Here is a 56,123-nt window from a genome sequence, read left to right as displayed (position 1 = left end):
AACTCCACCATGCGCCCGCCCGTGCTCGGCGGCGGTCCGGTCAAGCAGGTCAAGCCGCAGAAGGTGCGCGAGCGCCGCGTCTGGACCGAAGAGGAAAAGATGGCCGCCCGGGCAGCGGCGGCTGCCAAAGCGTCCTGAACAGACCCCGTCGTGCTGCCAGAGAGGGCCGCACGACGTCAGAGTGCCAAAAAACCGCAAGAATCCCCGGACAGGGACCGGTCATGCTTGACCTTTGGGCTGACAGTCCGCACATAGCGGGCTGGATTTTCTGGCTCCGCACCGGAGCCACTGCCGCGCGCAGATCATTACCCTGTCCCTGAAGCAAGGATTCACATGTCAAAAGAAGACCTCATCGAGTTTACCGGCACCGTCATGGAACTGCTTCCCAACGCCATGTTCCGCGTCACGCTCGACAACGAGCACACCATCCTGGCCCATACGAGCGGCAAGATGCGCAAGAACCGCATCCGCGTTCTGGCCGGTGACCGCGTGAACGTCGAAATGACGCCGTACGACCTGTCCAAGGGCCGGATCACGTTCCGCTTCAAGTAAGACAGTCCGCCGCATGACCTCCTCCCCGTCTTCCGCAGAAGGGTCATCCGGCCTTCCGGACCGTCCGAAGCTCGTTCTGGCCTCCGCCTCCCCGCGCCGCCTGAGTCTGCTGGAACAGATCGGCATCGTGCCCGACGCCGTCGTCAGCGCCGATATCGACGAAGAACCGCGCCCCGGCGAACTGCCGCGCCCGCTCGCGCAGCGCCTCGCCCGCCAGAAGGCGGAGCACATAGCCGCGCAGCGCACGGATGCAGCCCTCGTCCTTGGGGCCGATACGGTGGTCTCCGTCGGCCGGCGCGTCCTGCCGAAAGCCGAAGACGAAAAGACGGCCCGCGCCTGCCTGAAGCTGCTCTCCGGCCGCCGCCACAAGGTCCTGACGGCCGTGGTCCTGCGCCCAAGCGCGGGCTGGCCACAAGGCACGCCCTGCGAGCGACTGGTGGAAACCTCCGTCATTTTCCATCGCCTGACGGACGCGCAGATCGACGCCCTGATCGCTCAGGGGGACTGGCAGGGCAAGGCGGGCGGCTATGCTATCCAGGGCGCCGCCGCCGCCCATATCCGCCAGATCGGCGGCAGCTATTCCGCGGTCGTGGGACTGCCCCTATTTGAAACGGCCCAGCTCCTGCGCGGACAGCCGGTCGGCAAACCCTCAGGTGGCTGGATCGCATGACCGAAATCCGCGCAGCCTGTTCCCCGGGCGAAGTGCGGATTGCCGTCACAGACCATGACACATTGCTGGATGCCGCCATCTGGCGTCCCGGCTGCCCGGATGGTCTGGAAGACTGGCATGTCGTCCGCGTCCAGAAAACCGCTCCTGCTCTGGGGGGAGCGTTCGTCCTGCTCGAAGACGGCCAGAGCGGCTTTCTCTCGACCCGTGAAGCCCTGATCGAAGGCGCCCTGACCGCAGCCCGCGTCAGCCGCGCCGCCCAGAACGGCAAGGGCCTGCGCCTGCGCCGGGCTGACATGCCCACTGAGCCGCCATCCGCACCGAAACTGCTGGAACGCGGTCCGACCCCGCTCGATGAACTGGCGGACCGGTATCCGGATGCTCCGATTTTCGTGGACGATCCAGGCATTGCGGCAAAACTGCCTGTCCGCCTGCGCCAGCGCCTTCAGCGCTGTCAGCAGGCGTTCGATGGCGCGCTGGAAGCAGATTTCGACAGTCTCGGCAGCCCCGAGGCCGATCTGGGCCTCGTGACCGCCAGCATTTTCCCGACCCCTGCCCTTGTCGCCATCGATCTCGACAGCGCTGGCACTCCGGATTTCAAGGGCAATGTCGCAGCTTTCCCCGAGTTGGCGCGCCAGATCCGCCTGCGGAACCTCTCGGGCACGATTCTGGTAGATCCGGCAGGCGTAAAAACACGCAAACGCCCGGCTCTGGTTCCCTTCCTGCGTGAGGCTTTGGCTGGCGATCCCCTGAAACCGGATGTCCTCGGCGCCACACCGTCTGGCCTGCTGGAACTGACGCGCCCGCGCCGCCGTCCCCCTTTGCATGAACTCCTGTCCTCCCCACATGGGCAGGCACTGTCCATCCTCAGGACGATCCTGCGCGAAAACCGCCCCGGCCAGACGCTGACCGCCTCAATCGGACTCATCACGGCGCTGGAAAACGACCCCGACGCCCTGGCGGATTTCACATCCCGCCGCGCCCGGCCGCTCGATCTTGTCCTTGATCCCAATGCCCCACCTGCAAGCTGGAGCCTGTCATGAGCAACGCCACCTGCCCGATCTGCCATCGCCCTACCGATCCGCAGTTCCGGCCTTTCTGCTCCCGTCACTGCGCGGATGTCGATCTGGGCCGCTGGTTCAGCGGGACCTACCGCGTTCCGTCCTTCCGTCAGGACAATGATGAAGAACAGGGCGAATATCGCGACAGGGAGGGTTGATCCCGCCTCAATCATCAGCTAAACCCCATCTCCGCAACAGGGTCCGCCCTGAAGCTCGGTGCCCAAGTAGCTCAGTTGGTAGAGCATGCGACTGAAAATCGCAGTGTCGGTGGTTCGATTCCGCCCTTGGGCACCATTTTCCCCCTGAAAAAATTATTTTCTGGTTCAGCGCTTTACGCGAATGGCTGCCCTGTGATGGCGCGATTCCTTCTGGCGTTCTGATGGCCGGATCTTCCATGATGACGCCGGGCAGGTCATTGCTGCCTGAAACACGCCGCATCTCTCGTGCCCGGAAACATCGGGAACCGGAAAATGGACGATCCCTTTTTCAGGCATCAGGTTCAGGCATCAGGACCCTGACGTTCCACCCCGGACGGAATCGGAACAGACCCCCCAGCCTGAACTCCAGCCCTGTCCCGAGACGGATGCCGACGGGCAACGTCGCCAGCCGCCAGTCTGGTTTTTGCTGCCCCTGCTCTGCATCTGTCTGTTTCAGGTTGCTGTTCTGGTGCCGCAGATCGCCCATCTGAACATCGGCCCGGGCAGGTTTGTCACCATATCGGACCAGCAGGACAATACCCGTGCCGCCCGACTCAACCGCGCCGTTTCAGGAATGCCCCGTTATCCTCAGGCCATGATCGACCGGCATATCGAAGATCACGTCACGGTGGCCTGTACGATTGATGCGCAGGGCCATTCCCATGACTGTCTGGTCCAGGAAGGGCATTATGCAGAACTGAATCAGGCCGCACGCGGCTATATGGTTCAGGCGTCCTATTTCCCTGCAATGAGGAACGGTCATCCTGTCAGCTCACACTACAGGATGCACTTCAACTTCCTCATCCCCAAGGTCCGTAACCGATAGCAGGAACATGAATGTCCCTTTGAATGCATCCGAACCGGGGGCGAGGACGTTGTCTCTTCAATCGTCAGTGCCACATGGGTTTCCACCCGCAGGGCCTGACTATGAAAACAGACAGAAGGTTCCATGATGTCTTCCAATATCAGCCGCCATGGCGTCGCCCTTGCAGCCGTCCTTTTCGGAACGGGTCTTGTCGCAGCCCCTGCCGTCCGTGCTGAAGATACGCTTGGCACTCCGGTCGGACACGTTACGCTGTCCGCACGTTCTGCCGATGTGGGCGTCGGTTACACCTGGGGTGACGGCACCCTGACCTATGGCCATCGCACCTACCATTTCAAGGTGACTGGCGGGAACATTGCCGCTGTCGGTTACTCGGCTCTCAAGGCCGAAGGAACCGTTTACAACCTGAAAAACCTGCATGATTTCGATGGCAGCTACGGCTCCCTCGCAGGTGAGGCCACCCTGAACAAGGGTCTGGGAGGCGCTGTCCTGTCCAACAGCAATGGTGTGCGTATCAAGATCGACAGTTCGACGCAAGGTGCACGTCTGGCTGCCGGTGCACAGGGCCTGACCTTTACGCTGGGCAACTAATCTGATGTCCTCCGGTCGTGGCTCCTTTCAGGAGCTGCGAGTCCAGGCAGGATATTCCCCCGCATGCCCTGCCTCTTCCGTCGGTTTTCTGCGGGGGTGCGGAGCATGACAGATCATGGATACCAATATTCTTGTTCTCTCCTTCACCGAGCAGAGCAAGGCATTCCAGGCTTTTTCCGAACTGCGTGAACGGGCCGCGGATCAGAAGCTGGTTGTCATCAACGAGGCTGTCGTTGAGCGTGGTACGGCTGGCAACATCACCATTCATGATAACTGGGCTGATGGGTCTTCCGGCGAGCAGGTTCTGAACGGAACACTTCTGGGATCGCTGGTCGGGCTTCTTCTGGGACCGCTGGGTGTGCTGCTCGGGGCGTCCATGGGCGCACTCGTGGGATCGAGCCTGTCGGTTGAAGATTCAGCGATCCGCAGCAGTCTTCTGGCGCAGATTTCTTCCGTCATTCCCGTGGGAACGACAGCCGTGATCGCGACGGTTCAGGAATATGTGCCGCAGGTCGTGGACGAGCTGGCAGCGTCTCTTGGCGCATCGCTGGTTCTGCGTCGGCCGATCGAGGCCGTGGAGCGCGAGGTTCTGGCGCAGCAGAAGGCACAGGCCGCCGCGGCAGAAGGCGCAGAGCGTGTCCTCGTGCAGCAGCATTCCAATGAATGGCACGAGCGCATGAGCGAGTGGCAGAAGCAGGTTTCGACCAGTCTTCACAATCTGAAAAACAAGATCACGGGCGGCTGACCGGAAAACCATCCAGCCTGACGAACAGATCTGCGTGCATGATGTGGCAAAACTGAAGCTGCCGGGATCATGATGCACGCAGATCAACATGACCGTTCTGCTCCGTCATGACGGACCAGAACGCCTGAGGCGTCCGTTTTCAAAAGGTTGACCTGACATGACGTTGCATGTCCGGGCCCGTTGCGGACATAGTGCGGCATGAAGCGTCTCGACCCCTTTCTCATGTCCCTTATCGGCGCAATCCTTCTGGCGTCTTTCCTGCCCTGTCGGGGGCAGATGGAGCACATTCTCCAGCATGTCGTGACGATCCTCATCACGTTCATGTTCTTCTTCCAGGGCGCGAAGCTCGAACGTCACGCCATTGTGGACAGCGTGAAGGACTGGAAGCTTCAGGGGAGCGTTCTGCTCTGCACGTTCGCACTGTTTCCGCTGCTGGGGATCGGGCTGCATCTGCTGTTCCGGAGCGTCTTTCCGGATGCACTGTTCGGTGAGGAGCTGTGGTCGGGCATCCTGTTCCTGTGCTGCCTGCCGTCCACCGTGCAGTCTTCCATTGCGCTGACCTCCATCGCGAAGGGCAATGTTCCGGCGGCGATCTGTGCGGCGACGGTTTCCAACATCGCGGGCATTGCGCTTACGCCACTGCTGACGGGCGTGGTGCTCGGGCATGTAGGGGCGGGCCATTCGCCACTGGAATCCGTTCTGGATGTGGGCAAGGAGTTGCTGCTGCCATTCGCGCTCGGGCAGATCCTTCAGAAATGGGTCGGGCCGATCGTGCGCAAGCACAAGATCCTGATCTCCTTCACCGATCGCGGGTCCATCATCGTGGTGGTCTATACGGCGTTCAGTTCGGCCGTTGTGGAAGGGATCTGGCACCGGGTTTCGGGCGCGCATCTGCTGGAAGTGGCTCTGCTCGACAGTTTCATGCTGGCGCTGGTTCTGGTGCTGTCGCATCTGATGGGCGACGGGCTGGGGCAGACGGCAGAAAACAAGATCGCGCTCCAGTTCTGCGGCTCGAAGAAGTCGCTGGCGTCAGGCGTGCCGATGGCGAGCGTGATTTTCCCGGCGGCATCGGTTGGCATCATTGTCCTACCGCTGATGATCTATCACCAGATCCAGCTCTTCACCTGTACGCTGCTGGCGCGGCGTTATGGGCGTCGCGCGCTCGACACCAGCGACCAGGGCACAGCGACCTCGCCGCAGCGGCGCACCGCCACGCCGTAAACTTCGGCGAACAGGGCGTCCGTCAGCACTTCGGCAGGCGTGCCGATACTGACGAGACGGCCCTGCGACAGGACTGCAATGCGCGTGCAGAAACGGGCCGCGAGCGCCAGATCGTGCAGGACGACAGCGACGGCCTGACCCTGAACAGCGCACTGGCCGAAAAGGTCCATAACCGTCAGGGCCTGCGCCGGATCGAGTGCCGCGACGGGTTCGTCCGCCAGCAGGATGGGGGCCTGAACTGCCAGCGCGCGGGCGAGCAGGACGCGGGCGCGTTCGCCGCCTGAGAGACGGGCGGAAGAGCGGTCAGCGAATGCGCTCATCCCGACCACATCGAGAGCCTGCTGCACGGCTGTTTCATTCTGTTCCGCCGAGGCCGTGCGGCGATGGGGCAGGCGCCCGAGCATTGCGACATCCTGCACGCTCATGCCGATGGCAGCAGGCGCTTCCTGCGGAAGATAGGCCAGATGGCGGCCGCGCTCTTCGGGTGGCATGGTGAACAGATCCTGTCCGTCCAGCAGGACGCGGCCGGTCTCGGGGCGGAGCAGCCCGGCCATGATGCGCAGGAGCGTGCTTTTGCCCGCACCATTGGGCCCGATTAGGCCGAGGACTTCGCCGGGACGGACATCCAGTGCGATATCGTTGAGAAGTCTGTTGCCCTGAAGGGTCAGGCTGATCGTGTCTGTCTGGAGGATCATGGCGCGCTCCTCATACCGGCCGGCCGCGCAGGCGCCAGACCTGCCAGAAAAAGACTGGCGTTCCTATGAGGGAGGTGACGACGCCAAGTTGCAGTTCGGCGCCGCTGACGGGCAGGCGTACAAACAGATCGGCAGCCAGCAGGAGCGCCGCGCCCCCGAGTGCGGATGGCAGCAGGAGGCGCGACGGGCGGGCTCCGGCGAGCGGGCGCAGCAGATGCGGCATGACGAGGCCGACGAACCCGATACCGCCTGCCACGGCAACGCCGCTGCCGACCGCAAGCGCCGTTCCGAGCACGACACGCCACTGCACCGCACGCAGAGGGAAGCCCATCGTCTGGGCGACGTCTTCGCCAAGGGTCAGGGCGTCGAGGGAGCGTCCGGTGCTGAACAGCAGGGCTGAGCCGATCAGAAGGCCGGGGGTGGCGATCACCACGTCATGCAGGCTGGCGCGGGACAGGGAGCCCATGAGCCAGTGCATGATTTCGTAGGACGCATAGGGGCTTGGCACGAGGTTGAGCGTCAGGGCCAGAAGCGCGGCACTCATGGAGCCCAGCGCCGCACCAGCGAGCACCAGAACGAGCGTGCCGCCGCGTGTCAGGGCCAGAAGCAGCAGCGTTGCAAGCCCGGCGCCGGACAGGGCCGCCAGCGGGAGTGCGGGCGCCCAGACTGCTGAGACGCCGGTATAGAAAACCAGCACGGCGCCGAGCGCTCCACAGCCCGAAATGCCTAGCACACCCGGATCGGCGAGCGGATTGCGGACCAGTCCCTGAAGTGCTGCGCCGGACAAGCCGAGCGTTCCCCCGATCAGCAAAGCGAGGATCATGCGCGGCAGGCGGATCTGGCCAATGATGGTCGCGGCGATCGTCTCACGGCCGTGCAGCATGTCGGACAGGCCTTGCACGACGCCAATCCCCGCCGGGCCTGCGGCCAGTGACAGGATGGCAAGAGCCAGAACCACGGCGCTCAATATGGCGACGGTCAGGGTGTAGCGACTCATGGTGCAGACTCCGTGCCGGTCAGACGGTCATGCGCGACGATCAGGGCGGTCAGTGCATCGAGAGTGTCGGGCGTGCCGCACATGGTCAGGCGGCCGGGAAGGGCCAGAAGATGAGCGCCCGTGAAGCGGTCCCGCAGGGCGGGATGATGCACAACATCTTCCGCCAGGGACGCACCTTCGGAAATCATGCCCGTCACCAGAAGGTCCGGCGGATGGGCGATCAGTGTTTCGAGCGCGATGGTGCCGTCCGGGCGTTCGGAAGCAGACAGGCGGAAGCCGGCGCGTTTCAGAAGATCGGAAATCAGGCCGCCCTCTTCTCCCGCGAGGTTCGCACCGATGACCGTGGCGGTCAGGATCTGGTCCGGATGGGCAGGATGGAGGCTTTCCAGACGGGCCGCGAAGGCGCGGATCATATCGTCGCCGCGTGCGTCCTCGCCGATGGCATGGGCGACGGTGCGGATTTGCGTGGGAATATCCGCCAGGGACGCGATGGAGGGAAGCTGGACGAACGGGACGTGCAGGGCGTTGGTCACGAGTGGGACGGTCGGGCGGTGCCATGTTCCGTCCAGCACGACGTCCGGATGGGTGACGACGAGGTTTTCGCCGTCAGGGCGCTGGACGGGGTAGGTCCTTGCCACCTCACAGCGGACGGATTCCGCGCAGTCCGTGGCCAGCGGGCTGAGACCGAGAATATGGGACGGGTCTGCCAGTTCGAGCAGCAGTTCATCCGTGCATAGATTCAGGGAAACGATACGGGTACGCACCGGACCGGCACAGGCCGATCCGGCGGTCACACCCGTCATCAGGCCCGATAGCAGCAGGACTGCTATCGGGGCTGAAAGGACGTGAAGGAACGCCTTAAAGGCCAAATGTCACACCGCCGTAGAAAGACCGACCCGGCTGGAGATAGCCGACCGGGTTTTCATAATACCGGTTCCCCAGATTATCGCCACGCGCGAAGAGGGTGAGGAACTTCGCCAGCTTGTATTCTGCGGCGATGTTCACCGTCACATAATCATGACCAATCGTGTTCATGGACGTGTAACGGTCGAGATCGTGCCAGCCGCTGACATAGAGCAGGCTCGGCGTGATGCTCAGGCGCTTGGTTGGCGTCCAGATGACGCTGGCCGTGGCCTTGTGGCGGGGCCGGCGCACAAGGGCCGCACCCGTGCTCCGATCCGACGCATCCGTCCAGGTATAGGTGCCACGCAGATCCACGCTCTTGATGATGCGGTAATCAACGAAGGCTTCCACACCATGCGTCTGGGCACGGGCGACGTTCACATAGGTGTAGTTGTAGCCCGACAGCGCTGTGTTGATGAGGTTGCGGACATGGTTGCCGTAATAATCGGCGCCGAAGGTCAGCTTGCCGTCAAGCAGGCGTTCCTCGAACCCGGCATCGAAGCCCAGAAGGCGCTCGGCCCGCAGGTTCGGATTGGCCAGGAAGTAATAGGCCGGATAGCTGACGAAGAGCTGGTTCAGAGACGGGCCGTGGAAGCCCGAGCCTCCGCTGGCCTTCAGCGTCAGGCCAGTGCCGGGGATCTTCACCGCCGGGGCGACGCGCCAGGTGACGTAATTGCCGTAACGGGAATTGTTGTCGTAGCGGATATTGGCCGAACCGAAGAGGATATCGTGCCAGTGGCCTTCGAGCTGCCCCCAGGCGGCGTTCGTCGTGGTCTGGGCCGAGACCGGGGTCATGATCCGCTCGCGGATATAGTCATAACCCACGAGGAAAGAGCCGTTATGGCCGAGATGGGTCAGACCCTGCCAGTCCACCTTCAGGCGGTCACCGCGGTTTGAAGCGATTTCCGGATCGCCGGCCGTGATATCATGGCGGCGATAGGTGATGTACCCAACGCCCAGCGTCTGCTCGAACACACCCTTGAAGGACTTCAGGTGAGCGGTGCCGCGCAGGATGGCCTGTTTGAGATCGCTCTCGTTCTGCTGGGCTGACGGCAGCGCCGGATAGGAGCTGTAATCGTCGGCGACGTATTCGTAATCCGCCTGCGTCAGATGGGCCGTGAAGCCGAGATCGAAATTATCCGTCACGTCATAGCCGAGCCGCACATTGGCGGTGCGGTTGTCATTGCGGTTGGATGCGACGTCATGGTCGTGAACCTGCGCGCGGATGGCTTTCGGCACGGCCTGATAGTCGCCAACATGGTTGTGCGAGACTTCGACCATGTAATGAAAACGATGCAGCGATCCCGAGAAACCGGCCGTCTGGTTCTTGGTGGAATAGCTGCCGCCTTCGAGGCGGACGAAGCCATGCAGCGGTCCCTGCCCCTGTTTGGTCGTCATGTCGATGACGCCGCCCATCGCATCCGCACCGTACAGGCCACTCTGCGGGCCTCGCAGGATTTCCACCCGGGCCAGACCGTCGGTCAGGAACTGGGACGTATCGAATGCCCCGGCCGGCGTGGACGGATCGTTGATGTCCATCCCGTCCAGCCGCACCTTCACTTCATTGGAATTGACGCCGCGCATGAAGATCGAACCCGTAGCGCCGGGGCCGCCCGAACGCACCATGTTCAGGCCCGGTTCACGCGCCAGAAGGTCCGCAAGGTCGCGCCGCTGCAGAAGTTCAATGTCACGCTGGGTCACAACCGTAACCTGCGAGCCGACCTTGCTGAGGTCCTGTGGGATGCGGTTCGCCGTCACCGTGACGGTTTCGGGGACGGTGGATATGACAGATTCAGGAGTGCCCTGCGGGGCACTGGTGGCTGTCTTCGAAGGCGCGGCGGAGGGGGTCTTGGGCTTCTGCGGCGGTGCCGGTTCCTGAGCCGGGACGGACGCCAGCGCAGGAACGGCGACGAGCATGCTCGTCGCGAAAAAAAGGCAGGAAATACGGGGCATGGCGATGGTAATGTCTCGTCGTTCTGCGTCGCCCTCAAGAAGGAGGCAGACCCGCAGATGCAGGGTCTGACCCGGCGTTCCGATGCACCCCGCCCGGACCGTCCTTCGGACAACTCATGCTGACGGCAGGTCTCCTGGCTCGTGCTCCGGTCCAGGTCCCTTCCCGGCGCAGGCCAGTGGGCTCATCTCCTGGAACCGTCCGTCCACCCGTTCGAGGGTGACAGCCAGCACTTACAGTTGCGGGGGCAGCCGCAGTCTTTCACTGCGTTCCCTTTTCACCCGGCAGATCGGGCACCGTCAGGTGTCATGAAGCGCCCCCGGCGGAACAAGTCAAATACAAACACAACGTCGTGGCCGATTTGACACAGCACAACTCTGCAACATGGCTTTCATTCCGTTACAATAAGCCCTTTGCCTCGGTTTTTCCGTGCCGTCAGTGTTCCTTCCATCAGAGACAGGATCAGGACACGACCATGACGCCCCCTTCTGCTGCCCCTACGGTTCATCAGGATGGCGCCCTGCCTGCAAAACATGATGGCGGAAAGGCCGCAGCGTCCGGTCTTCCGCAGCGCCTGCTCTGCAAAGCCTTCCGGGTCCGGCAGTATAACGATGTCCATGCCCGGGCGGCCGATCTGCACCTGCGTCTGCCGCTGAGCCGCAAACGCCTGCAGCGGATCGAGCGGATCCGCGAAGCCGGTGCCCTGTTCGTCCATGTTCCCAAGAACGGGGGAACGTCGATCTGTGACCTGCTATATGGCGGGATCATGATGCATGAGACCTGGCGCTACTATCATCATGTCGCCCCCGACCTGTCACGGACCCTGCCCAGCTTTGCGATCTGGCGCGATCCGGTGAAGCGTTTCGTGTCCGCATGGGCCTTTGCCCGTCGCGGCGGGACATCGCGGGTCCGGATTCATCCTTCGGTCAACGCGCTCTACCGCACGTTCCACACGCTGGACCATGCGATCGACCACGTGGAATCCTGTAAGTCGGTTTACGACATGGACCACGTGTTCTGCCCGCAGACACTTTATGTCTGTGACCGTAACGGCCGGCTTGCCGTCGATCAGCTTGTTTCAATGGACAGGATTTCGTCGCTGCCCGAACTGGTGCCGGCCCTGCGGGGGAAGACCATTCCCCATCTGAATGGCAACAGCCATGATTTCACTCCTACGGCTGCGCAGGAAAAAAGGATTCGACAACTCTACAGCGCGGATGAGGCGCTGCGTCCTGCAGGCTGAGATTCTGAAACGATCTGCTCCAGAAAAACGGGGTTTGTCTTGCAAATGTCACATTAGCTGGGGGATTTCCTGCTATTCAGGGCCGTTACGCCAAAGAAATGTGACTAAATTGCCATACCCCCTCCATGTCATAATGTATCAGTCACCATCTGATTGAAATAGGGCCGTCACTCATGCTTTTTCTCGGCTGAAAGTTCCCCTGACCGAGAAAGACCGAAAACACAATGCGCCTTGCTCGCCTGCTTTCGACTTCGGCCCTGTTTGCGTTTGGAACGGTGTCGGCATTCGCCGCACCCGCAGACAGCACGGCCCCTTCCGCCAAGAAGGGTCCCGCGAAAGTCGCTGCTGCCGCCCCGTCCATGATGGGCAATACGGCTCCAACAGACGAACATGAAGAACATGTCTCCGTCAGCGGACATCACACCTATTTCGATGGCGTAACACGTCGCGATGTCGGTGGTGGTCTGATGCAGAAACAAGACTCTGCGAAGTCCGTTTCGGCCATTTCCCGCGACTACATCCAAAAGCAGGCACCGGGCCAGGACCCAATGCAGCTGATCGCGCTGCTTCCAGGTGCGAACGTTACGTCTTCCGATCCGGCAGGCCTGACGGGAAGCCACATGAGCGCCCGTGGCCTCGACCAGTCGCAGATGGGTTTCACGCTTGAAGGCTTCCCGATCAACGATATCGGTTCCTTCTCGGTCTATTCCCAGGAAATTGTGGACTCCGAAAACCTGCGCAAGGTCAGTCTCGCACAGGGCTCCGCTGACCTCGACAGCCCGCATCTGAGTGCCACTGGTGGCGTGGTCGACATGTACATGATCGACCCGAAGATGAAGAAGGGCGGCGCGTTCGACGTCTCCTACGGTTCATACGATTACACGCGCGGCTTCCTGCGTCTGGATACCGGCAAGATCGGCCAGACCAACCTGCGCGCCTATTTCTCCGGCTCCTATGCCACCGAAGACGCCATTCATTCCGAGGCAACGAACCGCAAGCTTCATGCCGAAGCGAAGTTCGTGAATGACTGGGGCGACGGCAACCGCGTTTCGCTCGCGATTGTTGGCAACCGTCTCTACAATTACCTGACGCCGAGCGTAAACCAGGCCTCCTGGGACACGTATGGTTTCGGTGTAAAGGACCAGAACATCGCAAGCTGTTACAACGGCAGCACCTGTACCCGGGCAAACGGCACAACGTTTGTCAATAAAACCGGCGCCACGATTAACAATACTGTCTATAATGGCGTTTACCAGCAGAATAACTGCAACTACTACAAGCTGCATCAGAATCCGTTCACCAACATCTATGCCAGTGCTCCGTCCACCTTCAAGCTGACGGATCACCTCGTCCTGACGGAAACGCCGTATTTCTGGTACGGCAGCGGCAGTGGTGGTGCGGCCTATTCCGTTCCCACGAACTGGGGCCAGACCGTCATGGGTGGTACGCTGGATGGCAAGACGCCTGCAAAGGGCAGCCTGATCTATGAGCCGTCCATCACGACGACGTATCGTCCGGGTGCCGTCACGAAGCTGACGCTGACCACGGGTGTGAACCGTCTGATGGTTGGTTATTGGTTCGAATATGCCAAGCAGTCCCAGACCGCACCAGGCACCGGCATTGGGGCAGATGGTACGCCCTGGAACCTGTGGGGTGGCGGACCGAACTATGTGTTCAACGACGGCACGACCTATCAGTACCGTCAGGCCCTGACCCAGACGCGCACGCATACCATGTTCATCGGTGACAGCCTGTCGCTGTTCCATAACAAGCTGACCATCGACGCCGGCCTGAAATATGCGATCGTCACACGTGACGCTCACAACTTCCTGCCGAACACGTCCACGGGTCCGTATATCGACAAGACGTATTACCAGCCGCTGCCGACGGCTTCGATCCGTTATCAGATCAACCCGGAAATGCAGGTCTTCGTCTCGGGCTCCACGAACTTCCGTATCCCGACGAACTACTCCCTGTATGATGCCGGAACGTACTACCTGCCGTCCAAGAATGCTTCCGGAAACTACTACGGAACGCAGGCCAACCAGAACCAGCAGCCGGAAATCTCCATTTCCGAAGAAGCCGGCTGGCGTTACACCGGCCCGACGGTCATGGCCTCGGTCACGTATTTCCACTACAACTTCACGAACCGTCTGTTCTCGCAAACCGAATGTCTTGACAGTTCCTGCCTCAACTACGCCACCACCAACGTCAATGCCGGTGGCCAGAGCACAAATGGTGTGGATGCGGAAGTCGGCACACGCCCGATCTTCTATCACATCCGCCCCTATGCCTCGTTTGAATATGTCGATGCCCGCACCACGAGCAACCTGCGTGCCAGCAGCTCCAATACGGTCGATTACCTGAAGACGAGCGGCAAGTTTGCTCCGGATACTCCCAAATATCAGGTCGGCTTCAATCTCGACTATGATGACGGCAATGTTTTCGGCGCCTACAAGCTGAAATACGTCGCCAAGCAGTATTCCACCTTCATGAACGACCAGCACATCCCTGGTTACGTCAAGATGGACATCACGGTTGGCTACCGCTTCAAGACGCTCGGCTTCCTGCAGGCACCGAACATCAAGCTGAACCTGACCAACATCACCAACAACCATTACCTCGGCTTCCCGACCTCGCCGACGACCAATGCCACGGCCCAGCGCGGCATCTTCGGCAATACGATCAAGGGTACGGCCCCGACTTACATGATTGCAGCACCGTTTGCTGCCATCGGGTCTGTCAGCGCCGGTTTCTGATCCCACAGAACCCGCTGAACCTGAATGCCCCATGCCGATCTCCGGCATGGGGTTTTTCATGACTGGTCTCTCCCTGCGCGGGCGGCGCTGCGCTCTTGCACTCCATCCGGCAATATGGCCATTTATGACCACGCCAAAGATGAGAAGGATCCACGGTGGGCAGAACAAAAACGACGGGCAGGTCAGCTCTGGACATTTATCTGAGCGCCCTGCGGGATCACCTGTCCATTGAATCCAAGGCCATTGAGACAGCACTTTCCGAACTGCCCGTGTGTGAACAGTATCCGGGGCTGTGCCAGCGCATGGAGCAGGATCTGGCGATGAGCCGGAGCCATGCGCGGGAGATCACGATCCTTCTGTCCCGGCACGGGCACCCTGCCCCGGTTCCGCATGAGACGGTCTCGTCCATTCTCAGCACCGTCTCGGGGCTGCTGCATGGCGGTGAGGAGCATGACGTTCTGAAGAACGTGCTGGCGGCGAGCGGGTATCGCGCGCATCAGATCACATCGCTTCAGGTTCTGGTCGTGCTGGCGCGGCAGCTTGGCTTTGCGCAGGATGCGGCGGCTCTGGAATGCCTGAAAGACGAGGAAACCGCTTCGGCGGAGGCGCTTGAAGGGCTGATGCCGGAAATCGTGTCGCAATACATGGCTGCGGCCTGAGACCGGCGCACCGTTTGCAAGACATCCGGGAGGGCGTAAACTTCCCGCATGTCTTCATTCCGCTTCCTCCACGCTGCTGACATTCACCTCGACAGCCCCCTGAGGGGGCTGAGCCGTTACGAGGGGCTTCCCGAAGCGGAAATCCGCGGGGCCACGCGGCGCGCACTGGACCGGCTTGTCGAAACGGCACTGACGGAAAAGGTCGATTTCGTCGTGCTGGCTGGGGATCTGTATGATGGAACCTGGCAGGATGTCGGGACCGGGCTTTACATGGTCCGGGCGCTGAGCCGGCTTGTTCAGGCAGGCATTCGGGTGGTGACGCTTTCGGGCAATCATGATGCCCAGTCGGTCATTGCGCGCGAATTGCCGCTGCCGGACGGAATCCATCATTTCTCTTATGACGCACCGCAGACCCTGCACTGGCCGGAGCTGGGCGTGGCGCTGCATGGGCAGAGTTTCCGGGACCGGCATGTCACGCAGGACATGACGCGATCCTATCCCGCGCCAGTGGCGGGGTGTTTCAATATCGGCGTGCTGCATACGTCGCTCTCGGGATACGGGGAGCACGAAACCTATGCGCCCTGCTCCGTCGAGACATTATCGGCCAAGGGGTATGATTACTGGGCGCTGGGGCATGTCCATGCACGCGAAATTGTCTGTGAACATCCCTGGATCGTGTTTCCGGGCGTGCTTCAGGGACGGCATGCGCGGGAGACCGGGGCCTGTGGCTGCGCGCTTGTGGATGTCGAGGACGGGTCTGTCCGGTCTGTGACATTTGTCGATTGTGATGTGGTGCGCTGGAGCCAGCTTGAACTGGATGTCAGTGACATGCAGACGATGGAGGCAGTTCTGGCCGCCGCGCGGCGTGAGATGGAACAGGCTCTTGCCGAAGCGCAGGGGCGGACGGTCATTGCGCGGATTGTGCTGACCGGGCAGAGCGCATTGCATGACCGGTTATGTGCCTCCCATGCCTGGAAAGAGGATCTGCGGAGTATCGCGGTTTCACTGGCGCATGGGACCGCACAGATTGCACTTGAAAAAATTCGGAATGAGACGGCCGCACCGGTACATCGGGCTGGCGTGGCGGAGACGCGGGAACTGGATCTGGCGCTTGAGGGATTGATGCAGAACGAGGAGTTTCTGGCGTCCCTGCCAGAGGCATTTGAAGGGTTTTTCTCTGCGTTGCCGTCCTGTGTGGAGCGGGACAGTCTCATGGCGGGAGGTCAGTTTCCGCTTGAACAGGCGCGGGCAGCCTTGCGGGCGCGACTGGTGGGGGAGACGGAATAATGCGTTTCGATCGTCTCGATCTTTTCCGCTATGGCGGCTTTCAGGATGCCACGCTGACCTTTCCCAAAGGCGCACGGGATCTGCATGTCATTTACGGTCCCAATGAAGCCGGAAAATCGACGACGCTCAGCGCCATCCGGGATTTTCTGTTCGGATTTCCGCATCATATTTCCGGAGACTGGATGACGGCCGCCTCATTATTGCGGGTTGGGGCGTGTCTGGAACAGGACGGGGCGATTTTCGAGGGTATTCGCCGGCGTGGGCGAAACCAGACGCTCTATGCGGCAGACGATAAGACCGCTCTGGACGATTTACTGCTGCGGACCTGGCTGGGCGGGCTGGATGCGAAGGGCTTCGAAGCGGCCTGGGCACTGGATCATGCGCGGTTGCGCGAAGGCGGCGAGGAAATGCGCCGTCTGAAAGACGATGCGGGGCTTCAGATCCTTGCGGCCGGGCTGGGACTTGAAGGGGTCGGAAAGCTGGCATCTTCCCTTCAGGATGATGTCAATTCGGAATGGAAATATCGCTCCTCCAAATCGGCTCTGCAGCAGGCGCGCACAAAACTTACGGAGCTGCAGAAGACCCTCCGCAACGATACAACAACAGCCAAGCAATTATCCATTTCGGATAAGGAACTTTCCCAATCAGAAACTGAAAAAACTCTTTGTGAGCGCGCAATTCAGGACCTCGGTGTGCGCCGCAGAAATAATTCACGACGGAAAATGACTTCCGTTCCGTTTCAGAAACTTACTGATATCGAAACGGAAATTGCTCAGTTTTCTGCGTGGGAATTGAGCATTCAGGACTGTGGCCGGATTGAAAAAATCCTCGAGACGCTGCGTCGGGATGAACATGCCGCATCAATCGCACGGCAAAAAATTGGTGCGATATCAGAACAAATTAAATCGTTTGGCGATTCACATCCGATCCTTGTGGATCATGAAAATATCCGTGCACTTCTGGCTAAAGGCGTTCTTATTGAACGGCTGGAAGCAGCGGTTGGAGAACGTCGGGCGCGCATGACGCGGGACGGAATCTGGCTGGAACAGTTCTGGGCGCGGCATGGATGTGAACCGGGTGATCTCCCCGCGCTGGTCGCGTTGGATGATCTGGATCAGCGGCTTCAGGCCCGTGTTCTGCTGCAGACGCAGAAGCAGGATCTTCGGGCGCGGCTTCGGGAGACGGAGCAGGCTCTTGAGGGCCTTCACCCCGTGATCGGTTCGGGGACGGAAGAGCATTCCTGTGCGGAGCGGTTGCGTCTGTTCAGACTGGAACTGGATGAGGCGAGAAGTCTTGGACCGGTTGATGAGCGCATCGACGGTCTTGCGCAGGACGTTGCGCGGCAGGAGGATCTGACAGCCGCGGCTTATGGGGCGCTGTTGCCATGGTCGGCGAAGAGTGAAGATCGCCGGGGTGAGCTGACGGCTCTTGCAGTGCCCGACCTCGCAGCCCTTGAACAAGAAATCCGGCTGTGGACAGCACTTGAAGAGCAGCGGCGCGGCGCGCTGGACGAAGAGCAGGCGGCACAAACGGCAGCGGCACAACTGGCGCAGCAGCGTCGGCGGCTGGAAGAAGACGGACAGGCTGTTTCGCGCGAGCAGCTTCTGGCCGCGCGTCAGGAACGCGACCGGCTGTGGCAGGATATGGAAGGGCAATTCCAATCCGGAACCTGTCCGGCTTCTGCGATGCGGGAGGCGTTCGGCGTTCTGATCCAGAATGCGGACAGTCTGGCGGACCGGCGTCATGCCCATGCCGAGCAGTCCGCACAGCTGGCAACACTGGTCCGTCAGGGTGAGGATCTTGTGCTCAGGGCTGACGAGGCCCGGCGCAGGATTGTGCAGACGGAGGCGGAACTGGATCGTCGCAGGATTGCGTGGGCGGCACTGCTGGAAACACTGGGGGCTCCGGTGTTGCCTCCTGCGCAGCTTCAGGTCTGGATCGCGCGGCGGCAGACGGCACTGGCGGCCGAGGACGCGTTGCAGGTCGCGCGGATGCAGCTTGAAACGGCAAAGGCCAGCCGGGATGAGATGAGCCGGCGGCTGGGCGTCTTTATAAAGGGCTGCATGTCCGACCGGCTGGCTGTTCAGATCCGGCAGGCCGCATCCCTTCTGGAGCGGGACGAGGCCGAGGCGCAGCATCATGCGTCGCAGCAGGCAGAGCGCGTCCGGCTGGAGAAGGCCCTGACGCGGGACCGGGCGATGCTGTCCGAACTGGAACGCAGTCAGGCACAGTGGGAAGAAGACTGGGCGGTTGCATGTCATGGGTGCCGTTATCCAGGCCGGGCAGAGCGGGTTGATCTGCAGGATGTGCGGGAAGCGCGCACGATCCAGGAGCGGCTTGAAAACGAGCGGAAGGAACAGGATTCCGAAGCGCGCGATATTGCAGCTTTTCGCAATGCGCTTGGGGTTTTCCTTCAGCGCTATGGACAGCGCGATGCGGCGGAGCTTGAGGCTTTCCTGACGCGGGAACTCGAGCGCGAACGCGAGCGACAGGCTGTTGTGCAGCAAAAAAATGCGCTTGAGGCTGAAATTGCACAGGTAGATATGCAGATATCGGCGCTTCAGGCAGAACTGATGCCGGTACGGTCCATGCTGGGAATTGGGCCGGATGATGATCTCCATACCGCGCTGTCGCAGGCACGGTACAGGGCCGGGCTTTGTGAAAAACGGGACGAACTGCGGGAGCAGATCCGGCAGGCAGGGAATGGCAGACCACTCGAGGCGTTGCTCGAAGAAGCGCGCGGGACGGATCCGGCGCAGCTTGAGCAGGAGTTCGAGGCCATCGAAGCGGAGACTGCGGCGCTGAACGCCCGCAGGTCAGAAGTGGACGAGCGCCTGTTCAAGGCGCGGGCGGCTCTGGCCGAGCTGGAAACTGCACGGGGCGTGCATGAAACGGCCGAGGAAATCCAAGAGACAGAGGCGGAAATTGCCGAGCGGGCCAGCCGTTATGTCTCACTCAGGCTTCAGCAGTTGATGCTGTCACGTCTGGTGGAGCAGGGGCGGCAGAAGGCGCATGGGCCGCTGCTATCGCGGGCCGGAGATCTGTTTTCGCGCCTGACACTGGGGCGCTATGCGGGACTGGCGACCGAAGACGAAGGCTCGAACGGGCTTGTGCTGGCGGGGAGTCGACCGGGAAACACGGCGCTCGTGCCGGTGCATGCCATGAGCGAGGGCACGCGCGATCAGCTTTATCTGGCGCTGCGTCTGGCATCAGTGGAGCAGGCACTGGATCGTGGGATCCGTCTGCCTTTCCTGGCCGATGATCTATTCGTGACGTTTGATGAAGAGCGGACAGCAGCCGGATTGAAGATTCTGGCCGAAATTTCAGAGAAAACGCAGGTTTTATTTTTTACCCACCACGGGTATATATTGAATCAATCAAAACAGATTGCGTGTATTACCGAACTATAATCCTATTTTAAAAGAACTTTTACTTTTGAGATTTTTAATGTGATCTAGGCCGCCAAATGGCACCCGGTGACGACATAGTATGAAATACAATATGGCTATTTCCCTTTAAATGGATTTTCCCTATAGCCATTCATCTATCGTTGTTTTATTTGGTTTCACTTCCGAAAATGGTGTTTAACAGCATTTCCACCTCTCCTTACAGAGCATGGTCGTGACTGACAGTTCGCATGGTGATCTGAATGCACAGCGCATCGTGCCGCTGGCCACACTTGCGGTGCCACCACGCGGTATGGATCCTGTTGTTGCCCGGCTCAGCACAACCCTGTCATCGGCAATCGCAGGAATTCTGGAACAGGGACGGGCCGTGCTGGTGCTACCCCGGCAATCGCGCGGCACGCTTTATCTGGATCAGAGGCAGTTCGCGGCACTGACGACACCCCCGGCGGTCGAACCCACGGCAGATGTCTTTCTGCTCAGTGTGACGCGCCCTGCGCTGCTGCGGCATCTTCCCATGCTGTCAGGGCTGCCGCCGCTGACCTTCGACCTGGAAAAAGGGCCCGGCGCCTTCCTTTTATCCGTTTCCGCCATGCTGGAGGCCGGCTTTCTGGAAGATGCTATCCCCCAGACACGCCAGCGCCTTCTGCAGCATGTGACGGACTTGCTGATCACAACGATCCTGGATTGCCTGGATCTGGAAGTCAGCGTGGCGGGGCGCCGGCGGCATCGGCAGAAGCATATCCGGCACTATATCGAGACGCCGTTGCACGAACATGATCTGACCCCGCAGAGCATTGCGGAAGCGTCAGGGATTTCGACGCGGGCGCTTTATCAGCTTTTCGATGGAGAGGAAGGTGCCGTTGCAGGCTGGATGCTTAACCGTCGTCTGGAGCGGATCCATGCGGATCTGACGAACCCGGCCCATGATGCGCTGCCGATTGCACAGATTGCGCTGAACCACGGCTTCCGCAACGCCGCGCATTTCTCCCGGCGGTTCCGGCAGAAATTCGGTGCGTCTCCGCGTGAGGTCCGACAGCGTTCCTCACGAGGAACTGTCCGGCTGGGTAGCGCAGGTCGGGGCTAATTTTTCCCTGCTTTGAGAACCACTAAAAAAGGCGAGGGATGTTTCCCTCGCCTTTCTGTAATCTGACCGGGGTCGCTTACTCTGCGGCCGGACCAGCCAGCAGCGTTGCGAGCGAACGGCCGAAGCCTGTCGGATCAGGGAGGGGCTCGCCTTCCTGCACCCGCGCCAGATCCAGCAGAACGCTGGCATAGTCCTTGATGCCTTCGCCCTTCGTCACACGCTCGGCCAGGGCCTTGATGAGCGGATGCTTCGGGTTGATCTCAAGGATCGGCGGCATGGCTGGCATGGCCTGGCCTGAGCGACGCATCAGACGCTGCATTGTCAGGTCCGGGCCGCCATCGGACGTAATAACCACGGCACTACCCGTCAGACGCACGGTGCTGCGAACGTCCTTGACCTGATCGCCCAGAGCATTCTTGAGGGCCGGAACCAGCTTTTCGACATCAGCGGCCTCGGTCGTGTCTGCTTCCACAGACTCGAACTTCTCCAGATCGCCATGGGAGTGGGTGACAGAGCGCAGAGGCTTGTCCTGATAGGAGGACAGACGCTCCGGCCAGAAGCCATCCACCGCGTCGGACAGTAGCAGAACTTCAACGCCACGTGCGCGGAAGCCTTCAAGCTGGGCCGAGGACTTCAGGGCATCGAGGCTGTCACCAGTCAGATAATAGATGGCGTCCTGACCATCCTTCATGCGGGAAATGTAATCATCCAGCGTGATCAGGTCGTCACTGTAGGTGGAGTGGAAGCGGGCGAAACCGGCGATCTCCGTACGGTGTTCGGCGTCTTCCCACAGGCCTTCCTTGATAACGGCGCCGAAGTTTTCCCAGAACGTGTTGAAACCGCTATCGGCTTCCTTGGCACGGTTGCGGATTTCGGTGAGGACACGCTTGGTGACGGCCTTCCGGATACGGGCCAGGACCGGGGTGGCCTGGAGCATTTCACGCGAGACGTTGAGCGGCAGGTCTTCGGTATCGACCACGCCCTGCACGAAGCGCATCCAGTTCGGGACCAGTTCGGCTTCGTCGGTGATGAACATCCGGCGGACATGGAGATGGATCCGGCTTTCGCGGGACTGCTCCATGAAATCGAACGGACGGGCGCTGGGCAGGAACAGCAGGGCGGTGAATTCGGTTACACCTTCCGCGCGCCAGTGCAGCGTTGCATAGGGTTCGTCAAAAGCATGCGAGATGTGCCGGTAGAACTCGGCATACTGTTCCGGCGTGATCTCGGATTTTGGTTTGCTCCACAGGGCCGTGCCTTCATTGGCGGCCTGATCTTCCGTGGTGCCGTCTTCCTTGGTTTCACGCAGTGTAATGGGCCAGGAAATATGATCTGCCCATTTGCGGATGATGGAGCGCAGACGCCAGCTGTCGAGGAAGTCGTCGGCATCGTCCTTCATGTGCAGGACAATGTCGGTACCTGGTGTAGAGCGGGACGCAGGAGTGAGCGTGAAAGCGCCTTTGCCGTCGGACGACCAGGTCCAGGCTTCATCGGAACCAGCCTTTCGGGACGTAACGTCCACGCGGTCTGCAACCATAAAGGCGGCATAGAAGCCGACGCCGAACTGGCCGATCAGGCTCGGACGGTCTTCCGGCTTGGCGGCATTCAGCTTCTCACCAAAGGCGCGGGTGCCGGAACGGGCAATCGTGCCGAGGTTCTGGGCCAGTTCGTCATGGGTCATGCCCACGCCGTCATCGGAGATGGTCAGCTCTTTCTGGCTCTTGTCCGGATTGATGCGGATAGACGCATTTTCCGGAAGAGCCAGCGCGCTGTCTGTCAGAGCCTCGAAACGGCGCTTGTCCGTGGCGTCAGCGGCGTTGGCAACGAGTTCACGCAGAAAGATTTCGCGATCTGAATAAAGGGCATGGACCACAAGATCCAGAAGACGTCCGACTTCAGCACTGAACTCATGCTTTTCGGCGGCCTTCTGGGTGTTTGTTTCGCTCATATCATCAATCTCCCTCAAGGAAAGTGATCTGGATATGCGATGTCACAAACAGTTTTTCAACTGTGATCAGAGGTATGAAGCCAGAGTCATGCTCTTCATGTCAGCGATAAGCGAATAAGACGCCTGAAGCTGGTTATTTGTGTCCGTGACCTGCGTGGAAACCTTTGCCAGATCGGCATCCTTTACCTGTCCGAGCTGGGTGGTCAGGGCAGAGGACATCTGGCTCAGCATGGCGCTCTGACCCGTCAGGCTGTTCTGCTGGACACCGAGAAGGCCGCTCATGTCTCCCAGACCGCTCGTGACCTTGTCCATGGAACTCTGAAGCCCGGAGATCAGATTGGAATAGTCGGTAGTGCCGGTCGAAGATGAACCCAGAGAGGCGACGACCATGAGGTTTCGCATCAGGTCGCGAATGGGCGAGCTTGTGGAGGTGGACGTCGCACCCTGCGTGGCGACCATGCCGACCGACACTGTTTCGGACTGTCCGACGACAACCTGCGTTTTCTGCTGATAGGCCTGATCTGGCGAAGTGGACACCGATGCAGAAAAGGGTTGGCCGGCCGTAGTATTGTTGGCGAGATCCTGTGTCGTGCTGAGAGTATCGGCTGCACTGGTTGAACCGAGCTGGCTGACGGCCTGTCCGATTTCCTTGGCCAGGCTGGATGTGCCCAGATCCGTGCTGACGGGTGCCGTGGTGCTCTGTTGCCCGGCGAAGACGTAGCTGTCGCCCTGTTTGGTGTTCAGCAGATTGCCAAGAGAAGTCAGGGCCGTCTGTGCGGCGGTGGCAGCTGTCGTGACGGTTGAATAGGACAGCGTGCTTCCGAGCGTGGACAGAGAGTTCGTCAGGTCGCTGGCAATGCTCGAAATCTGCGACAGGGCAGTCTGCGTCGTGGTCAGGGTATTCTGGGCGTTCGTGACGTTGCCCGTCCAGGCCGAGACCTGCGTGATCGCGGGCTGAAGCGCGAGAGCCTGTGTCCGGGAGGCGCCGAGACCGGCATAGCTGTCGGACAGCACGCCAGTCGAAGCCTGGAGCTGAAGGGCGCTCTGGTTCTGTGAAAGATTCTGGACACCGAGGAGAAGCTGGCTGGAGATTCCTCCAAATCCGAAGCTGGAAATGGTTCCGGTCATGATCAGGATCCGATTGCACTCAGCAGGGCGCTGAACATTGTCTGGACGGTCGAAACGACTTTGGCATTGGCCGCATAGGCGTTCTGCAGGGTGACGATATTGGCCATTTCCGTGTCCACGGAGACCGTGGATGTTCCGGAAAGGTTGGACGTCAGGCTGGTTTGTGTCGTCTGGGACAGGGCGAGGCCGCTGCTTGCATCACTGGCGGTGGCAGCCTGTTTTGCCGTCAGGGAGGTGGCGAGGGAAATGATCCCCTGATCGCCCGTATATCCTGTCGACAGGTTTTTGGTCATGCCGAGGTTCGTGCTTGGAGCCGCCGTGCCGCTGCTTCCAAAACTGTTGTTCAGCACGTTGAGAACGGTCTGGGTGCCGGATGTGCTGTTATCGAGCAGTTTAGACGGGTCATCGGAATAGACGCTGGAAACGCTCATTTCCTGCGAGAAGCCAACGCTGCCGGTCGGCGTGAGGTCCGTCTGCGATGAGCCCGGAACACTGCCATCTGCCCCGGACGTGAAAAGAGGCATGCCCTGATCGCTGAAGCGGGTGGCAACCGTCGAGGTCAGGGAGTCCAGCTGTGCCTGCATGGTGGGGAGGGTCGTGTCCCGCAGGGTGATGTTGGCGCCCAGCGTTCCCCCGGTCAGATGGGTGGTGACATCCTTGCCGTTCAGGGTGATGGCAGGGATGGTGTTACTGGAAGACGTGCCCGGATAGGTCATGCTGACCGAAATCTGGGCCGAGGACGTGGAAAGCGGCCATGTAGAGGACACGGTCGCAGGGCTGGCGCTGCTGGTGTCGCGCGTAGGAAGCGTGACGCCATCTGCCGTGCTGATGGTCATGTCGCCATTTGCGGATTCCGACCAGGAGACGGAGAGCTCCGAGGACAGGGACGACAGGGCCGTGTAACGCTGGTTTTCGAGCGCCGCCGTGTCCTGTCCTGTGCTCTTGAGGTTCATGATCTTGGTGGACAGGGTGCCGATCGTGGTGAGATCGGTATTGATGTCCGAAACCGAGGAGACCACGGAGTTCTGCGCGGTCTGACGCTGGGTCTGATACGCGGAGGACAGGGTGTTGACGGACTGGGCGAAGCTGGCAGCGGCGGAGACGACCGTGCTCTGGGCCGAGGCGCTGTCGGGTGTGGAGGTCAGGGAGGTCAGGGCGGACTGGAGATTGCCCAGCTGGTCGGAGAGCGTGCCGCTGCTGCCGGAGGTTGCAGTCGTCGATCCCTGAAGCGCCGTGATGTTGGACAGGGAATTGCTCGTGGCGGTGTAGGCTGCGACATCCGCGTTCTGGGCGTAGAGCGCCTTCTGGACCTGTTCGTTCGTGGCCAGTGTTGTGGCGGCAGTGCGGACGCCAATACCCGTATTGCCAGCCACGGTTGACTGAACGTTGGCGTTTTCCTTGATATAGCCGCTTGTCCCCGCATTGGAGACGTTGTTGGACGCAACGGCCATGGCGTTCTGAACGACATTCAGGCCGGATGTTGCAATCGAGAGTGCGCTGTTCAGTCCCATGAGGCTGCTGTTCCTTCAGTCCGGCTTACTGGATCATTGCCAGGGTGGTCTGAAGAAGCTGGTCTGCCGTGGAGACGACCTTCGTATTCGCGCCGTAAGCCTGCTGCGCCACGATCAGCTTGCTGAGATCACCGGTCAGGTCAGTGGTGGATTCCTCTACGGAGCCGGTGGTCAGAGTGCCGGCGCCATTGGTGTTGACGGCGTTGATCTGCGGGCTGCCGGACTGTGCCGTGGCGGTATAGGCCTGTCCATTCTGGGCGGACAGGCTGTTCGGATCGGCGAAGGTCGTCAGCGGGATCTTGGCGACGAGCTGGGAATAGCCGTTATCGAAAGTCGCCATGACAGAACCGTCCGTCTGCATGGAAATTCCGGAGAAATTACCGCTGGTGACGCTGTCGGAAACCGTTGTAACGCCGGACGGCGTGGCACCATCCGTAACGATACTAACGCCATTCGTGCTGCCAATCGTGCCCAGGTTGACAGTCATGTCCTGAGGGGAGCCCTCATAGTCGAAGCTGGCAGTCGAACCCGAAGCCTGGCTTTGTCCGTTGACGGATGCAATGGCGCCGGTGGAGGCATCGAATTTCACGGTCGCGGTATTATTGGCATTATTGGCATTGGTGACCGTCCAGGTCGTGGCGTCAACCTGCGTCCAGTTCAGCGCAACCGTCTGGGCATTGCCCTTGCTGTCATAGGCCGTGGCCGAAGTGGACTTGCCGTCGAGCTGACCGGTCATGGTCAGCTTCGTGCTTTCGGTTGGCCGGAATGCGATGGTGGAGGGAACCTGAATGGGATCGAGAGAAGTGCTCAGGCTGCCTGTGGCGGAATTAACGTTGTATCCCTCCAGGTAATAGCCGGACGTGTTGACCAGATAGCCGTTCTTGTCCTGCGAGAAGTCACCGTTTCGCGTGTAATACTGCTGCGAACCCAGAACGGGAGTGCTGTCGTTGCTCTGGCCGGTGGCCTGCACGACGTTGAAGAAACCGTTGCCGGAAATGGCGAGGGCCGAACTGTTGGTTGAACTCGTGACCATGCCCTGGTTGTCGTTGTGCTGACGGGTGGTGGCGACGACGCTGTCGCTCAGGGCTTCACCGTCATTGGCGAGTTCGTTGTTGGTAACGTAGTCCTCGAAACTGGTCGTGCTCGCCTTGTAGCCGGTGGTCTGGCTGTTGGCGATGTTGTTGGACAGGTCACTGAAGGCATGGGACTGCGAATTCAGGCCACTGACGGCGGTGTGGACCGCGTTGATGATCGAGGACATGGCATACTCCCGGACATGGAACAGGCTGCGGGTCGTATGCCCGAGCATCACGGCCAAGGATTCCACGGTGGATGTTAAGGAAGTCCTTACGAGGCAAAAAAGAGCCGTCCAGCCTGCATGAAGGCCGGATTCGGCTTTGGAATTCCTTGGAACCTGGGTGGGAAAAACGCTTTCAGCCTCTGGTTCTCCGGGTTTGGAACGGGCAATATGTGTGAGCATGCCCCAGCCAGACGACGACCCGAAAAAGCCCAGTATTCCTGACGATTCTCCGGTCAGACCCGCCAGATTCGTTCATGGCAGCATCATGCGTCATGTCGTGACCATGGCCGGGACAGGGGCGATCGGGCTGATGGCGGTGTTTGCCGTCGATCTGCTCAATTACGGCTATATTTCCCATCTGCATGACAAGACGCTGACGGCGGCGATCGCGTTTGCGACGGCGGTCAGTTACGTGCAGGTCTCTGTTTCCATTGGCATGACGATCGGACTTGGAGCCTGCACAGGGCGGCTGATCGGGGCGCGGCAGCATGATGAAGCCCGGCGTCTGGCCTCGGCGTTTCTGGTGGTCATGGTGGCGATTGCCGCTGTGCTGGGGCTGGTGACGGCGACGTTCGCGATGCCTCTGCTCGGGCTGCTGGGCGCGCATGGCGAGGCGCAGCAGCATGCGGCGACGTTCCTGCATATCGTCTCGCCAGCGCTGCCGCTGGTCTGTCTGGGGATGGCGCTGTCGTCGCTTCTGCGGGCGGTCGGGGATGCCAAGCGCTCGATGCGGGTGACACTGACCGGGGCAGTGGTTTCGGCCTGTCTGGATCCGGTCATGATTTTCGGACTGCATCTGGGGCTTGAGGGCGCGGCGATCAGCACGGTTCTGGCGCGGCTGGCCATTGCGGCGAGCGGATTCCTGAACCTGCGGGGTCATGCCATGCTGGAATGGCCGGAGCGATCGGCGTTCGGGCCATCCACGCGACTGATTGGCGGGATTGCGGTTCCGGCGATTGCGACCAATCTGGCGACGCCGACGGGAGCGCTGTTCGTCACGCATGCCATGGCGCAGTTCGGGCTCAATGCGGTTTCGGGGCAGGCGACGATTGACCGGATCGTGCCGGTGGCGTTTTCGCTGGTTTTTGCGCTGACGGGATCAGTGGGGCCGATCATGGCGCAGAACCTGGGGGCGCGGCAGATCCATCGCGTGCAGGAGGCGCTTCTGGCAGCGCTCAAGCTGACGGCGCTGTGTGTGGGGGTGACCTGGCTGATTCTGGCGGCGACGCACAGTTACATCATCCAGCTTTTCGAGCTTCAGGGTGTCGGCGTGGATATCGTGCGGCTGTTCTGCTGCTGGCTGGTGCTGAGTTACATGTTTGTCGGACTGCTGTTTGTGGCCAATACGGCGTTCAACAATCTGGGGCACCCGTTCTACTCCACGGGGTTCAACTGGGGCCGGGCGACGCTGGGGACCATTCCGTTCGTGTGGTTCGGGTCGGCTTACGGGCCGGTCGGGATTCTGGTCGGGCAGTCGCTGGGCGTGGTGCTGTTTGGCAGTCTGGCCGTCGTGACGGCGTTCCGGGTGATCCAAAAGCTGGAGCCGGATATCGTAAAGCCGTGACGGCATCCGGAACGCTCTGATGGCAGTTCTGGACTTTAAAACCGGAAGGACGCATCATCAGGGCAGAATACAGGATTGTCTTTTGGAAGAGTTTGGAACGTTTTCTTACAAGAAAAAGACTAATGACATTGAGTGAGCGTTGATTTGTTTTCAAAGGAAAGAAAACCGGTTCCTCTTTCCCGGGATCAGGATTTTTGCTGGTTGAACCTGTTTTCTGATCGGGACAGAATCTGCACCGTGGATACTGAAAATCCATACTGTCCTGATGACAGGATATTTACGGCAGAAAACCGTTCCTTTTCCTCTCCGCTTCTTGTGTCCCTGCCCCATGGAAGACAGTCATGATCCAGGACTTTGATTTCGGTCGCGTCGTCATCATTGGAGACGTTGTTCTTGACTGTTACGTGCATGGTTCTGTTGATCGTATCTCGCCGGAAGCACCGGTTCCCGTATTGCTCCGGGCGAAACATACAGCCGTTCCGGGGGGCGCTGCGAATGTTGCCATGAATGCCGCAGCACTGGGATGCGATGTGGTTCTGATCGGGCTGATCGGGACAGATGCTTCCGGCGAAATGCTGAAAGAGGCCCTGCGGTTACAGCCGAATATTGATGTTTCGGGTCTGGTTGAAGACGCTGACTGGACGACGATCACGAAGACCCGTGTGCTGAGCGGCCGGCAGCAGATTGTCCGGATCGATGAAGAGCATGTCAGGGCGCTTTCGGTAGAAACCCGCAGACGCCTTATGGAAAAGATTGCCGAAGCAACGGCCTCGGCGGATGTGGTGGTGTGTTCCGATTATGCGAAAGGCGTGCTTGGCGACGAGGTCGTCCGGTTTGCCATTGATACGGCGAATGCGCGGGATGTGCCCATTATCGTCGATCCGAAACGTCGTGATTTCTCGGTTTACCGGGGTGCGACCTTAGTGACGCCCAATCGCGGTGAACTTGCGGCCGCGACAAACCTTCCGGTCCGGACTGACAGCGAGATCGCGGAGGCGGCCCACTGCATTGCCCGGCAGTTCGGGGGCGATGTGCTCGTCACCCGTTCGGAAGAAGGCATGACGCTGTTTCGGACGAATGGCGAAACCGTTCATTCACAGGCCCGCAAGTCGGAAGTCTATGATGTGTCCGGGGCGGGCGATACCGTGGTTGCGACGATCGCCAGCGTGATTTCCGCCGGGCAGGATCTCGAAACCGCCATCGTCATTGCCACGAATGCCGCATCCATCGTCGTCTCCAAGCTGGGGACGGCGACAGTGTCACGCTCGGAACTCAGTGCGGTCCTGCTGGCGAACATGCGTGAAAACGGTGCTCTCGTGGACGTTGAGCGTGCTGCGCTTATCGTTGAGGAATGGCATCATCACGGGGCGCGGATCGTATTCACCAATGGCTGCTTTGACCTGATCCATCCGGGACATATCTCGCTGCTTCGCTCGGCGGCCCAGCAGGGTGACAGACTTGTGGTCGCCATTAACAGCGACGCCTCGGTTTCGCGTCTCAAAGGGCCGACACGGCCGCTTCAGGATGAACAGGCGCGCGCTACGGTGATCGGCGCACTGCGTTATGTCGATCTTGTCGTGATCTTTAACGAGGATACGCCTCTTGAGACGATCAGGGCCCTGCGGCCGGATGTGATCGTAAAGGGCGCGGATTATCAGGAGGACGAGGTCGTGGGCGGTGAATTCGTCAAATCCTATGGCGGGGCGGTGGTTCTTGTGGACCTCGTCTCCGGTCGCTCCACCACGTCGATCGTGCGGAAGATGCTCCCAGCGGCCACGGGTCCGGCACCCACAGAATCCTGAAATTTACAGACCATCATGCAGAAAGACATTCCCATGACTATTGCCGCTTCGTCTGCCGCTTCGTCGCTTGCCTGGCGGGACTGGCTGGCGTCGAAGGCGCTTCCCTTATGGACGACCAGCGGCTTCGATCCGCGACGGAACCTGTTTCATGAGCGTCTGTCATGGGATGGCACGCCGATCCGCATGGACGCGCTCCGCCTCATGGTGCAGGCGCGTCAGGTCGCGACCTGTTACCGTGCATCGCTTGACGGGCTTTATGACGCGACGTCCAAGGCAGAGGCCTGTTTGGAAACGATGGAGCGGCTTTATCATCGCAGGGACGGCGCGCCCGGATGGGTCTTTTCGATCGGTCCTGATGACAGGCCCGCAGATTGCAGGCGCGACCTCTATGCGCATGCCTTTGTGCTCTATGCCTGTGCGTGGTCCATCCGTGCAGGAGGGCCTGTCCGGCTCGCGCGGGAAACGGCCGATGAGGTCCGGACCATTTTTGCAGCGCATAATGATGGCTTTCTGGATGCCGTGCCCCCCGTGGACAGTCTGCGTCGCCAGAATCCGCATATGCATCTTCTGGAAGCCTACCTGGCTCTTTTCGAGGCGACGCAGGACGAGTTCTATCTTGCAGAAGCCCGGGAAATGGCGGAGTTGGCGCTCAGGCATCTGATCGAACCGCGTTCGGGGCTGCTGCTTGAGTTTTTCGATGCGGACTGGAAACCGGCCGAGAAAGCCGGCAGCAATCGCGTCGAGCCCGGACATCTTTTTGAATGGTCCTGGCTTCTGGGTGAGTATCTCCGGCTTGCGTCTCCTGACGCCGCCAAGACCCGGCATTTCAGGGACGCGGCAGAACATCTGTATCAGGTCGGAGCAAAGAAGGGGCGCGACCGGGCTACAGGTCTGGTGTTCGACGCGATGACCGAGGATGGGGATGTCTTTGAACATTCAACCAGAATCTGGCCGCAGACCGAACTCATTCGTCTGCTTTGCCAGCGGGCGAAACATCAGGGTGGAACGCTGGATGAGGCGGCGCAGCTCGGGGAGCGTTTCCTGTCCGGATATGCGCCGGACCGTCTGAAGGGTGGCTGGGTTGACCGTCTGAATGCCAGTGGCGCGCCTCTGGTCGATTACATGCCGGCCAGTTCGCTTTATCACATCTACAATGCAGGCCGGGAATTCATCCTGTAATTCCCGGCCTGTCGAAGTCAGTGACTGAAAACCTGCTGGTAGAAGGCGAGTTCCCTTTGCAGGGCGTCTTCTATGGTTTCGCGGGCGCGGAAGCCGTGGGCTTCCTCGGGATAGACGTGCAGGGCGGAATGTTCCAGTTTTGTGCGCATGGACTCCGCCTGTGAGAGGGGGACGACCCTGTCTGCGCCGCCATGCAGGAACAGGACGGGAACGGTAATGCCCTCAACCTGCGTGATGGGAGAACGTTTCAGATACACGGCCTCGTCTTCCGGATAGGGACCGATCAGGCCGTCCAGATAGCGGGCCTCGAATTTGTGCGTTTCTTCGGCGAGGGCACGCAGGTCCGTGACACCGTAGAGGGAGGTTCCTGCGGCGAAGAGGTCCGACTGGGCGAGAGCGCCGAGGACGGTCAGGCCGCCGGCGCTGCTGCCGCGGATGACGCAGCGGGCCGGATCGGCGAGGCCACGGTCGAGCACGGCCTGCACGCCTGCGAGGCAGTCTTCGATATCCGCGACGCCCCACTGTCCGTCCAGAGCTTCGCGATAGACACGGCCGAAGCCGGTTGAGCCGCGATAATTCACGTCGAGGACAGCGAAGCCGCGCGAGGTCCACCACTGCACCTTGAAGGCGAAGGATGGATTGGCACGGCCGGTCGGGCCGCCATGAGCCATGACGACGAGCGGGGGTTTTTCGCCGGGCTGAAGCGCGCTGGAGCTGCTGGCGGGGGCGTAGAAAAGCGCGTGGGCTTCGGCACCGTTGGCGGTCGGGAAAGTCAGGGGGGTGGGCGTTGCGATATCGGCTTTTGTCACGCCGGGCGGGAGCGTGACGCTGGTGCGGAAGCGGTCATACGGCTCACCGGGACGGCCGACGGCGATGGCGGCTGGCGCGTCGGTCAGGGCGTCGATCCATGCGAAGCGTCCGTCTTCGAGCGGTTGCGGGACATTGACGGGGGTGCCGAGGGAGACGTCCGTCCAGTGTCCGTTGTCTTCCAGCAGGACATGATTGAGACCTTGGCGGATGCCGAGGGCCAGCAGTCTGCTTCCAGACAGCGGGGCCATGGTGCGTTGACCGAAGACCCAGTGGGGCAGGCCGATTTCGGCGTTGGCGCCATCGAGGCTGTGTGGGTGCCAGCCAGTGTCGTCATGGGAAAAGCGGATGGGGGTCCAGCGGCCCGAGGCGTCGGACGTGGCGTAGAGCGTGCCGTCAGAGGACCAGCAAGGCTCGATGATACTGCACTGTTCCGGGCCGGTCAGGTCGGTGACGGGGCCGAGTGTGCCGGTTGTGCGATCGAAGGGAGCGACGGAGAGATTGGTGACGGTCCAGGGCATGGCGGGGTCGTTCCAGCTGAACCAGGCGAGGAAACGTCCGTCGGGTGAGGGGCGGGGGGCAGCGTAGAAATCCGCGCCTTTGGCCAGCACGGTTTCGCGCCCGTCGGGCTGAACGTGAACGAGGGCTGCGACGGGCACGCCTTCGCCGTGGCTTTCGCGCACGCAGAACACGGCATCGGAGACAGGGTCGAAGGTCAGGTCGGCGTAGCGGTGTTCGGGATTTTCGCCTGCCTGTGCCCATTGTGTGGCGGTGGTGCCGTCGTTGAACCAGAGGCCGCCGAGTTTGCGGTCGCTGAAGACGACCTGCGGGGTGCCGTTCTTCAGGCGGACATCCCATGCGCCGCCGCCATATTCGTGCACGCGGGTGCCGACCGAATATCCGGCCGGGATCAGATCGCGGATGTGACCTTCGGGGTCGCGGGCGGTGATGACGGAGCGGCCCTGTTCATCCGGGCGGCTTTCGAGCCAGATGATCCAGTTTCCAGCCATGCGCAGTTCGGAGAAGGACAGGGTGCGGCCGGCCACGAGTTCGGGCGTGACCCAGGACGGCCAGTTTCCGGAAGTAAATGCGGGAGCGCGGGGGGAAACTGTGGGTATAGGCGATGTCGTCATTTTTCATCCTGTCTCCGATGCCGTAGTATCGTAACCGGCGGCCTTCCTTTCCGCCACAGCTTGAACGGGACCAGGACACTGTTTCACCTCAGTCATTTTCTCGACCACCTGCTGGTGCATTACGGCTACGGCGTCGTGGGCGTCATCGTCATGTTCGAGAGCATGGGCCTTCCCCTTCCGGCGGAAAGCGTCATCATCGCAGCCTCGCTCTATGCGGGCAGTACCCATCATCTGGAAATCCGCTGGATTGCCCTGGCCGCCGTGCTCGGCGCCATCATGGGCGACAATATCGGGTATCTGATCGGTCATCACTTCGGTTACGGCATTCTGAAAAAGCACGGCCACAAGGTCGGCATGACGGAAGAGCGGCTGATGCTGGGGCGCTATCTGTTCCGCAAGCATGGCGGGATCGTCGTGTTCCTCGGCCGCTTCATCGCGGTGCTGCGTGTGTTCGTGGCGCTGCTGGCCGGAGCGAACCGGATGCCCTGGCATTCGTTTCTGTTCTTCAATGCGATGGGCGGCATCTGCTGGGCGGGAGGCTATGCCTTCGTGACCTATGAACTGGGCAAGCAGATCGAGAAGATCTCGGGGCCCGTGGGTGTGGTCATGGCCATTCTGGGGGTGAGCTGTCTGATCGGGGGGCTCATCTTTCTCAAGAAGAACGAGAAGCGCCTGACGGATGAGGCCCTCAAGGAAGCCGAAGCGGATGAAAAACGCGACGAGGCCCGCGCAGAGACGAAACCGAGCTGACCCACACTGGAAGGACAGACCCGATGACACAGACCGCCGCACCCGCCTGGTCCACGGATTCTCTTGAACGTCTGGACGGGAAGACGGCGCTCATTACCGGATCAACGGGGGGTCTGGGCTTCGAGGTCGCCTGCGGGCTGGCAAAGCAGGGTGCTGCGATCCTTCTGAGCGGGCGCAATCATGACAAGGGGCAGGCGGCTCTGGCGCGGCTGCATGAGCGGGTGCCGTTCGTAAAAGCACGGTTCGAGCTGCTGGATCTGGCGTCACTGGCCGGGATCGAGGCGTTTGCGTCTGCCATGCGCAGCCGGGGCGAGCCGATCCATCTTCTGGCGAACAATGCCGGGGTCATGGGGCCCGCGACGCGGCTGACGACAAAGGACGGGTTCGAGCTTCAGTTCGGGACCAATTATCTCGGGCATTTTGCGCTGACCGGACGGCTGCTTCCTCTGCTGGCGGCGGGGAATGCCACAGTCATGACAGTGGCGTCCCTGGCGGCGCTGAAGGGGGAAATCCCGTTCGGCGATCTGAACGCGCGGCATTCGTATAATCCGATGGTCCGTTACCGGCAGAGCAAGCTGTGCAATCTGCTGTTTGCGCTGGAGCTGAACCGCCGGGCGCTCAAGGCGCCCTGGCCCATCCATTCGCGGGCCGCGCATCCGGGCTGGGCGGCGAGCGATATCGTCGCCAATAACGGCAGTCTCGATCAGTCCGCCAACAAGGCGGCGCGGTTCATGCGGGGGCTGGCGCGGCGTGTGGCCGGGCCGGTGTTTCATGCCATGGGCCAGACGGTCGAAGAAGGCGCCTGGCCGCTGCTCTATGCGCTGGCCAGTCCGGAAGCTCGGGATGGCGGCTATTACGGGCCGCAGGGTCCGGGAGAGCGCCGGGGCGTGCCGGGGATCGCCGGACTGCCCGCTCTGGCGCATGTACCCGAACTGGCGGAGCGTCTGTGGACCGTCTCCGAACAGATGACGGGCGTGAAATACGGACTGCTCTGAGACGAATAAAAGTTTTTGGGTGTCGCCTTTTTTCAAAAAGGTGACGTTCTTTGACGCTTTCTGGCTTTGAAGCTTTTTGGAAAAAGCTTCACCAAAAACTTTTATTCGGGACCTTTCTCAGGGGCGGACGATGATCATGATGACGATGATCATCATCAGGATCGTGGGGACCTCGTTGGCGATCCGATAGAACTTTTCGGGGTGCTGGTTGCGGTCTTCGGCGAAGGCGCGACGCCAGGCCCCGCAGGCGCCGTGAAACCCGGCGAGCCCCAGAACGCAGATCAGCTTCGTCCACCACCAGCCGGCGTTCCAGTCGATCAGACCGGGAATGGAAGCCAGCGCGCCGCCGGCGAGGAAGGTTACGATCATGGCCGGAGTCATGATCTGGCGCAGGAGCTTGCGCTCCATGACCTTGAACCGCTCGCTCTCGGCCGAACCCGGTACCACCTGACAGTGATAGACATACAGGCGCGGCAGATAGAACGTCCCGGCCATCCAGGCGATGAACGCCATGATGTGCAAGGACAGGATCCAGCTCTGATAGGTCGCGAGAAAGTCGGTCATGCGTGTTTCTGGCTTTCCAGCGTCCGGCGGAGCAGGGGTACCAGCTCGTCCAGATGCGTGATGCGGACGGAGCCTTTGACGGGCCAGAACGGGGGCAGGGGCACATCATCGGGCCGAAGAAGCACACAGGCCATGCCGGCCTTCCAGGCCGCTTCCGCACCGGTATTACTGTCTTCGATGACGACACAGTTTTCTGGCAGTACACCCTCGGCCTTTGCGGCGTACAGATAGACGTCCGGAGCGGGTTTGGGACAGCCCATGTCATTGGCGGAATGGATGCGGTTTTCGGGGAAATACTGCGACATTCCGGTGCGATCGAACTTGGCTTCCATCTCCCGGACGGAAGAATTGGAGCCGACGCGAACCGGCATTCCCAAAGCCCGCACGCCTGCCAGCATTTCGAGCGCTCCGCTTACGGGTTCTGCGCTTTTTCGCATCATCTGTACGAGATTTTCGCGCAGTTTGAATGCCGTTTCTTCCGGCAGGGAATGCCCGAGTTCCTGCTCGAGTTCTCTCACGATCTGCGGCAGGGCCTTGCCTGCAAAACGCTTATGCGCCTCGTCATCGGAAATGGACAGCCCCTTGGAGCGGGCGAATTCCGCCGTAGCCCGGCAGGACGGGCCTTCGCTGTCCACGAGAACGCCGTCGCAGTCGAAAATGACCAGTTTCAGCTGGCCTGCCGGGTCGAGGGCGGTTGTCATACCGCCCGTCATACCGAGCGTACCGCCTCGACGAGGGCCGCCACGTTTTCAGGTGGCGTGTGCTGCATGACGCCGTGTCCGAGATTGAAAACATGCGGTTTTCCGCGCATCGCGTCCCGGATGGCCTGGGCTTCACGCACCATTGTTTCGCCGCCGGAGAACAGGATCATCGGATCCATGTTGCCCTGAAGCGTCAGGCCGGGGCGGACTTCGGAGACCAGTTCGGAGATCTGGGCCGGGTCGGCGACGGTGTCGAGGGCGAGCGTGTTGACGCCGGTTTTCTGCGCATATTCGCGGACCATGATGCCGCCAAGGCGCGGGAAACCGATGATCGGGGTTTTGGGGTGACGGGCGCGGATGTACTCGACGATCTGGCGCGTCGGCTCGATCACGTAGCGACGGAACGCGGAAGGGGGCAGGATTCCGGCCCAGGAATCGAACAGCATCACGGCTTCCGCACCGGCTTCGATCTGGCCACAGAGCATCTCGGCGGTACTCGAGGTCAGGGTGTCGATCAGGCGATCGAACAGGGCCGGGTTGGTCTGCATCATGCGGCGGGTTTCGGCGAAATCCCGCGATCCACCGCCCTCGACCATGTAGCAGGACACCGTAAACGGGCTGCCTGCGAAGCCCAGAAGTGTCGTGACGTCCGGAAGCTCTTTTGTGAGGCGGGACAACGTCTCGCGCACGGGTGCGACGGCGTCCTGTACGCGCTTCGGGTCCAGTCTGGCGAGGTCGGCTTCAGAGCGGATGGCACCGAGCACGGGACCGCGTCCGTCAATGAATTCAAGGGACTGACCCATGGCCCAGGGCAGGATCAGGATGTCGGAAAACAGGATGGCGCCGTCCATGCCGTAGCGGCGGATCGGCTGGATCGTCAGCTCGGTGGCCATGTCCGGGGTCATGCACCGGGTCAGGAAGTCGGCCCTGTCGCGCATGGCGCGGAATTCGGGGAGATATCGGCCTGCCTGACGCATGAGCCAGACCGGAGGCGGCCAGACGGCTTCACCACGGAGGGCCCGCAGAAGCGGTTTCGACGAGGGTGAGGAAGGTGCGTTTTCCGAAATCATGCCGCCCACTAATCATAAAAGAAAAAAGAAAGAAATGCTGGAGGTTAAGATGATCCCTGTGGATACCGGGGTACCCGGCTTTCTGAAAATGTACCCCGTCTTACTCACACTGTGTACAACTCCGGAAGCCGCACTTTGCAAGGGAGTCGTTGATTCAATCCCGAATTGCCCACAGAGAGCCTGTGTACAACCCCCAGTTCCGGCTGGTGTACCGTACAATCCACGGTACTCGGTACTCCTTTCGCAAGGGCAGGTACTATCCCCATGTACCCCAGTACTGACGCAATCTCTTCACCGGGTGATCCGCAGTACTCGTCCCTGTTCCAACAGTCGATAGTACGGAGTCGTACTTCATGATGTCTTTCAGTACTTCCCTCATTCTTGCCAGCGGCTCTTCGGCCCGGCGGATGCTTCTCGAAAATGCGGGGCTTACGGTGCAGGCCCGCCCCGTCGATCTCGACGAGGAGGCGTTACGGCGATCCTGTGAAGAGCAGGGGCACACGCTGTCCCAAACAGCCATCGCGCTGGCGGATGCGAAAGCCAATCTTGCGACGCGGGATGTGGGGTTTGATGAACTGACGGTTGCGGCGGACCAGATCCTCGATCTGGACGGGGTGGCGTTTGCCAAGCCGGGGTCTGTGGCTGAGGCGGCGGAGCATCTGCGCCGACTGCGGGGGCGGACGCATATCCTGCGCACGGCGGTCGTTCTCTATAAGGGGGGCGAGAAAGTCTGGGAGTATCTGGCGTCGCCGCGTCTGACGATGCGGGATTTCTCTGACGATTTCCTGAAGGCCTATCTGGAGCGGGAAGGGTCGGCGATCCTGTCCTGTGTGGGAGCGTATCGGCTTGAAGGCCCGGGGATACAGCTTTTTTCGGCTGTCGAGGGGGCGCAGGATGCCGTGATGGGACTGCCGCTGTTGCCGCTGCTGGAGGAACTGCGGGAGCTGAAGGTTCTTGCGGCCTAAAAAATCTGCTTTTCAGGCTTGTCAGGGCGAAATCATGACGATATACCGCCCTCATCCGGTCCCGTCCCAAAGGGGCCGCCTGAAACATGTGGGGCCATAGCTCAGTTGGGAGAGCGCCTGAATGGCATTCAGGAGGTCGTCGGTTCGATCCCGATTGGCTCCACCAGTTTCCTCCTTCTCCGAAAAATCGAGATGTTTCGTTCAGGCTCTGCCTCGCAGCAGCGTTGGTGCTTTGCCATGTCTGCGTGCTGTTCCGTGGCCGGACGAGGGTGGACCTTCGGGCCAGCTATGTTAGCGTGACTTTGGCAGCGACGGTTTCCAACTTCTGACAAATGCTGTCCTGAACGTTCTCTGAAGGAGAAATACAGTGCGTTATTCACACGGCGTATTTGCAGTTCTTGCAGCAGCTGGCCTCGTTGTTTCCTCGGCTCATGCCCAGTCCATCCCTGGCGTTGGTGGTGCGGGCAATGCCATGAGCGACATGTCGGGCATGAGTAATATGACCGGTGGCACCGGCATGATGGGCAGCATGCTGCCGAATGTGTCTTCTGCAAGCACGGGCAATGTTGCGGGTGTTCTGAGCTATTGTGTGCAGAACAACTATCTGAGCGGCAGCAGTGCGACATCGGCCCTGAGCAGCCTGACGGGCAAGCAGGACGTAACGTCTTCCAGCGATTACAAGGCCGGCCAGCAGGGCCAGCTTCTGACGGGAGGCACCAATCCGCTTTCGCTGTCGAGCCTCAAGGGGCAGATGAAGCAGAAGGTCTGCAGCATGATCCTCAACCGCGCGCAGAATCTGCTTTGATTTCAGGGTGATTGTCCGGCCTGTCGCGGTTCGGCCGTGGCGGGCTGGAGCCCCTTTTGAAAAAAGGACTATTGGATCAGTGAAGTATCTCGTTACGGGGGGGGCCGGATTTGTCGGCAGTCATCTGGCACAGGCTCTGGTTGATGCCGGGCATGATGTTGTCGTTCTGGATAATCTGAGCACGGGCCATCGGGCAGCTGTGCCGCAGGGTGCGCAGTTCCTGCAGGTCGATCTGGCAGATGCGGACGCGACGGACCGGGCGGTGGCGTCGGGGCAGTGGGATGCGGTTCTGCACTTTGCCGCACTGTCGCTTGTCGGCGAGAGCATGAGCCAGCCATTTCTCTATCTGCGGCGCAATTACATCACGGCGCTGAATCTGATTGAAGCCTGCACACGACATGGCGTGAAGCGCTTTGTCTTTTCCTCGACGGCGGCGCTGTTTGGCGGGGATGACCGGCCACCGCTGATTGCGGCGGATGCGCCTGTTGATCCGGGATCACCCTACGGCGAAAGCAAATATCTGATCGAGCGTGCACTGGTCTGGGCGGACCGGATCTGCGGTATGAAGAGTGCATGTCTGCGTTATTTCAATGCGGCGGGGGCGGATGCAAAGGGACGTCTGGGCGAGGATCACCGGCCTGAGACGCATCTGATTCCGCTGACGATCGATGCGGCCCTGGGGCGCCGGGCCGGGCTGAAGCTGTTCGGGAATGATTATCCGACCCGTGATGGCACCTGTGTGCGCGATTATATTCATGTGAGTGATCTGGCGGATGCGCATATCCGCGCCATGAGCCAGCTTGATGAGCGGTCGGTCACCTATAATCTGGGCAACGGTCTGGGCTTTACCAATCTGGAAGTGGTCCAGAGCGTCGAGCGCGTCAGTGGCCGGAAAGTGCCCTGGGAGTGGGCGCCGCGGCGTGGGGGCGATCCGGCTGTTCTGGTGGCGGATTCCACGGAGATCCGCCGGGAAACGGGGTGGGACCCGCGTTTCAGCCAGCTGGATGATATCGTCGAGACGGCCCTGCGCTGGCGCGTGGACCATCCGAACGGATATGGCGCGGCCTAAAGCGGCTTGACCAGATCGGCCACGATCCCGTTCGTGGCGGTCAGGGCATCCTGGGGCGAAAGTTCGATCAGGAGGCCCTGACTTCCGCCATTGATGACGACGGGGGGGCCGTCCATACCGCACTGCTCGAAGGCAGTGGGGACTGTGCTGCGCTGGCCGAAGGGGCTGACGCCGCCGATACGGTAGCCTGTGCGCTGTTCGGCATCGGGACGGGAGAGCATCTTGGCCTTCCGGCCTCCGAAGGCCTGCGCCACGAGAGCAAAATCGAGTTCACGGTCCGCGGGCAGCACCACGCAGGCGGGGCGGCCATCAATCTGCACCATCAGGGTCTTGAGAACATGATCCGGCGACAGGCCCAGCGCGGCAGCAGCCGCCACGCCGAGTTTTCCGGCCGAGGGATCGTAGTCATAGACATGGCGCTCATAGGAGATGCCGAGGGCATCCAGCGTCAGGGTTGCGGAAGTATCCGGAACACTCATCCTCATGTCCTTTGCCATCATCACGAGGTGTTCAGGATGGCAGGCGAGGGCGGCTGATGCTAGGGTCGGACTCATGATTCAACAGCGCTCCATCCGTAACCATGGCCGCTAGTGTGCTGGCCTGCATGCTGGCTTCGGCCCTGCATTACCGGCTGCCGCCGCGCATTCTGCCTGCGATCCAGCGGGTCGAAGGCGGTGTGATGGGTCATGTCAGCACGAATACGGACGGGTCGGTTGATATCGGGCTCATGCAGATCAATTCGCGCTGGATCCTGCCGATTGCCTCCATGATCCATCAGCCGGCGTCGCAGGTTGCGGCGCGACTGGCGCTTGATCCGTGTTTCAACGTAGCGGCGGCGGCCATGATCCTGCGCAGGGCGCTGGATGACGAACGGGGAAATCTCATGAAGGCGATCGGGGATTATCATTCCCGGACCTTGCCGCTCAATCTGGATTACCAGCGCAAGGTCGTGGCGGCGGCCGCTGCGCTCTATCTGCGTCGGGGATGAAGCCCGGCAGGGTGGTCAGGTGCTATGTGTTACTTTATAACGCCTGAGCCTTAGATCCCTTCCCCGAGGAAAATGATGCGTTCTTTCCCGGCTTTTCTGCTGGCTGGCCTGAGTCTGGGCAGTATTCTGGGCATTTCTGATGTTGCTCAGGCCGAGCCTTCCCAAACACCGGTGCGCGTGGTCTGTGCGGAAGCAGCCTGGTGTAATGTGGCGGCGCAGATCGGCGGGGCGGATGTGCAGACGCAGGCGCTTCTCGCCACACCCGGCATTGATCCGCATGATCTGACGCCCTCGCCTTCGATGGCGCGGGCCATGGCGGGGGCGACCATCGCAGTGGTGAACGGGGCGACCTATGATGACTGGGCGCTGCCATTTGCAGCATCCGCGCCCGGAAAAATCGTGGTGGCGGGTGTTGCCGGATGGCAGCCCGGCGATAATCCGCATCTCTTTCTCGATCCTGAGGCGGTTGGAAAGGTCGCGCATGTCTTTGCCGACATGCTGTCGCATCAGCCGGGGATTTCGGCCTCCGCCGTGGCTGGGCGGCTGGAGGCGTTCCTGAAGGAACTTGATGGTGTGAAGGCCCGTCTGGCCGCGATGAAGGCGCAGCATGAAGCCGTGCCCGTGGCGGCGGTGGAACCGGTGGGCGAGACGCTGCTTCGGGATGCAGGGCTGGATGTCGTGGACGAAAACTTTGCGCTGGCGATCATGAACCATGCGGAACCGTCGCCACGGGATGTGGCGCAGGTCGATACCATGATCGACGGACGAAAGGTGCGGATGCTGATTACCAATCCGGCCATTCATTCTCCGCAGATCGATAGGCTGGTGGATCGGGCGCATGCGGCTGGCCTGCCGATTGTGGCGATTGGTGAGACGCTGCCTCCCGGCCAGTCCTGGCAGGGCTGGGTTTACGGGATTCTTCAGACGGTCGGACAGGCGCTGGGTGATGGTGGACACTGAAAGGGTCTGCTGTCAGCCAGAGCGGGGACTTGTCCTGCGGGATGTGACGCTGACGGCGGGTTCGACCTGCGTGTTGCGGGATGCGTCCCTGACGGTGCCGCTTTCGGGGATGACGCTTCTGTCCGGGCGGAACGGGGCCGGGAAGTCCACGCTCCTGCGGGCGATGCTGGGGCTGGTGCCGCTTCAGGAAGGCGAGATCCTGACCCATGGTCTGCCACCGGCGCAGGCGCGGCAGCATATCGGTTACATGCCGCAGAGTGTGACGGATGCGGCCCTGCTGCTTCCGGCGGTCAGTCATGTCCGTGCGGCGGTAGATGGATTGTGCTGGGGTGTGCCGCTGCGTCTGCGACCGCGGCGGGAAGAGGCGGACCGGCTTCTTGCGCTGACCGGGGCTTCGGCGTTTGCGCATCGTCCGCTGGGGCTGTTGTCTGGCGGCGAGCGTCAGCGGGTGGGTCTGGCGCAGGCTCTGGCGGGGAATCCGGATCTGCTGCTGCTGGATGAGCCTCTGGCGGCGCTTGATCATGCGGGACAGGAGCAGACAGTGCGTCTGCTGGAGGATCTGACGGCGCGTCTGGGGATCGGGATTGTCCTGACGTCCCATGAAACCGAGGCGCTGGCGGGGGTCGTGACGCGGGTCGTGCAGCTTGTGGACGGGGGGCTGCATGTTCGAGTTTGATTTCATGCGCCATGCCTTTGTGGGTGCGGCGGTCGTCTCGGTTCTGGCGGGGACGGTTGGCTGGTTCCTGATGCTGCGGCGTCAGGCATTTGCGGCCCATGCGCTCTCGCATATCGGGTTCAGCGGTGCGGCCGGGGCGGTCTGGCTTGGTTTTCCGCCACTGTCGGGGATGGTGGTGTTCAGCCTGCTGGCCGGATTTGTCATCGGGGCCGAGCGCGAGGGGGAGCGCGGCATTCCAGCCCAGCGCGACAGCACGATCGGGCTTGTTCTGGCGGCCAGTCTCGGGCTTGGCGCCTGGTTCCTGCATATGAGCAACCGGGGCTCCAGTCTGGCGACCACGCTGCTGTTCGGCGATGTGCTGGGGATCGACGTGCCGACACTGGAGGCGCTGTGCGGTGTGGCCGTGCTGTGTCTGGGGCTGCTGGCATTTCTGGGGCGTCGGCTGCTGTTTGCCAGTCTGGCGCCGGAAGTGGCACGGGCGCGGGGTGTGCCGGCGCGGCTGGTCTCGGTCGTGTTCATGGCCGTGGCGGCACTGGCCTGCGCAGCGTGTGCGGAAGTGGCCGGCGCGCTTCTGGCGTTCAGTCTGATGATCGGGCCGGCTGCGACGGCTCTGAAGCTCGGGCTTGGGCCCCTGGCCGGGATTGCGCTCTCGGTCGGGCTGGCACTGGGGCTGTCATGGGGCGGGCTGATGCTGTCCTGGGTGACGGACGCGCCTGTTCCCTTCTGGATCGGGCTTGGAGCCGCCCTGTCCTACGCGCTGGCCGATCTGTGGCAGCGGCTCAGAAGTCGTTGAGACCAGACACCTTGAAGTGAATCAGCAGGATGAATGCGATGAGCATTACATGCATGATGATCAGCGCTTTTGTGCCAATGACCGGGACATCTTTGGTGGTATCGGGTGTTTGCATGATCGTATCCTGACGGGCTTGTGACAGAATAGTCAATCCTGATGGTATTTCACACAGAATTTCTGTTGGTTTTCTGCCCGGCCTGAAAAAACCATTCATTTTGTGATATGTTATGTTTCTATGGAAAACGATACGAAAACAGTCCAAACCGGACGGGAGCATATTGATCCCGCGTCCATCGAAGTTTCTCCCAACGCAAAGCTGATGCTGATTCTGGCGGCAGTTGTCGCTGCGATCTGCGGTGGCCTGTATGGCTATGATACGGGCATCATCTCCGGAACGCTGCCGCTGATCGGGGATGACTTCCGCCTGGGTGCCACCATGAAGGAGTGGGTTGCATCCGCCATTCTGCTCGGCGCCATCTTCGGTGCATTCGCGGCCGGAGGGCTTTCGGAGAAATTCGGACGCCGGAACACCACCTGCATGGTGAGTGGTCTGTTCGTGATCGGTGCTACGGCCTGTTCTCTGGCGCCGGATGTCTGGAGCCTGATTGCGGCGCGTTTCGTGCTGGGTCTGGCCGTGGGTGGTTCGACGCAGGTCGTGCCGATGTATATTTCCGAACTGGCGCCGCAGGAGCGTCGTGGCACGCTGGTCACGATGTTCAATGTCGCCATCGGTCTGGGCATCCTGATTGCCAACATCATCGGCTTCACCGAGCGGGTGAACTGGGGCTGGCGTCCGATGGTAGGCATTGCCGCCATTCCGGCGGCCATCGTGTTCGTCTCCATGTTCTTCATGCCCAAGAGCCCGCGCTGGGCGGCTGAAAATGAAGGTATGAAGAGTGCCATCATCCATCTTGGCCGGATCCGGACGACCAAGCGGGCCATCCGTCGCGAGGTGCACACCATCCGCGAGAATGCAGAGGGGATCGACCCGAAGAACCGTGGCTGGCGCGGTCTGTTCCAGCCCTGGGTTCGTCCGGCGCTCGTGGCCGCTCTTGGCGTTGCGTTCTTTACGCAGTGCGGCGGTCTGGAAATGATGATCTACTATACGCCGACCTTCCTGAATGATGCCGGGTTTGGCGCGTCCTCGGCCCTTCTGGCGTCGCTGGGTGTGGCGGTGATCTACTGCATCATGACGTTCCTGGGTTGCATGTTCGTGGACCGGATCGGCCGTCGTCGCCTGATGCTCATCATGGGGCCAGGGGCGGCGCTGTCGCTGGTCGGGCTTGGCGTGATGTTCATGAGCCATCCGGCACCGGGAAGTGTGGGCGCTTACATGATCGTCGCGTTCCTGCTGCTGTTCATGATGTTCAATTCCGGCGGTATCCAGGTCTGTGGCTGGCTGCTGGGCGCCGAGATGTTCCCGCTCTCCATGCGTGGACAGGCGACGTCGCTGCATGCTGCGACGCTGTGGGGGGCCGATCTGCTGGTGACCAGCACGGCGCTGAGCATGGCTGAAGCCATCGGGCTGAGCTGGACGATGTGGTTCTATGCGTTCGTGAACCTGGCATCCGTGATCTTCGTGTTCTTCTTCGTGCCGGAAACGGCCGGTGCGTCGCTTGAAGACATTGAAGAAGCACTGATTGAGAAGCGTTTCCGTCCCACGCCGGGGAATACCCGGATCGTGCAGAGCGATGATGAGGACGCCGAAGCCGCTGCATGATACGCTTTCCCCTTCACGCAGAAGGGGACTGACCATGACGGATGTTATCGCTCAGAGGGTTGCTGCCGCACGATGTGGCAGCAACCCTTCTGTTATCGGGCGTATGAAATCGGGCTGGCTGGTGATCGGGCAGACACAGCCTCTGCCAGGATACTGCCAGCTTCTGGCCGATCCGGTCGTGCCGACAATCAATGATCTTCAGGGCGAGGCCCGCACGCAGTATCTGACGGATATGGCGGCGGTTGGGGATGCGCTGCTGGCCGTGACCGATGCGGTGCGGATCAATTACGAGACCTGGTGCAATCTGGCGCCATCCCTGCACACGCATATTGTCCCGCGCTATGCTTCCGAAGATCCGGAGAAAGCCACGCGCCCGGCGGGGACGGTCTATGATTACGACGCCGCGCGGCCATTCAGTCCGGAGCAGGACGGGCCGTTCATGGAGGCCATGCGGCGGTTTCTGAAATTAGCGTGAAAACAGATACCAGAGCCGGAAGACTGTGCTTTCGGAGAACCGCTGGCGTCTGAGACTCCGGTATCTGAAAAGCGTGCACAGACGGGCGGGAAATGTCCGGGCTGCGGCAATGTCCTTCAGGAGGCGCAGGGCCTGCGGGGACAGGTTTTCCGACTGGCCCAGAAGATGGATCACGTTGGAGCGGAAAATGGTCATGAAGACTTTGGGGCCACGGCGGCAGGCCGCCCAGGCGCGTCTGATGAAGGAACCGGTTGCGCCGACTGTGTTGTGGGCGTGCTGGCGGTAGTAACTGACGCAGCGGTTGTCGAAAATGACCTCTCCGCCAGCCGCGGCCGTCAGGAGATAGGCCCACCAGTCATGCAGGACCGAGGGGGGCGGCGGGTTGTTCCGCATCAGTCTGTGTGTTGCGGCGTTCAGGAGAACGGTGTGACCCGTTGCGATATTCTGCGTCAGGGAAGCCGGAAAATCGGGCCTGCGACGCAGGAGAGCAGATTCCTGGCAGACTGTGAGATCCGCGTTCGTCAGATATTGTCTGGCGCAATACAGGGTCGGCCTGTCAGCCGGGCGCCGGCTGACGGCATCGAGGGCCCATTCCAGCTTCTGCGGTTCCCAGATGTCATCCTGATCGGCGAAGGCGACATAAGGCGTGTCGGGGATGGCATCAAGCAGATGGGCGTAGGAACCTGCTACGCCCAGCCGTTCGTGACGGGTGGTGATCTCGACGCAGCGCCCCTGTCCGGGACCAGCGGCAAAGATGCGCATTTTCTCGGGCGAAGAATCGCCTGAAGCATCATCACGCCAGTAGAGGATCCAGTCCGGATGGGTCTGGGCCAGGATGCTGGCAAGCTGTGCATCCAGATAGGTTTCGCCATTATAGAGCGACAGGAGAATGGCGATCTGGCGGGAAGATTCGGCCCTTTTCTGTGTCATGTTTCGGCACCCGGGCTTGAGGCCGAAAGAGGGGAAAAGGGGATCATTCGGACGCAACGGTAAAGATGGTGACAGACAGCTGCCCCTCCGCCGGGAAAGGCAGCCGACTGATCAGGCTTCGGAAAACAGCTTGTGAACAATGCGCGTCACGCTGTGGCGCCAGTCTGGCATCTTTACGCCAAAAATGCGATGGAGCTTCGAATTGTCCATCCGGGAGTCCTGCGGACGCTTGGCCGGCGTGGGCCAATCCTTGGTGCGGATGGCGTTGACCTGCGGCATGGTCTGGCCGTGCTTTGCGGCTTCTTCCAGCGCGGCGACGGCCAGGCCGTGCCATGTGGTTTCACCCGTTCCGCTGGCGTGGAAAATGCCACGGTATTCCGGCTTCCACCCATCGCGCTCGATCAGGGCGATGATGGCGAGAATGGCTTCGGCCAGATCGTCCGAGCTGGTCGGGTTGCCTTTCTGGTCGCCGACGACCTTGAGCACGGGATTCTTGGCACCCGCATTGATCATCGTGCGCACGAAGTTCTTGCCGTGGGCCGAATAGACCCAGGACGTGCGCAGGATGATGCTCTTGATGTTGGCGGTCAGGACGGCCTGTTCGCCTTCGGCCTTGGTGCTGCCATAGACCGTCTCGGGAGAGGTGGCGTCCTCTTCGGTGTAGGGCGTGCCCTTGTCACCGGAGAAAACATAGTCCGTCGAGACATGAATGAACGGGATGTCAGCCTTGGCGCAGGCTGCGGCCAGTGCTGCCGGGCCGGAATTATTGGCGTGTTCGGCGCCTTCCTTTTCCGTCTCGGCCAGATCGACAGCCGTCCATGCGGCCGCGTTTACAACCACGGAAGGCTTATATTTTTCGACCGTGGCGGCAATCGTTTCCGGGCGGTCGAAATCGAACTCCGGCCGGCCGACACGGATGATCCGCTCGTTGCCGAGGTTCTGAAGGGACGTCGCGAGCTGGCCGTTGCCACCCGTGACCAGAATTGGGCCTGTGGTGCTGGACATCGTCATGCTCACTTTTCGTACTGGAACCAGCCTTTGGCTTCCGAGAAATGCGGCGCGACCAGATCCTTGTCGGACAGGACGGCGTCAGCTTCGGAAACAGGCCAGTCGATCTTCAGTTCGGGGCAGTTCCAGATGACCGCACGTTCGGAGACCTTGCTATAGAGCGAGGTGCATTTGTACTGCACTTCGGTGTTCTCTTCGAGCGTGACAAAGCCATGCAGGAAGCCGGGCGGAATCCAGAGCTGGGACCAGTTTTCGGCGGAGAGTTCGGCAGCGCACCATTTGCCGTAGGTCGGCGAGCCTGTGCGGGCATCGACGGCCACGTCCCAGATGGCGCCACGTGTGACGCGGACGAGCTTGCCCTGTTCGTAGGGCGCGAGCTGGCAGTGCAGGCCACGGACAACGCCTTTCTGGCGTGACAGGCTCTGGTTGTCCTGAACGAAGGGCAGGTCAATGCCGGCTTCGCCCATGCGCTCCACATTGTAGGTTTCGGAGAAGAAGCCGCGATTGTCACCAAAACGGGGAGGCGTGACGAGAATGACCTCTGGAATGGAAAGACGTTCGACCTTCATGCTCTGAATTCCTGCTGTGAAAAGATGTCATGAAAAAACGGTTCCGGTAGCAAGGGGATGCAGAAAACCGGAACCGTCGGGAAAGAAATCAGCTGTTAGCCAGTTCCAGAAGCAGGCGGCCCAGTTCGGTCTTGCCCATTTTCTTCGCGTGTTCGCGAAGCTGGTCAGCGGTGATGAACTTGTTGCGGAACGCGACTTCGGCGGGAGAACCAACCAGCATGCCCTGACGGGACTGGATGGTCTGGACGAAGGTTCCGGCCTGCATCAGGCTGTCGGGCATCCCGGCATCGAGCCAGGCGCAGCCACGGCCCAGACGGTCCACCTGAAGGGTGCCCTCTTCGAGATACATGCGGTTGAGATCGGTGATTTCCAGCTCGCCGCGGGGGCTGGGCTTCACCTTCTTGGCGAACTCGACGACGCGGCTGTCATAGAAATACAGACCCGTGATGGCCCAGTGGGATTCCGGATGGGTCGGCTTTTCCTCGACCTTCAGGGCCCGGCCGCTCTCATCGAAGGAGACCACGCCATAACGCTCGGGGTCGCGGACCTGATAGGCGAAGACCGTGGCACCCTGCGGACGGTTCGACGCAGCCCGCAGAAGGACACCGAGATGTTCGGAGAAGATCAGGTTGTCGCCCAGCGCCAGGGCACAGGGAGAGCCCTGAATCCAGTCTTCGGCGATCAGGAACGCCTGTGCCAGACCGTCCGGTGACGGCTGGATGCGGTATTCGAACTTCACGCCGAACTGCGAGCCATCGCCCAGCAGGCGCTGGAACTGGGGCATGTCATGCGGGGTCGTGATGATCATGATGTCCCGGATTCCCGCCAGCATCAGCGTGGAAAGTGGATAATAGATCATCGGCTTGTCATAGACCGGCAGCAGCTGCTTGGAGGCTGCGAGCGTCATTGGATACAGGCGCGTGCCCGAACCGCCGGCGAGAATGATGCCCTTCATGGACTGTGTTTCGATGGTGCTCACTTGCTGGCTCCCAGTCTCTGACCTGTATAGCGCTTGGAGCGGATTCCTTCCCACCAGGCGCGGTTGTCGAGATACCACTGAACGGTCTTGCGGATGCCGCTTTCGAAATCGTGCTTCGCTTTCCAGTCGAGTTCCTTCTCGGCGTGGGAAGGGTCGATTTCGTAGCGGAAATCATGGCCGGGGCGGTCGGTCACGAAGCGGATCAGGCGCTCGCGCGGGCCAGCCGGGTCGGGCTGAAGCTCATCGAGAACGGCGCAGATCTTCTTGACGACTTCAAGATTGGTGCGGGGCTGGCGGGCGCCGATGGCGTATGTCTCGCCCGGCTTGCCGATTTCGACGGCCTTGACCAGAGCCTCGGCATGATCTTCGACGAAGAGCCAGTCGCGGACGTTCTCGCCCTTGCCGTAAACCGGCAGTTCGCGGCCTTCGATGGCGTTGATCGTGACCAGCGGGATCAGCTTCTCGGGGAAGTGCCAGATGCCGTAATTATTGGTGGTATTCGTCACGAAGGTCGGCAGGCCGTAGGTGTGGAACCAGGCGCGGACCAGATGGTCGGACGAGGCCTTGGAGGCCGAATACGGGCTGCGCGGATCGTAGGGCGTGGTTTCGGTGAACGGCGGATCGTTCGGTTCCAGATGACCGAAGACTTCATCCGTGGAAATGTGATGGAAGCGGAAGGCCTTCTTTTCGGCGTCTCCCAGCGTGTTCCAGTATTTCCGTGCGGCTTCGAGCAGGGAGTATGTGCCGACGACGTTCGTCTGGATGAACACGCCGGGGCCGTCGATCGAGCGGTCCACATGGCTTTCCGCTGCGAGATGCATGACAGCGTCCGGACGGTATTCGTCGAACAGGCGCTGCATTTCCACACCGTTCACGATGTTGGCGCGGGCATGGGAATACCGTGGGTCGTCTGCGACCTCGCTGACAGTATCTTCCGAGGCTGCATAGGTCATGCAGTCAACGTTCAGAACTGAATGTTCGGTGTTCCGGATCAGATGGCGCACAACGGCCGATCCTATGAAACCACAGCCGCCTGTCAGCAAAATCCGCATTTGAGCCTCATAATATTGGATCAGGGACTAAACCCTGACAGAGTAACTTTTATCTTACAGCGTTGTTGAAACAGCGCAAATAACGCCGGTACATTTCTTCTGGCATCGTGAAGTGGAACTCGGGAAGTGGTTTCGCCTCTCGCGCTGTCCGGGCTGATGGGCTAATCCCACAGTCGTGCGGAGGCAGGAGAGGCAGATATGCTGGCTGATACTTTGACACGCTCCCTGACGGATGTTCTGGAGCGGCCCGATCTTCGGGTGATTGCGGATGGACTGGTTCCCATTCTGGATGTGTCACTGTCCCTGCCGTTCCGGGTTTCGGGAACACTGGAACCGGGGAAGCCTTTCTGTCTGCAGACGGCCACGCTTACTTTAGGGGGCCCGTGTCTTGAGGCGCCACGTCTTGCGCCGACATATCTGCGCCATGCCATTGAGCTGATGCGGCTGCTGGAGCCGGGTGCCAATCCGTATCTGGCCAGCTTTGCCGCAGCCCGTGTTGCGGCGCTGTTTCATGCGCTCGATACAGGTGAGGTTGCGCCGCTTCCGGCCTGGCTTGCGGTTTTCAGCGATAATGTGCCGGATGCACCGGCTCTTATGCAGAGCTGGGAGACGCTGAGTGCGTTCCTGCCGGATCTGCCTGTTTTCACGCAGCATGAAGCGGAACGTCTGCAGAAGGTTCTGACCCGTCTGTGGCCTGTTCTGGCGCCTGCCGAGAGCCTGATGAGCGGTGGCGGGGATTCCCGGCTGGCTGTTGATCCGCATACGGGGCTGAACCGGTATTCGAGCTCTCATCGCCCGCGCCCCTGGGCGATCACTTTTGGGTCATCGACGGCGTCGTCACTGTCCGAGCGTGGTTTCGGGGGAGCGGAAGCGGCCCGGCGCGGCATGATGAGCGCGCTTCTGGCCAAACAGGACCCGGATCTGGTGCAGGAAGGTGTTGTGCGCCGGGCGCGTGAGGCGATTGGGGCGCATTTCGGTCTGCCGGAAGATGCGGTTCTGCTGTCTGCGTCCGGCACGGATTGCGAACTTGCGGTTCTGGCGCTTGTGGCGGCCGGAACGGAGCGGTCGGTCACGTCTATTCTCCTGGCGCCTGATGAAACGGGCAGCGGGGTTCCGCTTGCAGCCTGCGGGCGGCATTTCGCGACGGACAGTGCCTGTGCCACGCTCGTGGGCAAGGGCGAGGTGATCGAAGGGTTCTCGCCCGAAACGCGGTTGATCGGTGTGGATATCCGCGCAGCTGACGGGACGGCGCGGCCGGTGGGCGAGATCAACGCCCAATGTGCAGACCTTGTGCGGCGGGAAGTGGCCGAGGGGCGGCATGTGCTGCTGCACCGGCTGGACCAGTCGAAGACCGGACTTGCGGCGCCGGACATGGATCTTGTCTGGGAATTGTGTACGGAGCTGGGCGATCAGCTCAGCGTTGTTGTTGATGTCTGTCAGGCGCGGCTGAGCCCGTCGCGTGTGGCGGAATGGGTGGAGCGGGGGATCATCGTCATGATAACCGGCTCCAAGTTCTTTACAGGCCCACCTTTCTGTGGGGCCATTCTCCTTCCTCCCGCAATTCGCAGCCGCCTGCCCTCCCTGTCGCTTCCCAAAGGGTTGCGGGCCTATGGCAATCGGGACGAATGGCCGGAAGGCGCGGATGCTTCGGCTCTCAATAACGGTCACAATATCGGACTGGCGCTGCGCTGGTATGCGGCTCTGGCGGAAATGGATGCGCTGTTTGCGCTGCCCGATCCTGTCATTCGTGGGCGCCTGACCCGGTTCATGACGGAAGCCGTGGCTATGGTTAAGGCCCGTCCCGCGCTGACCATGCTGCCGATGGGCACGCCTTTTGATGACGGGCGCTGGGATGCAGTGCCGACCATTCTGTCCTTTCTGGTTGAAGATCCGCATGCGCCGGGGCATCCGCTGGCGCTGGAAGATGCGCGGCGGCTGCATCGCTGGCTGAATGCGGATCTGTCACCCTGGGTGACGGAAGGGGAGGGCAGTCTGCTCTGTGTGCTCGGACAGCCGGTGCCGGTGCCTCATCCGCTGGTGGATGGACCGGCCGGAGCGCTGCGTCTGTGCGCGGGGGCGCGTCTTGTGTCAGGTGAGCCGTCGCATGAAGGGCTGGACGAGGAGCGTCGGCTCCAGCGCGAATGCATGGATGCGCGCCGGGTTCTTGGAAAACTGGAGCTGATCCTGAAGCACTGGGATGTTCTGCTGGACGCGAACCCTGTCCCCCGTTACGCCCCGTTATCATGACCCAGACAGATAAAGCGGTCCCGCACGGGCATTTTCTCGATACGCCGGAGCTGCCGAAGGGCGTCACCCGGTTCTGGCTGATTCGTCATGCGGTTGTGGAAGCCAGTGCACGCAAGACGATGTATGGCGCGCTCGACGTGCCGTTGTGTCGTGAGGCGATGGCGAGCCAGCAGGGCGGCTATGCCACGCTGGCCCGGCGTCTGCCGACGGATGCGCTGTGGTACAGTTCGCCGCTTCAGCGGGCGCAGGACACTGCGGCTGAAATCCGCAAGGCCGGTGCGTTTTCGCAGGATGTGACGATTGACGGTCGCTTCATTGAGCAGTCGATCGGGGAGTGGCATGGCACGCCGCACTCGGAATTCATGTCCCTGCTGCGCCTGCCGCCCAATCCGTTCTGGTCCATTTCCGCGTGCGAGCTTCCGCCGGGCGGGGAGAGCATGCTGGATGTCTGCGCGCGTGTGGGGCACGGGCTTGAGGATTTGGCGAATGCGCATGAAGGGCAGGACATGGTTGTCGTCAGCCATGGCGGCGCCATCCGCGCGGCTCTGGCGCATGCGCTGAGCGTTCACCCCGATACGGCGCTGCGCTTTTCGATCCAGAACCTGTCCATCACCATTCTGGAGCGTATCGACTGCTTGTGGCGCGTCGTGACGGTCAACGAACTGCCTGATTTCCGGGGCTGAAAGCCAAGGGCAGTCTCTGGATTTCAGGGGCTGCCCGGAAATAAGAAAAGACCCGTAACGGGCTTTTGTCGGTCAGTATGAAATTTTTGGGAAATAACCGGAGACGGGCATGGTGGGCACACAAGGGCTCGAACCTTGGACCCGCTGATTAAGAGTTACGCCCGGCGAAATACAGTTAAGACGCAGGGAAACGCAAAAGCACGCAATCACAACGCCTTACAGGAAGACGTCTGAGACGGTTCACGCAAAGAGATGCAGCTAGACGCCCCGGTTGCTATTTCAGATGAGTCCGGATTGAGTCCGGGAAAACACGTCAGCGGGTCCGGATAGGGGAAATGGGCAAAATGAAATTCAGGGAGCTACACAATTACGGTGTTATAAGTGTTATTAGTGTTACTCACATATATAATATACTGATTTCATTGTGTTTTTCTCCGGTTTTTCCACTAACACCTTTCGATTTCGAAGGTGTTAAAGGTGTTATGGAGCCTCGGATATGAGGTTTTCAAAACGGGAAATAGACGCCCTCACCTGCCCGCCGGGCAAACGGGATGCCTTGTTTTCGGATATGGAGACCAAGGGCTTTCTGGTTCGTGTCACGGCAACCGGAGCAAAGATCTTCCTCTTTCAGTATCGCTACGCGGGGAAGGTCCGTCGCCTCAAGCTGGGAGAGTATGGGGCCGTCACGATTGCCCAGGCTCGGAAAATGGCTGAGGAAGCCCGTGGGCGCGTCCTGGCTGGCGGAGATCCAGTGGGCGAGCGCAAGGCGGAGGTGGTGGCCTATCAAGCCTCCCTTCAGGAGCAGGCGGCGCAGGCCGCAATAGATGCCCTGACCTTGGATGTCCTGATTGATCGCTGGGCCAGCATGGCGCTCAGGGAACATAGCGCGGTCTACAAAAAGGAGGGGCCGCAGCGCATCCGGTATAATTTCCAGCAGTTTCTTGGTCGTCCTGCCCAGTCCCTGACCGTCTCTGAGCTTCAGGCGCGGCTGGATGAGATCGCAGCAGAGCACCCCACCACGGCCCGGCGCCTGCAAGCCTATGCCCGCGCCATGTATGCCTGGGCCGTAAAGCGTCAGCTGGTGGATGATAATCCGTTTGCCCGCCTGATTGTGGAAGGACGGGAGGTTTCGCGGGATCGCGTTCTGACGGATGACGAGATCGGTGAAATCTGGCGGGCGGCCGGACAGATGGCCTATCCTTTCGGACCGTTCTTCCGGTTGCTGCTGCTCACTCTTCAACGCCGGACAGAGGTTGCGGAGATGCGGTGGGAGGAGATCTCGCCGGATCTGACGACCTGGACCATTCCGGCCGAACGGACGAAGAACAGCAGAGCCCACATCGTCCACCTCTCCGAACCGGCGCGGCATGTCCTGGCAGCGCTGCACAGGCAGACAGATTCAAAGACAGACGCCATCTCCGCCTACGTCTTCACGAATACCGGGAGGACGCCCATCTCGGACTTCTCAGGGGCCAAGGAACGGCTGGAGAAGCTGATTGAGGCGGAGCGGGCTCAAAATTCGCCGGGAAAAGAAGTCTGCGCTCTGCCTGCGCTGGGCTGGCGGTTACATGACTTCAGACGAACGGGTGTGACGGTCATGGCCCGTTTAGGGGTGGGGCCGCATGTGGCGGATCGGGTGCTGAATCATGTGCAGGGAACGATCAAGGGAGTGGCGGCCGTTTATCAGCGTCATGAGTTCTTGAAGGAAAGAGCTGAAGCTCTCGAGATTTGGGCACAAAAAATCAATAAGACAGATTCTTAAGATCTAAGTTCCGCCCCTACAAGCATCCATTATATTTCTAATCATTTCCCACTGTGGGGTTGTAGGTAGAAGATCATCAAGAGAATTATCTGCATCTTCGCCTTGTTTTTCAGCAAACGAAGCCATCTTGAGAAGAGATAGAAATATAGTTAATCCGATAGATGAAAGAATAATAAGAAGAGAGACAATAAATATTCCAATATGCCAGTTTGCATTGGAATACACTTCCGCAAGAGATCCTCTTGAAAGAATAATTATGATTTCAATAAGAACAGACAATAGGAACACGAGGGATATTATGCCAAATACCCAAAATAGCTTATTTCGGTATGATTTTCTTTCGTCATCGTTCAACAATTCAGATCTAACGTTCTGAATTGTTGAAGGGCTCACTGTCCCATCAGACTGGTCTGTGCTGTCGCTCATGGTTTAATGTAATTAAGGTTTTCTAGCCTAATTTTCATGGCCACTTCAGAAACGCGAAATATTTTTGCAAGCTCTTTTAGGTCGACAATTTTTTTATTCTCGATCAATACTTTTACGTATTGCGCAGGCATAAGAATTTTTGCTGCAAAATTATTTGCTGCACTTTCGCGTGGGTCGAAATTGTAAATGTTAAACTGCTTCGTCGTATCGCGATGCATTTTCTCGTTATGGCCTAGAAAGTGATGCCCTAATTCATGTGCTAAGGTGAAGCGCACTCTATTGATGGGTTCATCTCTGTCAATTTCGATAACAGCAGGCTTGCCTTTTTCAGGAGGCCAATATGCACCAATAGCGTTTTGTTCTTCGTTCTCACGAAAAGGATCCATGTCTTCCACGCGGAGACCAGCTTTTTTAGCAATTACTTCCGGATCAATAGGAAGCTTCCCTCGCTCCCAATATGCCGAAAGGACCTGCTCGGGGGTCATGGTAAGTACAGTCATCACTCCCTCCTCACTTACAATAGGTACCTGTGCAGTCTGCGAATCGACGTTTTTATCTCACATTTCTTATATGGGAGAAAAAATCGCGGCCGACAAGAATCAGTGTTCGTCAAGCCAAAAAATAGCTAGACAATTGCAAATTCATAAGATTCGTGGGTAGAGGATGTGCACTCCGAAAACCATGAAGGTGGCAACTCGTAAACAACTCTTACAAGTTGGGCG

Annotated in this window: 52 protein-coding genes, 2 tRNA genes, 1 pseudogene and 1 riboswitch (1 of these 56 cut by a window edge); of the genes and pseudogenes, 34 read left to right on the top strand and 21 right to left on the bottom strand. The window is 60.5% G+C overall.

What is annotated here, in order from left to right:
- The 10 genes from HKD24_RS05940 to HKD24_RS05895 form a co-directional block, all read left to right on the top strand.
- A protein-coding gene (locus HKD24_RS05940; RefSeq protein WP_194259434.1) for a DEAD/DEAH box helicase crosses the window boundary here: on the top strand, window positions 1-138 show its 3' portion. It extends 1,161 nt beyond the left edge of the window; only the last 138 of its 1,299 coding nucleotides appear in the window; its start codon lies off the left edge, out of view; it ends in the stop codon at window positions 136-138.
- Between the two features lie 195 nt (window positions 139-333).
- On the top strand, window positions 334-552 hold the full coding sequence (infA, locus tag HKD24_RS05935) for a translation initiation factor IF-1 (RefSeq protein ID WP_007282896.1): 219 nt from the start codon (window positions 334-336) through the stop codon (window positions 550-552).
- Window positions 553-565: 13 nt separating this feature from the next.
- Window positions 566-1,222: a Maf family protein gene (locus HKD24_RS05930; RefSeq protein ID WP_194259433.1), complete on the top strand. Its 657-nt coding sequence runs from the start codon at window positions 566-568 to the stop codon at window positions 1,220-1,222.
- Window positions 1,219-2,262 (top strand): ribonuclease E/G, encoded by a 1,044-nt coding sequence (locus HKD24_RS05925; protein WP_194259432.1) that lies wholly within the window; start codon window positions 1,219-1,221, stop codon window positions 2,260-2,262. The genes HKD24_RS05930 and HKD24_RS05925 overlap by 4 nt, the downstream gene beginning before the upstream one ends.
- On the top strand, window positions 2,259-2,438 hold the full coding sequence (locus HKD24_RS05920; RefSeq protein WP_194259431.1) for a DNA gyrase inhibitor YacG: 180 nt from the start codon (window positions 2,259-2,261) through the stop codon (window positions 2,436-2,438). Before HKD24_RS05925 ends, HKD24_RS05920 begins: the two co-directional genes overlap by 4 nt.
- 60 nt (window positions 2,439-2,498) lie before the next feature.
- Window positions 2,499-2,574, top strand: a tRNA-Phe gene (locus HKD24_RS05915).
- A gap of 372 nt (window positions 2,575-2,946) precedes the next feature.
- Window positions 2,947-3,303: an energy transducer TonB gene (locus tag HKD24_RS05910; RefSeq protein WP_194259430.1), complete on the top strand. Its 357-nt coding sequence runs from the start codon at window positions 2,947-2,949 to the stop codon at window positions 3,301-3,303.
- A gap of 126 nt (window positions 3,304-3,429) precedes the next feature.
- Window positions 3,430-3,891, top strand: a complete 462-nt coding sequence (locus tag HKD24_RS05905; RefSeq protein ID WP_194259473.1) for a hypothetical protein — start codon at window positions 3,430-3,432, stop codon at window positions 3,889-3,891.
- A gap of 115 nt (window positions 3,892-4,006) precedes the next feature.
- Window positions 4,007-4,636: a DUF1269 domain-containing protein gene (locus HKD24_RS05900; protein WP_194259429.1), complete on the top strand. Its 630-nt coding sequence runs from the start codon at window positions 4,007-4,009 to the stop codon at window positions 4,634-4,636.
- Window positions 4,637-4,834: 198 nt separating this feature from the next.
- Window positions 4,835-5,857 (top strand): bile acid:sodium symporter family protein, encoded by a 1,023-nt coding sequence (locus tag HKD24_RS05895; protein ID WP_194259428.1) that lies wholly within the window; start codon window positions 4,835-4,837, stop codon window positions 5,855-5,857.
- Here the strand turns inward: HKD24_RS05895 and HKD24_RS05890 are convergent.
- The 4 genes and pseudogenes from HKD24_RS05890 to HKD24_RS05875 all read right to left on the bottom strand — a co-directional run.
- Window positions 5,782-6,489, bottom strand: a pseudogene (locus HKD24_RS05890) (ABC transporter ATP-binding protein); the annotation flags it as partial. The gene HKD24_RS05895 and the pseudogene HKD24_RS05890 overlap by 76 nt on opposite strands.
- 73 nt (window positions 6,490-6,562) lie before the next feature.
- Window positions 6,563-7,549, bottom strand: coding sequence for a FecCD family ABC transporter permease (locus HKD24_RS05885; protein WP_194259426.1), 987 nt, complete (start codon window positions 7,547-7,549; stop codon window positions 6,563-6,565).
- On the bottom strand, window positions 7,546-8,352 hold the full coding sequence (locus tag HKD24_RS05880; protein WP_194259425.1) for an ABC transporter substrate-binding protein: 807 nt from the start codon (window positions 8,350-8,352) through the stop codon (window positions 7,546-7,548). The genes HKD24_RS05885 and HKD24_RS05880 overlap by 4 nt, the downstream gene beginning before the upstream one ends.
- Window positions 8,353-8,407: 55 nt before the next feature.
- Complete coding sequence (locus tag HKD24_RS05875) at window positions 8,408-10,405, bottom strand: TonB-dependent receptor plug domain-containing protein (protein WP_228124196.1); 1,998 nt, start codon at window positions 10,403-10,405, stop codon at window positions 8,408-8,410.
- A 107-nt stretch (window positions 10,406-10,512) separates the two neighbouring features.
- A riboswitch (cobalamin riboswitch) is annotated at window positions 10,513-10,719 on the bottom strand.
- 159 nt (window positions 10,720-10,878) lie between these two features.
- Here HKD24_RS05875 and HKD24_RS05870 point away from each other — a divergent pair.
- From HKD24_RS05870 to HKD24_RS05845, 6 genes are all read left to right on the top strand, one after another.
- Window positions 10,879-11,646 (top strand): sulfotransferase family protein, encoded by a 768-nt coding sequence (locus HKD24_RS05870; RefSeq protein WP_194259424.1) that lies wholly within the window; start codon window positions 10,879-10,881, stop codon window positions 11,644-11,646.
- A gap of 224 nt (window positions 11,647-11,870) precedes the next feature.
- The gene (locus HKD24_RS05865) at window positions 11,871-14,405 is read left to right on the top strand and encodes a TonB-dependent receptor (RefSeq protein WP_194259423.1); all 2,535 of its coding nucleotides are present in this window, start codon (window positions 11,871-11,873) and stop codon (window positions 14,403-14,405) included.
- A 155-nt stretch (window positions 14,406-14,560) separates the two neighbouring features.
- On the top strand, window positions 14,561-15,064 hold the full coding sequence (locus tag HKD24_RS05860) for a DUF892 family protein (protein WP_194259422.1): 504 nt from the start codon (window positions 14,561-14,563) through the stop codon (window positions 15,062-15,064).
- 48 nt (window positions 15,065-15,112) lie between these two features.
- Window positions 15,113-16,351: a metallophosphoesterase family protein gene (locus HKD24_RS05855; RefSeq protein WP_194259421.1), complete on the top strand. Its 1,239-nt coding sequence runs from the start codon at window positions 15,113-15,115 to the stop codon at window positions 16,349-16,351.
- Window positions 16,351-19,761, top strand: coding sequence for a YhaN family protein (locus HKD24_RS05850; protein ID WP_194259420.1), 3,411 nt, complete (start codon window positions 16,351-16,353; stop codon window positions 19,759-19,761). Before HKD24_RS05855 ends, HKD24_RS05850 begins: the two co-directional genes overlap by 1 nt.
- A gap of 205 nt (window positions 19,762-19,966) precedes the next feature.
- A complete protein-coding gene (locus HKD24_RS05845; protein ID WP_194259419.1) occupies window positions 19,967-20,842 on the top strand; it encodes a helix-turn-helix domain-containing protein in 876 nt (291 codons plus the stop codon).
- A 76-nt stretch (window positions 20,843-20,918) separates the two neighbouring features.
- Here the strand turns inward: HKD24_RS05845 and htpG are convergent, their stop codons facing one another.
- The 4 genes from htpG to flgE form a co-directional block, all read right to left on the bottom strand.
- Window positions 20,919-22,790, bottom strand: a complete 1,872-nt coding sequence (gene htpG, locus HKD24_RS05840) for a molecular chaperone HtpG (protein WP_194259418.1) — start codon at window positions 22,788-22,790, stop codon at window positions 20,919-20,921.
- Between the two features lie 66 nt (window positions 22,791-22,856).
- Window positions 22,857-23,918 carry a flagellin gene (locus HKD24_RS05835; protein ID WP_194259417.1) on the bottom strand — a complete coding sequence of 354 codons (1,062 nt, stop codon included), beginning with the start codon at window positions 23,916-23,918 and terminating at the stop codon, window positions 22,857-22,859.
- Window positions 23,919-23,920: 2 nt separating this feature from the next.
- Window positions 23,921-25,429: a flagellar hook-associated protein FlgK gene (gene flgK, locus HKD24_RS05830; RefSeq protein WP_194259416.1), complete on the bottom strand. Its 1,509-nt coding sequence runs from the start codon at window positions 25,427-25,429 to the stop codon at window positions 23,921-23,923.
- Window positions 25,430-25,454: 25 nt separating this feature from the next.
- Window positions 25,455-26,738 carry a flagellar hook protein FlgE gene (flgE, locus tag HKD24_RS05825; RefSeq protein WP_228124212.1) on the bottom strand — a complete coding sequence of 428 codons (1,284 nt, stop codon included), beginning with the start codon at window positions 26,736-26,738 and terminating at the stop codon, window positions 25,455-25,457.
- A gap of 169 nt (window positions 26,739-26,907) precedes the next feature.
- Between flgE and HKD24_RS05820 the strand changes: the two genes are divergently transcribed.
- The 3 genes from HKD24_RS05820 to HKD24_RS05810 all read left to right on the top strand — a co-directional run bounded on the left by HKD24_RS05820 (window position 26,908) and on the right by HKD24_RS05810 (window position 31,274).
- Window positions 26,908-28,293, top strand: a complete 1,386-nt coding sequence (locus HKD24_RS05820) for an MATE family efflux transporter (RefSeq protein WP_228124195.1) — start codon at window positions 26,908-26,910, stop codon at window positions 28,291-28,293.
- A gap of 341 nt (window positions 28,294-28,634) precedes the next feature.
- A complete protein-coding gene (gene rfaE1 / locus HKD24_RS05815; protein WP_194259415.1) occupies window positions 28,635-30,095 on the top strand; it encodes a D-glycero-beta-D-manno-heptose-7-phosphate kinase in 1,461 nt (486 codons plus the stop codon).
- Window positions 30,096-30,128: 33 nt separating this feature from the next.
- Complete coding sequence (locus tag HKD24_RS05810) at window positions 30,129-31,274, top strand: AGE family epimerase/isomerase (protein ID WP_194259414.1); 1,146 nt, start codon at window positions 30,129-30,131, stop codon at window positions 31,272-31,274.
- A 17-nt stretch (window positions 31,275-31,291) separates the two neighbouring features.
- Here HKD24_RS05810 and HKD24_RS05805 read toward each other — a convergent pair whose 3' ends face one another.
- Window positions 31,292-33,214, bottom strand: coding sequence for a S9 family peptidase (locus HKD24_RS05805; protein WP_194259413.1), 1,923 nt, complete (start codon window positions 33,212-33,214; stop codon window positions 31,292-31,294).
- 150 nt (window positions 33,215-33,364) lie between these two features.
- On the opposite strand from HKD24_RS05805, the gene HKD24_RS05800 reads away from it, so the two are divergent.
- The gene (locus HKD24_RS05800) at window positions 33,365-33,964 is read left to right on the top strand and encodes a DedA family protein (RefSeq protein WP_024716998.1); all 600 of its coding nucleotides are present in this window, start codon (window positions 33,365-33,367) and stop codon (window positions 33,962-33,964) included.
- Window positions 33,965-33,987: 23 nt separating this feature from the next.
- Window positions 33,988-34,959 (top strand): SDR family oxidoreductase, encoded by a 972-nt coding sequence (locus tag HKD24_RS05795; RefSeq protein ID WP_194259412.1) that lies wholly within the window; start codon window positions 33,988-33,990, stop codon window positions 34,957-34,959.
- A 117-nt stretch (window positions 34,960-35,076) separates the two neighbouring features.
- Here HKD24_RS05795 and hemJ read toward each other — a convergent pair whose 3' ends face one another.
- Genes hemJ through hemE form a run of 3 tightly spaced genes read right to left on the bottom strand, consistent with a single transcriptional unit; the run spans window position 35,077 to window position 37,294 of the window.
- Entirely contained in the window at window positions 35,077-35,523 is a 447-nt protein-coding gene (gene hemJ, locus HKD24_RS05790; RefSeq protein WP_011252598.1) for a protoporphyrinogen oxidase HemJ, read from the bottom strand.
- Window positions 35,520-36,224, bottom strand: a complete 705-nt coding sequence (locus tag HKD24_RS05785) for an HAD family hydrolase (protein ID WP_194259411.1) — start codon at window positions 36,222-36,224, stop codon at window positions 35,520-35,522. The genes hemJ and HKD24_RS05785 overlap by 4 nt, the downstream gene beginning before the upstream one ends.
- An 8-nt stretch (window positions 36,225-36,232) precedes the next feature.
- Complete coding sequence (gene hemE, locus HKD24_RS05780; protein ID WP_041112700.1) at window positions 36,233-37,294, bottom strand: uroporphyrinogen decarboxylase; 1,062 nt, start codon at window positions 37,292-37,294, stop codon at window positions 36,233-36,235.
- 353 nt (window positions 37,295-37,647) lie between these two features.
- Between hemE and HKD24_RS05775 the strand changes: the two genes are divergently transcribed.
- The 4 genes from HKD24_RS05775 (at window position 37,648) to galE (ending at window position 40,133) form a co-directional block, all read left to right on the top strand.
- Window positions 37,648-38,259 (top strand): Maf family protein, encoded by a 612-nt coding sequence (locus HKD24_RS05775; protein WP_194259410.1) that lies wholly within the window; start codon window positions 37,648-37,650, stop codon window positions 38,257-38,259.
- 90 nt (window positions 38,260-38,349) lie between these two features.
- Window positions 38,350-38,425, top strand: a tRNA-Ala gene (locus HKD24_RS05770).
- Between the two features lie 201 nt (window positions 38,426-38,626).
- Entirely contained in the window at window positions 38,627-39,064 is a 438-nt protein-coding gene (locus HKD24_RS15540) for a DUF2501 domain-containing protein (RefSeq protein ID WP_322783286.1), read from the top strand.
- Between the two features lie 79 nt (window positions 39,065-39,143).
- The gene (gene galE / locus HKD24_RS05760; protein ID WP_062510779.1) at window positions 39,144-40,133 is read left to right on the top strand and encodes a UDP-glucose 4-epimerase GalE; all 990 of its coding nucleotides are present in this window, start codon (window positions 39,144-39,146) and stop codon (window positions 40,131-40,133) included.
- Here the strand turns inward: galE and HKD24_RS05755 are convergent.
- Window positions 40,130-40,612, bottom strand: a complete 483-nt coding sequence (locus HKD24_RS05755; RefSeq protein WP_194259468.1) for a YbaK/EbsC family protein — start codon at window positions 40,610-40,612, stop codon at window positions 40,130-40,132. The two genes, galE and HKD24_RS05755, sit on opposite strands and share 4 nt — an antisense overlap.
- A gap of 101 nt (window positions 40,613-40,713) precedes the next feature.
- Here HKD24_RS05755 and HKD24_RS05750 point away from each other — a divergent pair, with 101 nt between their 5' ends.
- The 4 genes from HKD24_RS05750 to HKD24_RS05735 all read left to right on the top strand — a co-directional run bounded on the left by HKD24_RS05750 (window position 40,714) and on the right by HKD24_RS05735 (window position 43,550).
- Window positions 40,714-41,121: a lytic transglycosylase domain-containing protein gene (locus HKD24_RS05750; protein WP_194259409.1), complete on the top strand. Its 408-nt coding sequence runs from the start codon at window positions 40,714-40,716 to the stop codon at window positions 41,119-41,121.
- 72 nt (window positions 41,122-41,193) lie between these two features.
- Window positions 41,194-42,081: a metal ABC transporter solute-binding protein, Zn/Mn family gene (locus HKD24_RS05745; RefSeq protein WP_228124194.1), complete on the top strand. Its 888-nt coding sequence runs from the start codon at window positions 41,194-41,196 to the stop codon at window positions 42,079-42,081.
- Window positions 42,068-42,757: an ATP-binding cassette domain-containing protein gene (locus HKD24_RS05740; RefSeq protein WP_194259408.1), complete on the top strand. Its 690-nt coding sequence runs from the start codon at window positions 42,068-42,070 to the stop codon at window positions 42,755-42,757. Before HKD24_RS05745 ends, HKD24_RS05740 begins: the two co-directional genes overlap by 14 nt.
- Complete coding sequence (locus HKD24_RS05735; protein ID WP_194259407.1) at window positions 42,744-43,550, top strand: metal ABC transporter permease; 807 nt, start codon at window positions 42,744-42,746, stop codon at window positions 43,548-43,550. The genes HKD24_RS05740 and HKD24_RS05735 overlap by 14 nt, the downstream gene beginning before the upstream one ends.
- Here HKD24_RS05735 and HKD24_RS15455 read toward each other — a convergent pair.
- Window positions 43,537-43,665: a hypothetical protein gene (locus HKD24_RS15455; RefSeq protein WP_265589047.1), complete on the bottom strand. Its 129-nt coding sequence runs from the start codon at window positions 43,663-43,665 to the stop codon at window positions 43,537-43,539. The genes HKD24_RS05735 and HKD24_RS15455 overlap by 14 nt on opposite strands.
- Window positions 43,666-43,785: 120 nt before the next feature.
- On the opposite strand from HKD24_RS15455, the gene HKD24_RS05730 reads away from it, so the two are divergent.
- Window positions 43,786-45,270 carry a sugar porter family MFS transporter gene (locus HKD24_RS05730; protein ID WP_194259406.1) on the top strand — a complete coding sequence of 495 codons (1,485 nt, stop codon included), beginning with the start codon at window positions 43,786-43,788 and terminating at the stop codon, window positions 45,268-45,270.
- Between the two features lie 34 nt (window positions 45,271-45,304).
- Entirely contained in the window at window positions 45,305-45,745 is a 441-nt protein-coding gene (locus HKD24_RS05725; RefSeq protein ID WP_194259405.1) for an HIT family protein, read from the top strand.
- On the opposite strand, the gene HKD24_RS05720 is transcribed toward HKD24_RS05725, so the two are convergent.
- From HKD24_RS05720 to rfbB, 5 genes are all read right to left on the bottom strand, one after another.
- Window positions 45,737-46,675 (bottom strand): glycosyltransferase, encoded by a 939-nt coding sequence (locus HKD24_RS05720; RefSeq protein ID WP_194259404.1) that lies wholly within the window; start codon window positions 46,673-46,675, stop codon window positions 45,737-45,739. The genes HKD24_RS05725 and HKD24_RS05720 overlap by 9 nt on opposite strands.
- Window positions 46,676-46,786: 111 nt before the next feature.
- Entirely contained in the window at window positions 46,787-47,686 is a 900-nt protein-coding gene (gene rfbD / locus HKD24_RS05715; protein ID WP_194259403.1) for a dTDP-4-dehydrorhamnose reductase, read from the bottom strand.
- A 2-nt stretch (window positions 47,687-47,688) separates the two neighbouring features.
- Window positions 47,689-48,252: a dTDP-4-dehydrorhamnose 3,5-epimerase gene (gene rfbC, locus HKD24_RS05710; protein WP_194259402.1), complete on the bottom strand. Its 564-nt coding sequence runs from the start codon at window positions 48,250-48,252 to the stop codon at window positions 47,689-47,691.
- An 88-nt stretch (window positions 48,253-48,340) separates the two neighbouring features.
- Window positions 48,341-49,207 carry a glucose-1-phosphate thymidylyltransferase RfbA gene (gene rfbA, locus HKD24_RS05705; RefSeq protein ID WP_194259466.1) on the bottom strand — a complete coding sequence of 289 codons (867 nt, stop codon included), beginning with the start codon at window positions 49,205-49,207 and terminating at the stop codon, window positions 48,341-48,343.
- 20 nt (window positions 49,208-49,227) lie between these two features.
- Window positions 49,228-50,283 carry a dTDP-glucose 4,6-dehydratase gene (gene rfbB, locus HKD24_RS05700; RefSeq protein ID WP_194259401.1) on the bottom strand — a complete coding sequence of 352 codons (1,056 nt, stop codon included), beginning with the start codon at window positions 50,281-50,283 and terminating at the stop codon, window positions 49,228-49,230.
- 198 nt (window positions 50,284-50,481) lie between these two features.
- Between rfbB and HKD24_RS05695 the strand changes: the two genes are divergently transcribed.
- The 3 genes from HKD24_RS05695 to HKD24_RS05685 all read left to right on the top strand — a co-directional run bounded on the left by HKD24_RS05695 (window position 50,482) and on the right by HKD24_RS05685 (window position 54,975).
- Window positions 50,482-52,530: a hypothetical protein gene (locus HKD24_RS05695; RefSeq protein WP_194259400.1), complete on the top strand. Its 2,049-nt coding sequence runs from the start codon at window positions 50,482-50,484 to the stop codon at window positions 52,528-52,530.
- Window positions 52,527-53,213, top strand: coding sequence for a histidine phosphatase family protein (locus tag HKD24_RS05690; RefSeq protein ID WP_194259399.1), 687 nt, complete (start codon window positions 52,527-52,529; stop codon window positions 53,211-53,213). Before HKD24_RS05695 ends, HKD24_RS05690 begins: the two co-directional genes overlap by 4 nt.
- A 496-nt stretch (window positions 53,214-53,709) precedes the next feature.
- Window positions 53,710-54,975: a tyrosine-type recombinase/integrase gene (locus HKD24_RS05685; RefSeq protein WP_194259398.1), complete on the top strand. Its 1,266-nt coding sequence runs from the start codon at window positions 53,710-53,712 to the stop codon at window positions 54,973-54,975.
- A gap of 3 nt (window positions 54,976-54,978) precedes the next feature.
- Here HKD24_RS05685 and HKD24_RS05680 read toward each other — a convergent pair whose 3' ends face one another.
- Window positions 54,979-55,401: a hypothetical protein gene (locus HKD24_RS05680; protein WP_194259397.1), complete on the bottom strand. Its 423-nt coding sequence runs from the start codon at window positions 55,399-55,401 to the stop codon at window positions 54,979-54,981.
- Window positions 55,398-55,901: an ImmA/IrrE family metallo-endopeptidase gene (locus HKD24_RS05675; protein WP_194259396.1), complete on the bottom strand. Its 504-nt coding sequence runs from the start codon at window positions 55,899-55,901 to the stop codon at window positions 55,398-55,400. Before HKD24_RS05675 ends, HKD24_RS05680 begins: the two co-directional genes overlap by 4 nt.
- Window positions 55,902-56,123 lie beyond the last annotated feature (222 nt).

The organism is Gluconobacter vitians (assembly GCF_015244565.1).
In the GTDB taxonomy this organism is placed as follows: Bacteria; Pseudomonadota; Alphaproteobacteria; order Acetobacterales; family Acetobacteraceae; genus Gluconobacter; species Gluconobacter vitians.
This window is presented reverse-complemented; position numbering and strand designations above follow the sequence as displayed.

What these genes read in the sequence shown, in the direction of transcription:
- HKD24_RS05870 (WP_194259424.1), top strand. Translation starts at nt 10,879, where the DNA reads ATGACGCCCCCTTCTGCTGCCCCTACGGTTCATCAGGATGGCGCCCTG.
- HKD24_RS15455 (WP_265589047.1), bottom strand. Translation starts at nt 43,665, where the DNA reads ATGCAAACACCCGATACCACCAAAGATGTCCCGGTCATTGGCACAAAA.
- HKD24_RS05820 (WP_228124195.1), top strand. Translation starts at nt 26,908, where the DNA reads ATGCCCCAGCCAGACGACGACCCGAAAAAGCCCAGTATTCCTGACGAT.
- HKD24_RS05895 (WP_194259428.1), top strand. Translation starts at nt 4,835, where the DNA reads ATGAAGCGTCTCGACCCCTTTCTCATGTCCCTTATCGGCGCAATCCTT.
- rfbD (WP_194259403.1), bottom strand. Translation starts at nt 47,686, where the DNA reads ATGACGATGTCCAGCACCACAGGCCCAATTCTGGTCACGGGTGGCAAC.
- HKD24_RS05920 (WP_194259431.1), top strand. Translation starts at nt 2,259, where the DNA reads ATGAGCAACGCCACCTGCCCGATCTGCCATCGCCCTACCGATCCGCAG.
- infA (WP_007282896.1), top strand. Translation starts at nt 334, where the DNA reads ATGTCAAAAGAAGACCTCATCGAGTTTACCGGCACCGTCATGGAACTG.
- HKD24_RS05875 (WP_228124196.1), bottom strand. Translation starts at nt 10,405, where the DNA reads ATGCCCCGTATTTCCTGCCTTTTTTTCGCGACGAGCATGCTCGTCGCC.
- HKD24_RS05835 (WP_194259417.1), bottom strand. Translation starts at nt 23,918, where the DNA reads ATGACCGGAACCATTTCCAGCTTCGGATTTGGAGGAATCTCCAGCCAG.
- HKD24_RS05810 (WP_194259414.1), top strand. Translation starts at nt 30,129, where the DNA reads ATGACTATTGCCGCTTCGTCTGCCGCTTCGTCGCTTGCCTGGCGGGAC.
- HKD24_RS05795 (WP_194259412.1), top strand. Translation starts at nt 33,988, where the DNA reads ATGACACAGACCGCCGCACCCGCCTGGTCCACGGATTCTCTTGAACGT.
- HKD24_RS05745 (WP_228124194.1), top strand. Translation starts at nt 41,194, where the DNA reads ATGATGCGTTCTTTCCCGGCTTTTCTGCTGGCTGGCCTGAGTCTGGGC.
- HKD24_RS05695 (WP_194259400.1), top strand. Translation starts at nt 50,482, where the DNA reads ATGCTGGCTGATACTTTGACACGCTCCCTGACGGATGTTCTGGAGCGG.
- HKD24_RS05850 (WP_194259420.1), top strand. Translation starts at nt 16,351, where the DNA reads ATGCGTTTCGATCGTCTCGATCTTTTCCGCTATGGCGGCTTTCAGGAT.
- HKD24_RS05800 (WP_024716998.1), top strand. Translation starts at nt 33,365, where the DNA reads ATGTTCGAGAGCATGGGCCTTCCCCTTCCGGCGGAAAGCGTCATCATC.
- HKD24_RS05805 (WP_194259413.1), bottom strand. Translation starts at nt 33,214, where the DNA reads ATGACGACATCGCCTATACCCACAGTTTCCCCCCGCGCTCCCGCATTT.
- HKD24_RS05930 (WP_194259433.1), top strand. Translation starts at nt 566, where the DNA reads ATGACCTCCTCCCCGTCTTCCGCAGAAGGGTCATCCGGCCTTCCGGAC.
- rfbB (WP_194259401.1), bottom strand. Translation starts at nt 50,283, where the DNA reads ATGCGGATTTTGCTGACAGGCGGCTGTGGTTTCATAGGATCGGCCGTT.
- HKD24_RS05755 (WP_194259468.1), bottom strand. Translation starts at nt 40,612, where the DNA reads ATGAGTGTTCCGGATACTTCCGCAACCCTGACGCTGGATGCCCTCGGC.
- HKD24_RS05675 (WP_194259396.1), bottom strand. Translation starts at nt 55,901, where the DNA reads ATGACTGTACTTACCATGACCCCCGAGCAGGTCCTTTCGGCATATTGG.
- HKD24_RS05750 (WP_194259409.1), top strand. Translation starts at nt 40,714, where the DNA reads ATGGCCGCTAGTGTGCTGGCCTGCATGCTGGCTTCGGCCCTGCATTAC.
- rfbA (WP_194259466.1), bottom strand. Translation starts at nt 49,207, where the DNA reads ATGAAGGGCATCATTCTCGCCGGCGGTTCGGGCACGCGCCTGTATCCA.
- flgE (WP_228124212.1), bottom strand. Translation starts at nt 26,738, where the DNA reads ATGCTCGGGCATACGACCCGCAGCCTGTTCCATGTCCGGGAGTATGCC.
- rfaE1 (WP_194259415.1), top strand. Translation starts at nt 28,635, where the DNA reads ATGATCCAGGACTTTGATTTCGGTCGCGTCGTCATCATTGGAGACGTT.
- HKD24_RS05845 (WP_194259419.1), top strand. Translation starts at nt 19,967, where the DNA reads ATGGTCGTGACTGACAGTTCGCATGGTGATCTGAATGCACAGCGCATC.
- HKD24_RS05725 (WP_194259405.1), top strand. Translation starts at nt 45,305, where the DNA reads ATGACGGATGTTATCGCTCAGAGGGTTGCTGCCGCACGATGTGGCAGC.
- HKD24_RS05720 (WP_194259404.1), bottom strand. Translation starts at nt 46,675, where the DNA reads ATGACACAGAAAAGGGCCGAATCTTCCCGCCAGATCGCCATTCTCCTG.
- flgK (WP_194259416.1), bottom strand. Translation starts at nt 25,429, where the DNA reads ATGGGACTGAACAGCGCACTCTCGATTGCAACATCCGGCCTGAATGTC.
- HKD24_RS05865 (WP_194259423.1), top strand. Translation starts at nt 11,871, where the DNA reads ATGCGCCTTGCTCGCCTGCTTTCGACTTCGGCCCTGTTTGCGTTTGGA.
- HKD24_RS05690 (WP_194259399.1), top strand. Translation starts at nt 52,527, where the DNA reads ATGACCCAGACAGATAAAGCGGTCCCGCACGGGCATTTTCTCGATACG.
- HKD24_RS05925 (WP_194259432.1), top strand. Translation starts at nt 1,219, where the DNA reads ATGACCGAAATCCGCGCAGCCTGTTCCCCGGGCGAAGTGCGGATTGCC.
- HKD24_RS05685 (WP_194259398.1), top strand. Translation starts at nt 53,710, where the DNA reads ATGAGGTTTTCAAAACGGGAAATAGACGCCCTCACCTGCCCGCCGGGC.
- HKD24_RS05785 (WP_194259411.1), bottom strand. Translation starts at nt 36,224, where the DNA reads ATGACAACCGCCCTCGACCCGGCAGGCCAGCTGAAACTGGTCATTTTC.
- HKD24_RS05855 (WP_194259421.1), top strand. Translation starts at nt 15,113, where the DNA reads ATGTCTTCATTCCGCTTCCTCCACGCTGCTGACATTCACCTCGACAGC.
- HKD24_RS05880 (WP_194259425.1), bottom strand. Translation starts at nt 8,352, where the DNA reads ATGACGGGTGTGACCGCCGGATCGGCCTGTGCCGGTCCGGTGCGTACC.
- HKD24_RS05900 (WP_194259429.1), top strand. Translation starts at nt 4,007, where the DNA reads ATGGATACCAATATTCTTGTTCTCTCCTTCACCGAGCAGAGCAAGGCA.
- HKD24_RS05740 (WP_194259408.1), top strand. Translation starts at nt 42,068, where the DNA reads ATGGTGGACACTGAAAGGGTCTGCTGTCAGCCAGAGCGGGGACTTGTC.
- HKD24_RS05885 (WP_194259426.1), bottom strand. Translation starts at nt 7,549, where the DNA reads ATGAGTCGCTACACCCTGACCGTCGCCATATTGAGCGCCGTGGTTCTG.
- hemE (WP_041112700.1), bottom strand. Translation starts at nt 37,294, where the DNA reads ATGATTTCGGAAAACGCACCTTCCTCACCCTCGTCGAAACCGCTTCTG.
- HKD24_RS05735 (WP_194259407.1), top strand. Translation starts at nt 42,744, where the DNA reads ATGTTCGAGTTTGATTTCATGCGCCATGCCTTTGTGGGTGCGGCGGTC.
- rfbC (WP_194259402.1), bottom strand. Translation starts at nt 48,252, where the DNA reads ATGAAGGTCGAACGTCTTTCCATTCCAGAGGTCATTCTCGTCACGCCT.
- hemJ (WP_011252598.1), bottom strand. Translation starts at nt 35,523, where the DNA reads ATGACCGACTTTCTCGCGACCTATCAGAGCTGGATCCTGTCCTTGCAC.
- HKD24_RS05680 (WP_194259397.1), bottom strand. Translation starts at nt 55,401, where the DNA reads ATGAGCGACAGCACAGACCAGTCTGATGGGACAGTGAGCCCTTCAACA.
- HKD24_RS05775 (WP_194259410.1), top strand. Translation starts at nt 37,648, where the DNA reads ATGATGTCTTTCAGTACTTCCCTCATTCTTGCCAGCGGCTCTTCGGCC.
- HKD24_RS05730 (WP_194259406.1), top strand. Translation starts at nt 43,786, where the DNA reads ATGGAAAACGATACGAAAACAGTCCAAACCGGACGGGAGCATATTGAT.
- HKD24_RS05905 (WP_194259473.1), top strand. Translation starts at nt 3,430, where the DNA reads ATGTCTTCCAATATCAGCCGCCATGGCGTCGCCCTTGCAGCCGTCCTT.
- htpG (WP_194259418.1), bottom strand. Translation starts at nt 22,790, where the DNA reads ATGAGCGAAACAAACACCCAGAAGGCCGCCGAAAAGCATGAGTTCAGT.